Genomic DNA, 51,341 nt, shown 5'->3' on the forward strand with positions numbered 1-51,341 from the left:
AACGTCACCCGCGCTCGCCTCGGACGCCTCCTCCGTCAAGGCTTCCTCACCCAGCCCGGACGAGGCCGCTACCAGAAACGGACTTAACGTCCACTAAGAAGCGCGGCACGTGGGCAAGCCGATGCCCGCGCTGCGGTGGAGAGTTGATCGATGCGGGCCAGGACCTCGCTGTGCCGAAGCGGAGGGACACCGCTGGGTGGCGGACGTTGGCTGCCCTGCTGAACGCGGGTGTGACGTTCCACTCTGGCTGCTGTGATGGGCCCGGCTGGCGGCCTCGAACACCGCGCGAGGTACGTGAGCGGCTGGTCGCCGCGGCCGGCACCGGCGTGCCGCTGACCGTGGCGCTGACGACGGTTGACACTGACGAGCTCCGTTCCGGGCACACCGCACGCTGAGCCGTCGGCGTGGCCCGTCCCAACTCGGCGACTGTGCCTGAATGAGCCCCTCGTTCGACTGCCACACTTCAAGATCCGAAAGGCACGGCTCCCGAGGCTCGACATCGGTCACGGTGTACAGGTCACCTCGGGGGGGGCGAAGCCCTGGGGCAGGATCTGGTGGACACCGCGCCGTAGGTTCGGCAGGCGAGTTGGGTGCCGTCGCTCGCCATCGGCTAGTGTTCGGGGCTCAGCTCAGAGCACCACCATGATTCCGGGGGAATTCCTTGGCCACCCTGCCGCCGCTCGACGTGTCCCCGCCTGACCGCCGCAAAGTCATCCGGAACAGGATCATCCTTGGACTCCTCGTCGCGTCCATCGCCGCGTCCATCGCGGTCAACGGTTTCAGCAGCGGCTCGGATGACGCCGACAGCGTGCAGGCGGGCGACTGCTTCGAGAACACGGGCACCGCGAAGGATCCCCACATCAAGATGCACGACTGCGGTGATGCGCACGCCGACTACAAAGTGCTCAAGCGCATCAAAGACGCCGTCACCAGCATCTCCTGCTGGGACGTGAAGGGAGCCACGGGCTCCCTGACACAAGTCGGCTCGACGAGTTACGTCGTGTGCTTCAAGGAGAACACGCACTGAGCGGATCACACCACGAGCCGTCTGGCACCAGAGCGCCGAGCACGGTCAGCAACTGCGGCGGCTCGACCGGGTCCGGTAGCGAGTCCAGGTCGGACCGTGCGATCCAGGTGTGTGTCCAGGTTGACCTGCTCGTCGGGGAGCAGGCCGGTCCGCACCAGGGATGGTTGCTCCGCGGTGAACTGGGCGATGAAGAAATGCTCCGTCCTGACGCAGCGCTTGTCGTTCCACCGCACATCGCGGTCGACGAGCACCGACCGGTCGAGGACGGAAGCAGGGTCGAGGCCTGTCCCGTCGAACGCCCTCGGCGTCTGCGCACGCGACTTCGGGACCCCCTGCGTCCACGAATACGCCAGCTTCTCTGGACCTTGGGGCCGTTCCGTCCCGAAGCCTCTGATCCGTAGCTGCCTGGAACCGAATTGGTGATGTCAGAGGGAACACAGCGAGATGTGCCGGAGAGCGAGAACCGCTCCGCCTGCCGCCTCAGTACTGTGACTTCGCATGACCGACACCGAGATCGAGATCACCGCAGACCTGGTCCGCGACCTGCTGCAGGAGCAACATCCAGACCTTGCAGGGCTGGCCATCCGCGAGGTGGCGGGCGGGTGGGGCAACCAGATGTGGCGCCTCGGGGACGAGTTGGCCGTGCGCATGCAGCGCATCGACCCCACCTCGGAGCTCCAGCTCAAGGAGCGGCGGTGGCTTCCCGTGCTGGCCCCGCGCCTGCCGCTACCGGTGCCGACCCCGGTGCGGTTCGGCGAACCGTCCGAGCGCTTCCCCAAGCACTGGACCGTGATGACGTGGGTTCCCGGCGAGCCGCTGGACCACGCCTCGATCAGCCGCGGCGACCACGCGGCCGACACGCTGGCGGGCTTCCTCCAGGCGCTCCACGTGGAGGCACCCGCCGAGGCGCCGATCGCTACGGACCGCGGTGCCCATCCCAGGGACTGCACGGACGGCTTCGAGAACTTCTTCCAGGCCGTTGCCCCCGACGACATCGCCGCCGACGTCCGGGCCGTCTGGGACGACGCCGTTGCGGCCCACGCGTGGGAGGGCCCTCCGGTGTGGGTGCACGGCGACCTCCATCCCGCGAACGTCGTCGTCTCGGACGGAACTCTCTCGGGCATCGTCGACTTCGGCGACATGTTCGCCGGAGATCCAGCGTGGGACCTCGCCGCCGCATGGGTGCTGCTACCCGCGGGCACGGCCTCACGGTTCTTCGACATGTACGCGCATGCCGACGAGGCGGCGATCCGGCGCGCCCGCGGGCTGGCCGCTATGAAGAGCCTCTTCCTGATGCTCATGGGGCAGAACGGAGATCGGGGGCTTCCCGGCGGCAAGCCGAACTGGGGACCTGCAGGTCGGGCGGCACTTGATCGTGTTCTGAAGGGTTTTTGACGCACGCTTCATTGAACCTGCTCTCGATCTTGATTGAGGGCCGTGCGGCGGCCAATCATCGTGGGTTCATCGATCACGACGCGTGGTGGGGATGCCAAGGTCTACGGCCGCATGCTGCCCGTGGCCCCGATCGAGCCGGCGGAGCTTCTCCTCGGCGCCGGCCAGGCTGACCTGGAGACCTTCGCCCTCGCCGAGCCGCCTTCCGCCGCGGCTTCGGTGATTCGGGCGATCAAGTTGTCGCGGACGTCGGCAAGCCGTGCCCATAGGACCGGGTCAGGTCGGAGGAGCGAGCATCTGACGCAAGCGTGCCCATGAATGTATGGGGTCCCGAAGGCGCGTGCGCAGGTGCCGATGGACACCTTCCGTTTCTCGACGTGGGCGAGGAAGGCGTCCCACTCCTCTTCAGTCGGGATCGCCTGTCGATGCCCGGGGCCAGAGCTTCGATCGGCTCGCCGCGATGCGCGACCTCGCCACCCGGCACGCCACCGTCGACCTCGGCATGCCCGACTTCCGTTCCACCGCCGACAAGCTCACGTCCGACTGCCGGCCAGTCGCCACAGCGATGTGACCTCCGCAGCGCGGGCAGCGTGGAGGGGATCAGTGGTGTCCGAAGCTCGCGGATGCCGCGGCCTGGTGTCGATCTTGTCCACCACGCGCAGGCCCGCCGCTTGGATGACGGTCAGCAATTCGCGACGCGTCCTGAGTCCGAGGTGTTCGGCAATGTCCGAGAGGATGAGCCATCCTTCACCGCCTGGTTCGAGATGGGAAGCCAGCCCGTTGAGGAATCCGTGGAGCATGGCACTGTTCGGGTCGTAGACGCCTTGCTCGACAGCAGAGGTCGGCCGGGAGGGAATCCACGGCGGGTTACAGACAATGAGGTGGGCGCGGCCTTCGGGGAACAGGTCAGGACCCATGACATCGATGCGTTCGTCGAACTTCATTCGGTGGACGTTTTCGCGGGCACAGGACAGTGCGCGCGGGTTGATGTCGGTGGCCACAATGTGGTCGAGCCCCCGGTGGGCCAGGACGACGGCGAGTACGCCTGTCCCCGTGCCGAGGTCGAAGGCGGTACGACGACCGGCATCCTGGTTCACCGACGCGGGCAGCGGTGTCCGTGCGACCAGATCGACGTATTCGCCCCTGATCGGGGAGAACACGCCGTAGTGCGGGTGGATGCGGGCGTTGATGGCCGGCACCACCACGCCCTTCTCACGCCACTGCTGGGCGCCGATTACGCCCAGCAGTTCTGTGAAGGAGACCACCACATCTTCGTGCGGTGAGCCGTACACCTCGATGCACGCCTGACGCACATCGGGAGCTCTGCGCAGAGCCAGGGAATAGCCGTCCTCCAGCAGCACAAGAAGTCTGCTCAGCACGCGTGCCCGGTGGCTGCGCGCCTGGCGGTGCAGATGGAAGGACTCAGCCGGGCTGTCCCCCGAGCGGGGAAGTTTCCGGTCGATACGGCGGCTCATCGCGCGCAGTAACTGCCGTGCGTTGTGGAAGTCGCCGCGCCACAGGAGCGCCGTGCCTTTGCAGGCAAGACGGTAGGCGGTATCCGCTTTCATACGGTCATCCGCGACGACGACCCGTCCGGGAAGCGACATGGCGCTCTCGGAATGCCAGCGGGCGGATCGGGCAGTGTGGTCTTCGGTCCAGTGGATCGTGGACACCATGTACTCCTCGTGATGGAACGTGCAGGGGCACGAAGAGCACTTCGACGAGGAGCAGGAGACACGGCCTGTGCTGCAGCACAGGCGCGAGTGTCAGGGCAGGTCGGGCTACCGCCCCCGCGTCGAAGCGCGAGAGGAGAAGTCGCCGAGAACCATGCCCAGTGTCACGACCAGCCCTTTCAGAAAGATGACGTAAGAGACTCGCACATTCCTCTCCCCACAGGCAATCCTGGCCCGGGTGGGGAGGAACCAGCCGAGAGTGACACCCCGTCGTAGTCCGCGACACGCCCAACGACGCCCAGCTGTCCAGCTTCTCCACAACTGCTTTCCGTGGTGGAGGCTAGATGCAACGTCAACTGACCGCCATGCTGGGCTAGTTCGGACCAGCTCGTCGCTCTCGGCCTGGTCCTCAACGCCGTGGTCCGGTGGAACACCCGCCGCCTGGACGCCGCCGAGGGCTGACGGCCAGCACACCCGACCGGCCCGGCCACTCGTTATGCCCCGCGGGCACCCTCCTGGGCGGGATCCTTGGATACCGGGTGGTCCGGACCGCCGGCCGGGGCGGCGGCACGCAGCGCCGCTTCGACCCGGCGGTTGCTGGTCATGGATGCCGTGACGGCCGTCATCGCCAGGAGGAGGACGGCGGCTGCGTAGAGCGGAGTGCGGACGTCGTAGGTGGTGGCCAGCCAGCCGCCCAGGAAGGCCCCGATGGGGGCGGCGCACATGGCCAGCATGCGGGAGGTGGAGGCGACCCGGCCCATGAGGTGGGCCGGGACGATCGCCTGCCGGAGGGAGGGCCCGAGCACCATCGTGGCGCCCATTCCGGCCCCGCAGACGGCGAGTGCGAGGCCGGCCACGTACGGGTTCGCGGCGGCGGCAAGGCCCAGGATGGCGAGTCCCTCGACTGCGGCTGTGCAGGTCAATGCGGTGCCGGTGCCGAGTCGTCGGCCAAGGTAGGAGGCGATGCCCGCGCCGAGCAGGCCGCCGGTGGCCTCCGCCGTGAGGAGCAGGCCGAAGCCGTAGGTGTCGATGCCGAGGCGGTCGTGCGCGAAGAGAGCGAGTACGGTCTCCACGGCGAGGAAGGCGATGTTCCCGACCGCCGGGCGGAGCGCGAGGCCGAGCAGCACCCGGTCCTGGAAGACATGCGAGGCCCCGGCCCGCGCCTGCCGCAGCAGCGACTCACGGGCCTGCGGTACGGGCTGGGGTGCGGCGGGCAGCGACCGTACGAGCAGTGCGGAGAGCGCGAACGACACCGCGTCGGCGAGCAGCGGAACCGCCCGCCCAAGCGCGAGCAGGGCACTGCCCGCAGGCGGCCCCGCGAAGCCGGACGCGGCGGTCTGGGATCCGCGCAGGCGGGAGTTGGCGCGCTCCAGAAGTGCGGGGTTGCGGCCGAGCAGATCCGGCAGATAGGCCGTGGCGGCCGTGTCGAAGAAGAGTCCGCCGAGGCCGAGCAGGAAGGCGACCGCCGCGAGCAGTGGAATGCTCAGCACGTCGAGCGCGGCCGCTGCCGCCGGTATCGCGAGCAGCACCGCACGCGCCGCGTCCATGACCCACATCGTGCGCCGACGGTCCCAGCGGTCCACCAGCGCACCACCGAGCACCCCGAAGAGCAGCCACGGCAGCGTCCCGGCGGCCGTGACGACGGCGAGCGCCATCGGATCCCGCGTCAACGTCAACGCGAGCAGCGGCAGCGCGGCATGCGACACCCCGTCACCGAGCGAGGACACCGTCTGCGCAGTCCACAGCCGTCCGAATCCGGTCGGCAACCTCCGAACGTCTGAGGTCACTTGGCGCCCCTTTCGGCCTGCTCGCGCGGTGCCGGGTGGAACAGTGCGAAGACGAGTGACGCATCCGGCAGCGACGGATCGGACAGCTCCCGGTACTCGTCCGCCAGTGCCTGCAGCCGCGCCCCCAGTTGCGCGAACTGCTCGTCGGTGAGTCGCAGATGCGCCATCCGCACATGCCGCTCGCCATCCGCCGGCGACGCCTCCAGGTCCGTCACCGCGTGCCGCATCAGCACATCGGGCTGCCCCACCCCGGGGTCCGGCAGCTCGATCGACCGTGCGGCCATCGCGTAGTACCGCTCGGTGACGCCCCGGACCTTCCGCGTCCGTACCACCTTCACCAGGCCGACCCGTTCCAGCAGCCGCACGTGGTAGCTGGAACTCCCCTTCGCAAGGCCCACTCGCTCGGCGATCTGCGTGATCGTCGCGGGCTCGAAGCGGAGCACGGCCATGATCCGGTGACGCGTGAGATTGGAGACGGCGCGTAGCTGCTCGTCCGTGGTGACGTGAAACGTCTCGGGAAGATCATCGGTAGGCATGCGAACAATGGTCAACGATCCTTGACCATTGAGCAAGGGGATTTCGCGCCCTGGGCCATGACGTTCACTCAGGAGCCGACGCAGGACGCGGACACGGTCGTCGCCGAGCCGCTGGTGCGCACCGAGAGAACCTGGACACCACCGCCCCCGGCGGCCGACTCGTCTTGCCGGCCGCCTACTGTGCACGACCGGCGAGGTGCGCTGAGTCCGTCGCTGACCTGCAGCGGCGCCGCCAGGAGGCGTCGGGGCCGCTGATGCCCTCAAAAGCCGGTGATTCCTCCGTCTCCGCGGTCCGGGCGGAAATCGGGCGGCGGCGGGTGTCCCGCACGGGTCAGACTGGTGCGCAGGGAGGACGAGATCGGCCCAAGGGTGGTCGAGCTGGATGCGGAGTCGACCGAGGTGGCCGGGGAAGCGCAGCACGCGCTGCGAGGAATAGTGAGCATTCCCGGAGGGGTCTCATGGAGATCACGTGGCGTCGGATCGAGGAGCAGGACTTCCCTCTGCTGCGGATGTGGCTCCAGCAGCCCCACGTGAAGCGTTGGTGGAATCACGAGACGACAGCGGAAGCGGTGGCACGCGACTTCGGTCCCGCTGCCCGGGGTGAGGAGCCCTCGGAGGACCTCCTCGTCTTCCTCGACGGCCGACCAGTCGGTCTCGTACAGCGTTCGCGCCTGCAGGACTACCCCGAGTACCTGACCGAGCTGGCCGCCATCGTCCCCGTACCTGACGGCACGATGACCATCGACTACCTGATCGGCGATCCCCACCAGACCGGTCAGGGCATCGGGACGGCGATGATCCACTCCATCATCATGCAAACCTGGACCGAACACCCGGCCGCCCCATGCGTTCTCGTCCCCGTGGTGGCAGCCAATCGCCCTTCTTGGCGGGCACTCGAGCGCGCCGGACTGCGCCGGGTCGGGGTCGGAAATCTGGAGCCCGACAACCCGGTCGATGACCGAACCCACTACCTCTACCGCATCGACCGGCCGGTGACCCGCGACTGACTGTCTCCCCCGCCCGCGGCCACATCAGGGTGCCCCTCGGCCGACCGGGCATCACCCCTCCGTACGACTGTCCGAGGAATTCCGATCATCGGTTCGAGTGACTATCTGCCACGCCTTCGCCCCTCGTGCGCATGCCACGCATGAACTGATCCCTGTCACACCACGAGGCGGGCAGCTGGTCACCGAACTCCGTTGCCCGCCCCCACGCGGCGCCCAGTTGGCGCCGGAAGAGAAAGGGACACCGAATGCGCGTACCGCGCGCCTTCGTGGGGAGCGCTGTCGCATCGCTCCTCCTGCTGATCGGCACCTCCCCGGCCACGGCCCACGTCGACCACGCCCATGCGGGGAACAAGGCTCACTGCCCGACCACGCACCGCGACCGCGGACCCAGCTCCGCCCCCACAAAGCAGTACATGCCCTACTACCGCAGCGACTGGCGGCTGGGGCCCACATACCTCCCCCGGTCAGGGCCGCTCGGCAAGATGCTGAAGGGCTATCAGCGCACGGACCACACCTCCGCCAACACGTTCCTCGCCTGCTACTGGGAGACGGACCCCGCGACGGGGAAAATGGGCTGGTGGTATCCCGACAACCACGGCTTCGTGCTGAAGAACGGCAAACCGGTCGAGCACCCCCTGACACTCCGCAAGGGCCAGCTGGTGGACCTCTTCGGCAGCGGCCACGGCAACTTCCTCGCCCCCGCGGGCACGCCGTACGCCAAGCGCGCGATCCCGCCGAGCAACCTTGACCAGTACGTCGAGTACTGCCCGTACAGCTACCACCTCTACCGGGTCACTCAGCCGTTCACCGTCGAGGCCGGCCCGATCCGGCCCTGGTTCGGCCAGCCCGGACTGGGCCTCCAGTACTACTCGACGGACACCATCCCCACGCTTGTCGACCATCACAAGCTGGTGGAAATCCCCACCTGACGAAAACCATGCCCGGGGTGGCCGCGGGACCCACCCGGTCGGGCCACCGCTGGGGAACGAAAAGGGACGGACCTCATGGACAGCGCAGAACTCGTCGAAAGACTCCGCGAGGCGGCCGTTCCCGAGGCCCTCTACGAGATTGCCGGTGTCCACGACGTGCCCATCCAACTCGACGCCTACTACTTCCTGCGCCGTGAGGCGGACGCCTGGACCGTCGGCCTGCGCCAACGCTCCCAGGACAGTGTCATGCGGCGCTTCGGCACTGAGACCGAAGCCTGCGCGTACCTCTACGACACGCTGACCCACCTGCCCCCTCCCTCTTCCGAGGCCGCGGAGCCCCTGGAGGAGCTCCTCGCGAATCCGGAGGAGATCCAGCGGCAGGCCTGGGAGGACTTCAATCGCAGCCGGGGAACAGCTGGCGACAGTTGAAGTCCCCGTTTCCGGGGGAGAGTTCGTGCCGGTCATCAACCCCGGTCTCAGCCGACGACTCCGTCTGCGGGTACGTCCGCTCGGGCAAGGTCAACATCCGGGTACGGATCGAAGGCGGCACCGCAGCCCCTCGGGCACACAGGCGCAGCGTCAACTTGGCGAACCGCAGGCAGTGGAGAGCAGGTTCGGCTCGCCCGCAGGCATCTGTTACGTTTTCGGGTTGTAAAGACGCAAAGAGAGAACGGATGTTGTTGTGCGCAAGGCGCGATGGATAGCTGCCGCAACGCTTGCGGTGGTCGTGATGGCCACCGGGTGCAGTAGCAAGAGCGCGGGTGGGAAGACGCCAGACGGCACGGCACATGCCACCACTGGCGTGGCGGGAAAGCAGGCCGGGGCAGCCGCGTCTCACGGCACGCTCCTCGAACGAGCGGCCGGCACCTGGAAATACATCGCTACCCCCGACGACTCAACGCTGGACACCCTGGTCATCAAGCACGGCAAGGCCACAGCCAAGGGCGCGAAGCTCTCGTGCACGGGCACCTTCGTGCCGGCGAAGAAGGGCGGCCAGGAATCCGCGACCATCACCTACACGTGCCAGGGCGGCAAGGACGGCGGGCGCGGCCTGGGGCACCTGAAGGTGGACCCGGACGGCTCCTCGCTCGTGATCGACTTTGACGGGCCTCCCGGCGGCTGGGGCGGCCCGGTCGACAGCTACCGTCGAGCCTGAGTGCCTGCTTCTGAGCTGGGAATGACATGACAGCCCGACGGGGCGGTGTTGGCACCCAGCTCAGAATTCGAACGGAGTTCAAGTGGTGAGGTCGGCTGGTCGACGGCTGACGGCCGGCCTCGCTGTTGCGGATTGCCCCGGTGGAGCCGTGGTGTTGCGACAGTACGGCCGGTTCGAGGGCCCCGCGACCTTTTCGCGGGACTGCTGACCGTCAGTGCCGAGCCCGTCAGTCCTCGTTGGCATCGCGAGATGCCCGCTGTCCGCGGCGTGCACCGGGCGGCCTGCGCGGTTGGATCCGAAACCACCGGGCGGCTCTGTACGCGAGTGGCGAAGGCGCCTCTGGTCCGGGAGGTGGCGGTCGGCGACAGCGCGGCCGTGACCGACCGCTGCCTACGCCCGTAGCCAGCGCCTTTGTCCTCAGCCGGTGACCGTCCTTAGACGCTTGGAGCACAGTCGCCGCCTCCCGAGCGTCCGCGGCGCCTCCCGAAGCCGTGAGCATCCGAGAGGGGCCGGCGTCCTCGGTGGCGCCCGAACTGCTGTCGGAGCACTACTCCTTGCCATGTACGAAGCCAAGCTTGGGGAACTCGCCGATGGAGGAGGGACTGCCCCGGCACTCGGTGCTGACCGTGCAGGAGCAGACGCCCGTCTCCCGAATCGCCGGGCCAGGGACGGGCGCCCGGCTGCATCGGCTCTCCGGGATCATCGTGTCAGGGAGCGGGAGCCCGCGCCTCCACCGTCGTGTCGACCAGAAGTTCGGCGCCGGTTGCGGCCAGGACCTCCTCCACGGTGATGCCCGGAGCGGTCTCCACCAATCGCAGCCCCTCGGCGGTGACGTCGATGACGGCCAGGTCGGTGATGACCCGGTCCACCACACGGCGACCCGTGGCGGGAAGGCTCAACTCCTCGACGATCTTGGGGCTGCCGTCCTTGGCGACGTGCTCCATCACGACCACGAGCCGGCGGGCGCCGTGGACCAGGTCCATCGCACCGCCCATACCCTTGACCATCTTGCCGGGGATCATCCAGTTGGCCAGGTCGCCCTGGGCCGGCACCTGCATGGCGCCGAGCACGGAGACGTCGATCCGGCCGGCCCGGATCATGCCGAAGGAGAAGGCCGAGTCGAAGTACGACGTGCCAGGGATGGTGGTCACCGTCTCCTTTCCCGCGTTGATCAGGTCGGGGTGCTCCTCGCCTTCGTACGGGTAGGGGCCCACGCCCAGGATGCCGTTCTCGGAGTGCAGCACCACGTGCACTCCGTCCGGCAGGTGATTGGGGATCAGGGTCGGCAGGCCCATACCCAGGTTGACGTACTGGCCGTCGCGCAGTTCCCTGGCGGCGCGGGCGGCGAGCTGGTCGCGGTCGAGGGGCATGGTCACTTCTCTTCGGAGTCGTCGCGCGACACGGCTGCTTGGGTGCCGGTGGGCGCGGGGCGGACGGTGCGGCGCTCGATGCGCTTGGCCAGCGAGCTGTCGGCGGGGACCACACGATCCACATACACGCCTGGCAGATGGACGGCGTCCGGTGGCAGTTCGCCTGCCGCGACGATCTGTTCGGCTTCCACCACGGTCACACGCCCGGCCATCGCGCACAGCGGATTGAAGTTGCGCGCCGCCGCGTGGAAGAGGCAGTTGCCGTGCCGGTCGGCGACCGCGGCCCGCACCAGGGCGAAGTCGGCGGTGATGGCCTCCTCCAGCAGATAGCGGCGGCCGCCGAACTCCCGTGACTCCTTGGGCGGGGAGGCCACCGCCACGCCGCCGTCGGCGGTGTGGCGCCAGGGCAGGCCGCCCTCCTCGACCTGCGTGCCCACACCCGCCGGGGTGTAGAACGCGGGAATGCCGGTGCCGCCGGCCCGCAGCCGCTCGGCGAGCGTGCCCTGCGGTGTCAGTTCCAGCTCCAGTTCGCCGGCCAGGTACTGGCGGGCGAACTCCTTGTTCTCGCCGACGTAGGAAGAGGTCATCCGGGCGATCCGGCCGGCCCGCAGCAGCAGACCCAGCCCCCAGTCGTCCACGCCGCAGTTGTTGGACACGACCCGCAGGCCGGACGCGTTCGTCTCGGCCAGCGCGGCGATCAGCGTCGAGGGGATGCCGCACAGGCCGAACCCGCCGACCGCGAGTGTCGCACCGTCAGGGATGTCCGCCACTGCCTGCGCGGCCGCGGCCATCACTTTGTCCATGCCGTTTCCTTCTCCAGGGGGTCCGTTCCGTTCGCCGGCCGGCCCGACCACAACGCGACCAGGACCAGCCGTTTCTCAGCCTTGCCTGTACCGTCACGAGCGGACCATGTGTGCCCATGCCATGACTCGGCCTCAAAGAGCAGTGACTGACAACATGCCGCCGGTCGTACGGCGCTCCTAGGGTTCCGGCCACCACGCACCGCGCCGCCGTCGTCGCGTACCCGGTCACCGTCACGGACGAGGCCGATGGAGAACCGGCGGCGGACGCACGACACACCGTCAGGAGCCGATCGTCATGCGTTCCAGCCTCACGGACAGGTTCAGAAGCAGATCCGTACGCGCACTCACCCTCATCGCGGTCGGCGCCCTGGTCGCGGGCTGCTCCTCGGCCGGCACCGCCGGCACCGCGTCCGCCGGCTCGGGCGGCAAGGACGCCCCGGTGAAGGTCGGACTGGTCTACTCCCGCAGCGGACTCCTCGCCGCCTACGGCCAGCAGTACGAGGAGGGTTTCAAGGCGGGCCTCACCTACGCGACGCACGGGACGAACAAGGCCGGCGGCCACCCGATCCAGGTGATGGAACAGGACGACGCGGGCGACCCGGCGAAGGCCGTCGCCGCGGCCAAGACCCTCGTCGGCGAGGGCTACAAGATCCTCGCTGGCACCACCGACTCCGGTGTGGCCCTGCAGATGGCGCCGCTGGCCGCGCAGAACAAGGTGCTGTACGTCAGCGGTCCGGCCGCCACCGACGCGGTCACCGGCGTCAACGCCTACACCTTCCGCTCGGGCCGCCAGTCCTACCAGGACATCCTCACCGCCGGCACCCTGCTCGGCGACGCCCAGGGCAAGAAGGTCACCGTGCTCGCCCAGAACTCGGCGTTCGGACAGGCCAACGTGGCCGCGGTGAAGGCCGTCCTCGGTAAGGAGGGCGCGCACGTCGGCTCCGTACTCGCCCCGCCCAGCGCCACCGACCTCACCCCCTTCGCCCGCCAGACCAGGGCCGGCAAGCCGGACCTGGTGTTCGTCGCCTGGGCGGGCGCCACCGCTCCCGCCCTGTGGACCGCGCTCGACCAGCAGGGCGTGCTGGACGCGAGCAAGGTCGTCACCGGACTCGCAGGCACCGCCTCCTACCCGATCTTCGGTACGGCGGGCTCCAAGGTCGCCTTCCTCGCGCACTACTTCCCTGGCGCCGGGGGCGGCAACTCCGTGGAGAAGGCCATGCTCGACGGCATCACCCAGGCCGGCGGCACCCCCGACCTGTTCAGCCCCGACGGCTTCACGGCCGCCCAGATGATCGTGCACGCGATCGAGTCGGGCAGCGCGACCGACACCGCCGCCATGGTCAAGGCGCTTCAGGGCTGGACCTTCGACGGGCCCAAGGGCAAGGAGCAGATCCGCGCGGCGGACCACGCCCTGCTGCAGCCGATGTTCACGGCCCGCCTCAAGGGCAGCGACAAGGCCGCCCGCCCCGAGCTGATCGACAGCATCCCGATGACACAGGTCGCACCACCGGCCACGAAGACGGCGGGCTGAGCGGATGTCCTCCTCGAACACGACGTCACCGAGCGCCGCGGGCGCTCCGGACGCCAGGCAGGCCCGCACCTCCCCGGCGCCGGTGCTCCGGCTGCGCGACATCGGCTGGACGGTGGGCGGCGCGACCATCGTCGACTCGGTGTCCTTCGACGTCCGTGAAGGCGAGTTCCTGGCCTTCATCGGCCCCAACGGCGCAGGCAAAACCTCCCTGTTCAACCTGGTCAGCGGCCTCAGCCCGGTCTCGCGGGGCACCATCGAACTGGACGGCCGCGACGTCACCGCCGAGGCCGCCTACGCCCGGGCCCGGCGCGGCCTCGGGCGGACCTTCCAGACCTCCAGCCTGTGGCCGGGCATGACGGTCGCCGACCACGTGGGGCTGGCGGCCCAGGCCGCCCGTGGAGGGTCGTACCGGGTCTGGCGACGCGCCGACACCTACCCGGAGCAGGTCGACCGGGTGCTGGCACGCACGCAGCTCGCGCACCGCGCCGACACCTGCGCCGACGCCCTCTCGCACGGCGAGAAGCGCAAGCTCGAACTCGCGGTCCTGCTGGTAGGCGAGCCCCGGCTGATGCTGCTGGACGAGCCGATGGCGGGCGTGAGCGCCGAGGAGGTGCCCACGCTGACCGACCTCATCCGGTCGCTGCACAAGGAGGAGGGACGCACCGTGCTCATGGTCGAGCACCACATGGACGTCCTGCTGGACCTGGCCGACCGGCTGGCCGTGATGCATCACGGCACGCTGCTGGCGCTGGACACCCCGGACGCCGTGATGGCCGATCCCACCGTGCAACAGGCCTACCTCGGGGAGGAGCTGTGACCCCCGCCCCGGCACCCCTGCTCACCGTCAGCGATCTGCGAGTCGTGATCGGCGGCAGGCACATCCTGCACGGCGTCGACCTGGAGGTGGCCGCCTCCGGCACCACCGCGCTGCTGGGCCGCAACGGCGCCGGAAAGACGACCACCGTACGCGGCATCCTCGGTCTGGTCCCGCGCACCGGCAGCGTGCTGCTGGCAGGCGAGGAGACCGTACGGCTGGCCACCCACACCCTGGTGCGCAGGGGCATCGGCTACGCCCCCGAGGACCGCGGCGTGTTCGCCACCCTCTCCGTGGCCGAGAACCTGCGCCTCGCCGAGCGACCGGGCGCCGGCACACCGGCCTACGACCTGGTGTACGAGCTGTTCCCGGAGCTGCGACGACGCGCCCGGCAGGCCGCGGGCACCCTGTCCGGTGGCCAGCAGCAGATGGTCGCCATCGCCCGGACCCTCCTCAACGAAAACCGGCTGATCATCGCCGACGAGCCCACCAAGGGCCTGGCGCCCAAGGTGGTCACCGAGGTCGCCCAGGTGCTGGAGCGGGCCGCCGAGGCGGTGCCGGTGCTGCTCGTGGAGCAGAACCTCGCCGTGGTGCGCCGTCTCGCCCGTCACTGCGTCGTCCTCGCCGACGGCCGCACCGCGCACCGGGGCCCGGCCGCCGACCTGCTCGCCGACGCCGAGGCGGCCCGTCGGCTGCTCGGTGTCGGCAGCGCCGGCCACGGCGGCACCGCAACGGGGCCCGCAGGCCCGTCCGTTCCCACCGCGGCGCCCCTCGCCGCCCGGACCACGGAGGCAGACGCCTGATGTCCACCGTCGTGCTGCTCACCTGCACCGGGCTCGGCCTGGGCGCCCTGTACTTCCTGATCGCCTCCGGCCTGTCGCTGATCTTCGGGCTGATGGACGTGCTCAACTTCGCCCACGGAGCCCTGTTGTCCGTCGGCGCCTACGGCACCTGGTGGGCCGCCTCCGGCCACCTGCCCGGCGCCGGCCCCGGCGGCGCGGGATTCGCCCTTGCCGTCGTCTTCGGCACCACGGTGGGCACCGTCGCCGCCGTGCTGCTCGAACTCACCGTGATCCGGCCGCTCTACAGCCGCCCCCGCGAGCAGATCCTCGCGACGGTGGGCGTGGGCCTGGCCGTGCCGGCCCTGCTGTCCGCGATCTGGGGATCCGACGCGCGGACCTTCCCCGGGCCGAAGGCACTGTCCGGCACCTTCGGCCTGCTGAGCGCCGAAGTGCCGCTCAACCGCCTGGTGTTGATCGCCGCCGCGCTCGTGGTGCTGACCGCGCTCAAGCTGTTCCTCGGCCGCACCCGGCACGGACTCGTCGTCCGCGCCGGGGTGGAGGACCGGGCGATGGTCACCGCGCTAGGCATCGACGTGCGCAAGGCATTCACGCTCGTCTTCGCCATCGGCGGCGCGGCGGCGGCCCTCGGCGGTGCCCTCGGCGGCCTCTACTTCGGTTCGGTGGACCCCGAACAGGGCACCTCGCTGCTCGTCTTCGCCTTCGTGGTCGTCGTGACGGGCGGCATGGGCTCGCTCACCGGCGCCGCCCTGGCCTCGGTCGCCGTGGGCCTCGTCCAGCAGTTCGCCAACTACTACACCACCGCCGGGCTCGGCGACCTCGCCGTCGTCGTCCTGCTCGCCGCCCTGCTGCTCGTCCGGCCGCGTGGGCTCACCGGGAGGCTCGCATGACCACCGCCACCCAGCCGCGCGGCCGGGCCCGCACAGCGGACCACACCGTCGCCACCCGCTCCCAACGGCTGCGGCGCGCCACCCGCTGGTGGCCTGCCCTGCTGCTCGTCGTGCTCTTCACCGTGCCCTACAGCGCGCTGCCGCTGCCGGGTCTCCTGGACGGTCCCCTCGGCAGTCCCGGGAACCTCCAACTGCTCGCTCTGTGCCTGGTGTTCGGCGCCCTGGCCACCGGCTACGACCTGCTGCTCGGCCGCACCGGACTGCTGTCCTTCGGGCACGCCCTCTACTTCGCCACCGGTACCTACGTCACCAACACCGTCATGCTGGAGGCGGGCTTGCCGTTCGCGGTGTCCGCCCTGCTCGGCCTGCTCGCGGGCGTGGCGCTGTCCGCCCTGCTGGGCGCGGTCGGCCTGCGGGTCAGCGGCATCGGGTTCTCCATGGTGACCCTCGCCTTCGCACAGGCCGGGTCGATCCTCGTGCAGCGCGACCCCGGAGGCGTCACCGGTGGCGAGGAGGGCAGAGCCGCGCCCGCCGACCGGCTGCCCGCCTCACTGGTCGGCATCGAGCACACCGCCAACCTGTACTGGATCGCCCTGGCCTATCTCGTGCTCGTGCTGGCCGTCGTGCAGTGGACGGTCCGCTCGCCCATCGGCCGGGTCTGGGAGGGCATCAAGGAGAACGAACGCCGCGTGGAGGTGCTGGGCCTGCGGCCGTACGGCTTCAAACTGGCCGCGTTCGTCCTGGCCGGCACCCTGGCCGCGCTCGGCGGCATCGTGTACCTGCTGCTGACCGGAGGTGCCACTCCGCAGACGACCACCTCCGACTTCACCCTGTCGCTGCTGGTGATGGTGGTGCTGGGTGGTTCGGGCACCCGGTGGGGCCCACTGATCGGCGGCATCGTCTACACCTGGGCCGACCACCGGCTCGGCGACCTGGCCGGTTCGGGCGCGGTCACCGGCCTGCCCTCCGTGCTGCGGGTGCCGCTCTCGCAGCCGCTGTTCCTGCTCGGTGCCCTGTTCGTCACGGTGATATACCTGCTGCCCGGCGGCGTGGCGCGGCTGCCGGCCCGGCTGCGCACCGTCGCCCGCACGTCCCGCGCCGCCGACCGCGAGGAGGTCCTCCAGCCATGAGCCGCACTCCGCGAAACGACACGACGGCGGCCCGCCAGGACGCCGCGGTCCCCGCTTACGACGAGCTTCATGTGCCGGTGCGCGGCGGCGAGCTGGCCGTGTCGCGCTGGCCTGCCGACGACCCGGGCGCGCCGGTGGTACTGGCGCTGCACGGCATCACCGCCAACGGCCTGAGCTGGGCGCGCGTCGCCCACCACCTGGCCGGCCGGGTCACCCTGGTGGCCCCCGACCTGCGCGGCCGGGGCCGCAGCGGACGCGTGCCCGGCCCCTACGGCATCGCGGTCCACGCCGACGACATGGCCGCCGTGGTGGACACCCTGGGCGTTGAACGGGTGGTGCTGACCGGCCACTCCATGGGGGCCTTCACCGCGGCCCTGACCGCGGTGCGCCACCCGCACCTGCTGTCGGCTCTGCTGCTGATCGACGGCGGTGTGGGCTTCCCCGTTCCGGTCGGCCTGGACCCCGACGAGCTGATCACCTCGGTGCTCGGCCCGGCCATGCGACGGTTGTCGATGGCGTTTCCGGACCGGGCGGCCTACCGGGCCTTCTGGCAGCGGCATCCAGCCTTCGCCGGCTCCTGGTCGCCGTGGGTGGACGCCTACATCCAGCGCGACCTGGTGGGGAAGGAGCCCGAACTGCGCTCCTCCTGCAGCCTCGAGGCAGTGCGCACCGACGGCGTGGACCAACTCGGTACGGAGGTGTCGGGCGCGGTGCACCGGCTGCCCCGTCCGGCCGTACTGCTGTGGGCGGAACGCGGTCTGATGGACGAGCCGCAGGGCCTGTACGACGAGCAGCGGCTCGCCGCCGCCGGCCTCGACCCCCACCTGGTGCGCACCCGACTCGTACCCGGCACCAACCACTACACGATCCTCGTCGGCGACGAGGGCGCCCGGGTCGTGGCACAGCACCTGCTGGCCGCGGCCGGTGCGGCAGGAACCGAAGGGCCGGGTAGCAGGCCGTCGCAGTGAGCACGCCGGATCCCCTCCGGGACCGACGCCGCACGGCGCGATGCCCCGCGAGCGCCCGCAGGGGGCCGGTCCGGGCACGACGCCCCTCTCGAGCGGCCGTTGGCCCGGCCGGCATGGGCGGGCCATGGCGCGCGGTCCGGCCGGCGGTCATGCGCCCGACAGCAGATGCAGGCGCAGGGCGAGTTGGAGTTCCAGGGCCTGCTCGGGGGTGTTCCAGTCGGGGCCGAGCAGCGCCTGGATGCGGTCCAGCCGCTGCACGACCGTGTTCACATGCACGTGTAGTTCCTCCTTCGCCCGGGTCAGGCTCCCGCCGCAGCCGAAGTAGGCGCTCAGGGTGCGGACGAGTTGGGTGCCGCGCTGGGCGTCGTACTCCAGCAGCGGTCCCAACGCGGCGGTGACGAAGCCGTCCACGTCATGACGGTCGCCCAACAGCACGCCCATGAAGCCGAGTTCGGCGACGCTCGCCCCGTGCCCGTCGCGGCCGAGCACCTGTAGGGCGCGCAGACAGCGCAGTCCCTCGTCGTGCGCGTCGGCGATGGCCCGCGGTCCGGCGGCCGGTCCGGCGCCGGCCACCGTGACCGGCGCGTCGGTCAGCCGGCCGAGTTGCCCGGCGGCGACGCCGGCCGCCTCACCGGGCGCGGTGCCGTCGCACGGGAGCAGCAGCACGACGGCGCTGTCGTGTTCCGCGCTGACGCCGCCGCACCCGAACAAGTACTGCACGGCGGCGTCGGCGAGTCGATGCCGGGCCGCGTCGCCGGTCCGGGCGACGAGCAGGATGTGGGGCCGGTCGAGGTCGATGCCGAGGCGGCGGCCGCGGGCCACCAGGCCGGCCGGGTCGCGGTCGGGTGCGGTGAGCAGATCGGTGATCAGGTCGCCGCGGACCCGGTTCTCGGTCTCCGCGACCGAACGCCTCAGCAGGAGCAGCAGGGAGGTGACGACGCTGCTCCGCTCGAACAGGCGCCGGTCGGGGCCGTCCAGATCGGGCCGCCCGTACAGGACCAGAGAGCCCAGCAGTTCCTGCCCGGCGAGCACCGCGCAGACCCACCGGCCGTCGCGGAACACCGCGTGGGCGGCCGCGCGTGACCTCCTCGCTGCCTCGACCAGCGCCGCCGCCTCCTCGGCATTGCCGGTGTCCTCCGGGGTCCTGGCGAACGCGCCGCCGTGCTCGCCGACCGCGGTGAGCGGCCATCCGGAACTGTCGTGGACCGCGACGTGCCCCTTCAGCAGAGCGGCCACGGCGGTGGCCACGTCCGAGACGTCACCGCCGCGCAGCACCAGGTCGGTGAGCCGGTCATGGGACTCCTCGGCACGCTGCATGGCGGCGGAGTGCTCCCGGATCACGGCGTTGGCCTCGGCCAGCTCGGCAAGCGCGATCCGTGCGTCGGACATGGCCTTCGCGGTGTCGATGGCGATGGCGGCGTGGTCGGCCAGCGAACACAGCAGGGCGACCTCGTCCGGGGCGAAGGTGCGCGGCGTGCGGTCCGCGGCGAAGAGTGCCCCGATGACCTGGCCGCCGCTTCCCGACCCCAGCAGCAGGGGTACGCCGAGAATCGCGACCAGGCCCTCGTCGAGAACACCTGCGTCGATGCTGCCGGTGTGCAGGAAGCGGTCGTCGGTGCGGTAGTCCGGGGAGGCGTAGGGGCGGGCTGTCTGCGCCACCAGACCGCCCAGACCCTCGCCCAGCTGAAGGCGCAGGCTCTGGAACAGCTCCGACACCGAGCCGTCGGTGACTCGCATGTAGGTGTCCCCGGCCTCCTCGTCGGGCAGCGTGAGGTAGGCCGTGTCGGTGCCCAGGAGCATTCGGGCTCGCCGGACGATGGAGCGGAGCACGGCGTCGAGGTCGCGCAGCGCCGCGAGGTCGCCCGCGGTGTCGAAGAGCGCGGTCAGCTCCGCCTCCCGGCGCCGGTGCTGCCTGAGTGTGCTCTGTACGCGCAGCGCCGCTTCGGTGGCCTGCTCGAGTTCCGCGAGATCCTGGGCGGCGGCACCAGTGCGGCGGGCGTCGACGGCGACGGCGCCGAGGTCCTCGGCGGGTGCGCCCGCGGCGAGGAGTTCGAGCAGTCGGCGTAGATGGGGGGTGACGGAGGCGGGCGTGTGCGACATGGGCGGGCAACCGTTGCGAGGTCGGTGGGTGGTGAAATGGGTGCACGGCTGAGGAGGTTGGGGTCCTGCCCCTGCGGGCAGGACCCAGCCCTCCTCAGCCGGTGAGAGGCGTGGGATCCGGCCCTCCGGCCGGTCGGTGTCGCGGGGCCGTCAGGCGGACGCGGTCGTCTGCTGGTCCGGGGCCGGCCGTACCGCGGAGTCGTCAGGGTCGATCGCGGCCAGGTCCTGGCCGCGCGTCTCGCGGGCGGCGACGACGGCGATCACGGTGATCAGGGCGGCCAGGCTGACGTACACCGAGATCGGGGTGGAGTTGCCGTAGGAGCCGAGGAGCGCGGTGGCGATCAGCGGGGCCGGGGCGCCGGCCGCCACCGAGGAGAGCTGGGCGCCGATGGAGGCGCCGGTGTAGCGCATCCGGGTGGCGAACAGCTCGGAGAAGAACGCCGCCTGCGGCGCGTACATGGCGCTGTGGAAGATCAGCCCGGCGGTGACGGCCAGCACGAGCGCGGGGAACGACCTGGTGTCCAGCAGCGCGAAGAACGCCCAGGACCACAGGCCGACACCGACCGCCCCCACCAGGTACACCGGCTTGCGGCCGACCCGGTCGGAGAGCGCGCCGAACAGCGGGATCAGGCAGAACTGCACGGCCGAGCCGATGAGAACCGCGTTCAGTGACGTCTGCTTGTCGATCTTGAGGTGGTCGACGCAATAGGTGAGGACGAAGGCGGTGATCACGTAGTACGAGATGTTCTCGGCCATCCGCGCGCCCATCGCGACCAGGATGTCCCGCCAGTGGTGGCGCAGGACCGCGACGAACGGCAGCTGTTCGGTCCGCTGCTCCGCCTTGCGCCGCTCTGCCTTGGCCAGCGCTTCCTTGAACAGCGGGGACTCGTCGACGGACAGCCGGATCCACAGACCGATCATGACCAGCACGGCGGAGAGCAGGAAGGGCACCCGCCAGCCCCAGGAGTTGAACGCGTCGTCGCTGAGCGTGCTGGTCATCAGGGAGAGCACTCCGACGGCGACCAGGTTGCCGGCCGGTGCGCCTCCCTGCGGCCAGGACGCCCAGAATCCGCGCCTGTTCGCATCCCCGTGTTCGGACACCAGCAGTACGGCGCCGCCCCACTCGCCGCCCAGGGCGAAGCCCTGGATCAGGCGCAGGGTGGTCAGCAGCAGGGGGGCAGCGACGCCGATCGTGTCGTAGCCGGGGACGCAGCCGATCAGGGCGGTGGACAGGCCCATCATCAGCAGGCTGATCACCAGGAGCTTCTTGCGGCCGAGGCGGTCGCCGAAGTGGCCGAAGACCACGGCGCCGATCGGGCGGGCGGCGAAGCCGATGGCATAGGTGAGGAAGGACAGCAGGGTGCCGGTCAGCGGGTCCGACTCGGGGAAGAACACGCGGCCGAAGACCAGGGCGGCGGCCGAACCGTAGAGGAAGTAGTCGTACCACTCGATGGTGGTGCCGATGAGGCTGGCCGCGACGATCTTGCGCAGGCCGCCCGGCCTTGTCGAGGTGCCTGTGTCGTTCACGGCGTTGTGAGCGCTGGGCATGGTTGTCACCGTTTCGGAGTGAGAGGGGAGCGGAAACCGCCGGGCCGGCCGACGCTGGGGGACGAACGGAGGGGGCCGGGGGAGTTCGTTGGTGAGACCGACAGGACGCCGGCCGGTGGGTGACGGCCCGTCAGTGGGCCGTCCAGCCGCCGTCCAGGGGGATGGAGCTGCCGGTGATGTAACTGCTCTGACCGGTGCACAGCCACAGGGCCGCCTCGGCCACCTCGGCCGGCTCGATCAGGCGCTTGATCGCGGTGCGTTCCAGGAACACCTGGTCCATCACATCCGCCGCCGGGATGCCGTGGGCCAGCGCCTGGTTGGCGATCTGCTCCTCCACCAGCGGTGTGCGGACGTAGCCGGGGTTGATGCAGTTGCTGGTCACACCGTGCGCGGCGCCCTCCAGGGCGACCACCTTGCTCAGGCCCTCCAGGGCGTGCTTCGCCGTGACGTACGCCGATTTGTAGGCGCTGGCCCTCAGGCCGTGCACCGAGGAGATGTTGACGACCCTGCCCCACCCCTGTGCGTACATGTGAGGCAGGGTGCGGCGCAGGATCCGGAACGGTGCCTCGACCATCACCCTCTGGATCAGTGTGAAGCGTTCCGGGGGGAACTCGTGCACGGGTGCAATGTGCTGCAGGCCGGCGTTGTTGACCACGATGTCGGCGTCGTCCGGCAACGCGTCCACGACGTCGGCCTCGGAGAGGTCGGCCACGACGGCGATGCCCCCGATCGCCTCGGCCACCTCCTTGGCGGCCTCGGCGGCCCGGTCGACCACGTAGACCTCGGCACCGGCCGCGGCGAAGGCCTCGGCGCAGGCCCGGCCTATCCCGCTGGCCGCACCGGTGACCAGGGCTTTGTGCCCGGTGAGGAATCGGGTCCCGGCCGGATCGGACGCGGTGGTGTGACCGGGCCCGGGATGCTGGGGCGAGCCCTCCAGGGAGCTCTTGGCGCTGTCCATGGCCGAACACGGTAGGTAGGAACCATGAGGTGAGACACGTGGGTCACCTACACATTTCTTGAATTCCACATGGTTTCCGTCACCATGTCCAGGCGGCCGACACCCGCTCCCCTCGGCCCAGCGTGCCCGAAGAACCCGATACGAGGGTGCGCCCGCCCGCGCGGCCCGCCCGTGTCACAGCGTCACCGTCGACACCATGGTCGCGCGGACCACGTCGGCCGTTGCATTCCTGGCTGCCCCCCACATGTCACGGACGAGCCGACCGGTCGTACCGTCCGCTTCCAGCAAGCCGGCACGCCACCGAGCCGGGCGCGGCTGCGCGTGGCGCCCGGCCAAAGGGACCGGCACGGGACAGACCGAAGAAGCAGGACCTCCGGACACCGTGCCGCGCCCGCCCATGCTGTCTCCCCACACACATCGGAGCCGCACCTATGCTTCACCCCACCTGGCGCAGAATCTTCCGGCGCACCGCACTGGCAGCCGCACTGGGCGCGTTCGCCGCGGGCCTGACCGCCGTCTCCCCCCTCGCTCCGACCGCCGAAGCCGCAGGCACCCTCCAGCAGGTCGCCAACTTCGGCTCGAACCCCGGCAACCTGGCGATGTACGAATACGCACCGGCCAACCTCCCCACCGACGCACCGCTGGTCGTGGCGCTGCACGGGTGCACCCAGTCGGCGAGCGACTACCACACGCACTCCGGCTGGCAGAAGTTCGCCGACCAGTGGGGCTTCGCCGTCGTCTACCCGCAGACCAGCTCTGCCAACAACAGCCTGTCCTGCTTCAGCTGGTTCGATTCCACCAAGGACACCCGGGGCAAGGGCGAGGCAGCCTCCGTCATGCAGATGGTCGACACCGCCGTGGCGCAGTACGGCTCGGACCGCAGCCGCATCTTCGTCACCGGCCTCTCCGCCGGCGGCGGCATGACCGCGGACCTCCTCGCCGACTACCCGGACGTCTTCGCCGGCGGCTCCGTCGACTCCGGCCTCCCCGCGCAGTGCGCCACCACCCAGAGCGCCGCCTCCGGTTGCCAGTACAGCAGCCAGAACCTCACCCTGGCGCAGTGGGGTGACAAGGTCCGCAACTCCGATCCCGGGTACTCGGGCCCGTGGCCGAGGGTCGCCATCTGGCAGGGCACGTCCGACACCACCGTGGCCCCGGTCAACGGCACCGAGCTGCGCGACCAGTGGACCGACGTCTGGGGCATCGGCCAGACGGCCTCCAGCACCCAGAGCCTGACCGGTGGCACCACCGAGAGCATCTACAACGACTCCGCCGGCAAGCCCGCCGTCGCCCTGTTCTCGGTCTCCGGCATGGCGCACGGCCTCGCGGTCAACCCCGGTTCCGGCGCGGACCAGTGCGGCAGCACCGGGACCTACTACCTCAACTACATCTGCTCCAGCTACTACACCGCGAAGTTCTGGGGCCTGGACGGCAGCGGCGGCCAGGGCGGAACCGGTTCGCTGCCCGCCCCGTCCGGCCTCACGGTGACCGGCACCACCGACACCAGCGCCACACTGTCCTGGAACTCCGTCAGTGGCGCCGCCTCGTACAGCATCTACCGCGACGGAACGAAGGTCGCTTCCGCGACGGGCACCACGTACACCGACAGCGGCCTGTCCGCAGGAACCTCCTACAGCTACACCGTCGCCGCGGTCGACTCCTCCGGCGCCGTCGGCGCATCGTCCACGTCGGTCACGGCGACGACGACCGGCTCCGCGCCTCAGTGCTACACCGACAACAACTACAACCAGGTTCAGGCCGGACGCGCCCACCAGAGCGGCGGCTACACCTACGCCAACGGCTCCGACCAGAACATGGGCCTGTACAACGTCGCCGTCACCCACACACTGAAGGAAACCTCCCCCGGCTACTTCGTCATCGCCGACTCCGGCTGCTGAATCAGTGAATCGGCAGGGACACCTTGCCCGCGCCGGGAGCCCGGCGCCGGGCAGGGGCCGACGAGGCCATTGCCCGGTGGTTCCCCGACACTGCCGCGTGGTGCACGTGCTCGACGCATCGGATACCGCGCAGCTCAACGAACGCCCGCGGATCACGCGTAGCGCAGTTGGCGGCAAGCCATGGCACCTGTGTGCGCGACGACGGCCGCCGCCTCCCCCACCTGCTGATGGAGAAGCTCAAGAGGCACCTCCGTTTGGCCCAGGGCGCAAAGCAGCCTGGGCAGGCACCATCCTGCAGTTCGTCCGCGGCCGCGACCATTTCTGGGGGCCTTGCCCGCAGGCGCGCATCGAATTCCTCCCAGCGCGCACGACAGACGTCCACGTCTGCGCCCAAGGCTTCCGCCAGAGCCAGCGTTACGTCGAGGTTGGAAGGCCGCCGCCCGGCCGCATCCGACAGCGCCGAACAGCGAGTACCGCGCCCGCCCACCCAGTTCCCGGTTCGACTCCCGGTCTACCCACGCTTCCCACCAACCGACCTCCCTCCACAGCCAGTTGACGACCCACCGAATGCCCGGCGCGCCGGCCGCCCGCGCTCTGGTCCGTACGCACTCTTCCTGCGTCCTTGCGCTGTCTGGCCCACCGCGCACGGCACGAATGTCCCATCCCCCGAAAGTTTCCAAATCCGCTGTTTCCGGGACCGGTCCCGCATCTCCCGGTCTAATATCGCGGTCCGGCGGTGTGCCAGGGAGGCGTACGAGGGGAAAGACCCTTGAGTGACAGGTGCATCCGCGAGCCGGTAGGGGGACAGGGAGCGGTGACCGATGGCGTCGTACACGGCTGGACCCGTAAGGCCGTGACACGCGGCCGGGAGCAGGTCGTGGGGCTGGTGCGGGATGAGTTGGACAGGGGCGAGGTGCCGCGCGGACCACTGCCGGTGGTGGTGCTGGCCGGGCCGCTGGGCGGCGGCGGGACGACCGTGCTGGACAAGCTGTGGACGGAGTTCTTCGAGAAGAGCCTGAGCGTCCGGCTCGACGTCGCGGACGCACAGAGCGTCGAGGACATCGTCCTGGCGGCCGTCCAGGGGTGGCGCCGCCGGATCAGCGGAATCCCCAGGATGGACTTTCCGCGGACCAGCCTGATCTTCAAGGCGCTGAGCTTTGACGACGACGGCAGTGGCCGCGAGGGCTTCGAAACGTACTTGCAGGCAAGGCCGCAGGACGCCGCCGTGCGTACGGCGCTGCGGGACTGGGCGCACCGGGCAGCGCCCATGCTGCCGCCGGACCAGCAGGTGTTCACCGAGACGCTGGCCGAGCTGCTGGGGGCGTTGCATTCCGCCGTCAGCCGGCGCAGGAACAAGGACGGGCTGCGATGGCTCGCGGATTACGGCCCACCCGACGGCAGCAGCGGATTCGACCGGCTGTGGGAGCAGCGGCGGCTGCACCAGCAGCACACCGACAGCTCGGCCCGCTCCGTGGGGAAGATGCTGTGCGCTGCGCTGCTGGCCGACACGCGGGCGGCTTTCCAGCGCCATGAGCGGCTGCGCAATGCGCTCCTGCTGCTGGACAATGCCGACAGCGTCAAGGGTGACCTCTTCCTCGACCTGCTCACCGAGTGCCGCCGCGAGAGCCACAGCGAGCGGGCCGAGCCCGATCCCGTACTGGTCGTGGCGGTCCGGCACAGCCCGGTGCACGCCGCGCGGATGGGCGTGCCGGTCGCGTCCGATGACGCGCGGCAGCTGTTCCTCGACCGCGGGGAGAACACTCCGCCGCGCTGGTGGATACCGGTCCGGCTCACCGACCTCGCCAAGAGTGACGACGTCGTCCCGATGTGCTCCAGCAGCGTGCTCGGCTCGGACTACCGGGACGCGGACTTCCTGCATGACCTGACCGGCGGGCACCCGGAGGCCGTGGACCGACTCGCCGACCTGCTCCGGGACGCTTCCGCCGCCTACGGTCCGCGCACCATGCTGACCCAGCCGCTGCCGCCCCGGCACAACTGGCCTCCCCGCTGGCCGCCCGACGACGGCACCGACACCACCGTCGAGGACTACCTGCTCAAACGCACCCTCCCCCAGAACCTCGCCGTCCTCCCGGACGGCCGGATCGATCCCGAGGCGAACCCGGACCTGGACGCGATGGCGGTCCTCGCCGCTACGCCCGGCCTGCGCCGCGGCGCCTGCACCGCCGTCTTCCACTTCCTGGGCTGGACCGCCAACGCCAACACCGCCCAGCTCCGCCTCACCTCGGGCCTGTGGCTGGACGAGACGCCCGACGGGGCGGCCGGGCGCCTGCACCCCCTGATCGCGCTGCTGCTGCGGCGCTGGCTGGCCCGCAAGCCCGAGGTGTGGCGCGACACGCACACCGCCTACGCGGCGCACTACTCCCGCCCCCAGGACGCGTCCCTGCGCCACCACCACACCCTCGCCCTGGTCGAGCCCTCGCACCGCGAGCCGATGACCACCGTCATCGGCCACCTGGAACGGGAACTGGACCGCGCCGCGGCCACCGAGGACTGGCTGACCGTCCTCGGCGCGGTGACCGAGGCCCCCAACCGGGTACGGACGACGGGCGACCCACGCTCCTTCGTCACCACGCTCGCCGGCGTGGCCGAGTCCGGCGACCGCCGGCAGTCCCTCACCCGACTGGCCATCTCCCGCTGGCTGTTCCACGACCGCTACTTCGACCCGGCGCGACGGCTGGCCCAGTCGATCGCCAACGAGTACGAGCGGCTGGCGGAGTACGTCCCCGACAACGAGGTGCTGTTCACGGAGGCCGGGAAGTACCGCCGCATCGAGAACGAGTGGAAGGGCTGAGCGGACTGTGCCGAACGTCGCGCACGAGGTGCGGGTGTGGTGGGACAACCAGCTGCCTCGCAGGAAGAGGGCCTACAAGATCCTCGCCGCCTTCGCGGCGGTGGCCGTGGTGGCCGCCGCCGTCATCGTCCCCATCGCCCTGCGCAGCAGCGGCCCCTCGCCGTGCATGCGCGAGGGCGCCACCGATGTCGTCCACCAGGGCGCCAACCACGAATGCATCGGCTTCACCGACGGCTCCTTCGTCTACGCCCCCCAGCTCGCCGCTGTCGAGCAGGCCGTCCGCGCCGAGAACCGCCAGGTCGTCGCGCAGCACCCGGACGACTACGTGAGCGTGGTGCTGCTGCTGCCGATCTCCGCGGACAAGGGCAGCATTCTGTCGATGGCGAACGCCGTCGAGCAGGTCAGGGGCGCCTACACCGCCCAGCACTACGCCAACCGCAGCAACGTCGAGGGCATCGCCCCGTACATCCAGCTGCTCATCGGCAACGACGGCTACCAGGCCAACCAGTGGCAGACCGCGGCGCCCGTCATTGAGCACGCCACCGGCCAGCACATAGCGGCCGTGACCGGCCTGGGCCTGAGCCTGCGCACCACCCAGCAGGCCGTGAGCGACCTGACCGCGCACAGCATCCCGGTGTTCGGGGCGACCATCACCTCCGACACCTACGACAACATCAAGAACTTCGTCCGGGTCTCCCCCAGCAACCAGGACAACATGTCCGCCGCACTGTCCTACGTCCGGGGCGACTTCACCCGGGCGATCCTGGTCGAGGACGGCAACGCCGGGGACTCCTACGACGCCACGCTGGTGAGCGGCTTCAAGAAGTTCGACGCGTTCCCCGGCCACCGGATCGTGGGCGTGGAACCGTACGACACCTCCGGCCGCGACAACGCCACCGACAAGGCGGCCCACGCCCAGCAGGAGGCCGAGGTCGAGACCCGGATCAGCCAGATGACCGGCGACATCTGCACCCAGCAGCCGGCCGTGGTGCTCTTCGCCGGGCGCGGGCAGGACCTGGGCGTGCTCCTGCACGCCTTGTCCAACACCTGCATGGACAAGCCGATCCGGATCGTCAGCGGCGACGATGTGACGAACCTGCCGAACACCGCGCAGTTGCGCCAGGACCTGAAGGGCCATGTGACCGTGGACTACGCGGGCGTCGCCCACCCCGACGAGTGGACCGCCGCACACGATGCGTCCGCCAGGCAGGCCGAGGCGGACGGCGCACGCGGCTACGACACGTTCGTCAAGCAGTACCGGCCGCTGTTCCACGCGACATCCACCGCCGACCTCGGCGACGGCAACACGATGATGGCCTACGACGCCACGCTCACCGCCATCACTGCGATCCGCCTGGCCGAGCAACGCCAGCCCCGCCCGGACGCGGTGGCCAACGAACTGGGTGCGCTCCAAGGCGTCCACAAGGTACTCGGTGCCGGCGGGCCCATCCAGTTCACCGCGAACTACCAGACCAGCCACACCGGCAGCAATCCGGTCGACAAGGCCATGCCCATCCTCAGGCTCCAGCCGAACGGCAACCCACGGGTCATGACGGTGAAGTGGCCGGCCCGGACAACACCCGTGGGCTGACTGGAGCTCCGCGGCTGCCCGGTGGACCTGACGCCATCACCCCGCAGCCCTCACCGACGAACTGACGGCCCTCGGCGGGCCGTTGGAGTCGGAGTGCTGTTTGCGGTGCTGGTCACGGCCGCGGTAAGGCGCGTACGGCGATCTGGTGTTCAGGCCCGGGGATGGTGGCCGGGTGCCGGGGGACGTCGGCGGTCACAGCGACTCCTTCGAGGAGGAGAGAGGGGCGGCCCCGCCGTGGGACGGGGCCGCGTTCCCTCACCGGTTGCTGCGGGGGCGCAGGGATGCGGCGGCGAGCAGCGAACCGGCCAGGACGAGCGCTGCGTTGACGAGGATCGCAAGGGATACACCGGACAGGACTCCGCTCGGGCCGGCGTCGCCGAGCGCGGTCATCCGGGCGGTGGCGACGGCGCTCATGATCGGGATGCCCATGGTGATGCCGACCTGCTGGGTCATGGTCGCCAGGCCGGTGGCCAGGCCCTGTTCCTCATCGGGCAGGCCCGAGGTGGCGGTGACCATGAAGCCGACGATCATCAGCATGTTGCCGACGCCGCCGATGAAGGTGGCGGACAGCAGCAGCCAGATCCAACTGCCGGATGTGCCGAGCACGACCAGGGTGAGCGTCGCGACGGCCTGGATGATGCCGCCGGTCAGGATGGTGGCCCGGTTGCCGATCCTGCCGACCGATCGGCCGCCGAGAGTGCCGCCGAGTACGGTGCCCAGGCCCAGGACGCCGAAGGCCAGGCCGGTGGCGAGTGGGGAGTAGCCGAGGACCTTCTGCAGGTAGAGCGTGAGCAGGAAGACCAGCGAGGTCTCGGTGACGAAGGCGATCAGACCGGCGGCGTTGCCCCAGATGATGCTGCGGCGCTTGAGGATCCGTACCGGAACGAGGGGCGCGGCAGCCTGCTTCTCGACGAACCAGAATCCGATCAGCAGAGCGGCGCCGGCGAGGAGCGCGGCCAGGGTGGCGGGGGTGGTCCAGCCGCTCTGGCCGGCCTGGGTGAGGCCGTAGACGAGGGCGAGCAGTCCCCCGGTGACGGTCACCGCACCGGGGATGTCGAGCCTGGGCCGCTCGACGGGTCGCGAGTCGGCGATCACGGACGGCGCGAGGGCGACGACCAGGGCGGCGACCGGGACGTTGATGAAGAACGCCCAGCGCCAGGAGAGCAAGTCGGTCAGCAGGCCGCCGAGGATCGCGCCGGCCGTGAATCCGGCCGACATCAGCGCGCCGTTGAGGCCGAGGGCGCGTTCGCGCAGAGGGCCTTCCTTGAAGGCGGTGGTGAGCAGGGCGAGCCCGGCCGGGGTGACGGCTGCGGTGGCCAGGCCCTGCAACACCCTTGCCGTGAGCAGGACTTCGGGTGACGTGGCCAGGCCGCCGAGGAGCGAGGAAGCGCCGAGGACCGCCATGCCGCCCAGGAACAGCCGCTTGCGGCCGACACGGTCGGCGACGCGGCCGAACAGGAGGGTGAATCCGGCGGCGGCGAGCGCGAAACAGGTGGCGATCCACTGCAGATGGCCGAGGGAGAAGCCGAGTCCCCTGCCGACGACAGGCAGAGCGACGTTCAGGATCGAGAAGTCCACGGCGATCATGAACTGGGAGCCGAGGAGGAGGGTGAGGATGAGCTTTTGCCGCCTGGTCATGCGGACCTTCGGCCGCGCAGGGGCGGTCGGATGCGCGGCCTGGGTGGATGCGGACATGAGACGCCCTTCCTGAAGGCAAGGCTTTAACGGGCCCATAGTTCCGTTAGGCTGGCTCTCAGCGTAACAAGAGAGGCCGATTAATGGAACTGGAGTCCCGTTATGTGTCCTGAAGGTCCTGAAGGTGTAGAGCCAGGCACGGTCCGGCCCGGCGGGCGCACCGCCCGGGTACGGGCAGCCGTGCTGCGGGCAGCAGGCGACGCCCTGGCCGAGCATGGCTTCGACCGGCTCGACCTCGCCGACATCGCCCGCCGCGCAGACGTCGGCAAGACCACCGTCTACCGGCGGTGGTCCACCACGACGGGCCTGATCGCCGACCTGCTCCTCGACATGGCCGAGCAGTCCTCGCCCCGCACGGACACCGGCTCCCTCGACGAGGACCTCAAGGCCAACGCCCGACTCGTGGTCCAGACCCTGACCGACCCGCGCCAGGGCGCCGTGTTCAAGGCAGTGATCGCCGCTGCGGCATGCGACGAGCGCACCGCGCAGGCGCTGCACCGCTTCTACGCCACCCGCATCGACGAGTGGGCCGGATGCGTCGACCAAGCCGTGGAACGCGGAGAAGTCCCCGGGGGCACGGACGCCCACGAAGTCATCCGCGCCGTTTCCGCCCCCCTCTACTACCGCTTCTTGGTCAGCGGTGACTCCCTCGACCAGGCCGCCGCCGACCGGGCCGCTGCGGCCGCAGTCGCGGCGGCCCGAGAAGGCGTATATGTGAGCTGAGCGGTCGGCCCCGGAAACCGCGCGTCGGCAGGCTCCGGTGAACGTGGGTCGGAGCCCCGCCCGCGCCGGGCGAACCGCGAGCCTCCTCCTACCGCCCGGTAACCCCGTGGGGCCCTTCAACGAGCTCCCCCGAAGGCATGTCGGACACCCTCGAACGCTAGGGTGGCGGGCGCCCGGCGGTTGCCCGTCCCAGGCAGCCGGGCTGTCGGCGGAGGACCTGTTCGCACACGTGCAGGGGCTCTCGGCAGCTTGGGCCCAGCACCCGACGACGACGTCGCGCTGCTCCTGCCGAGCGCGCCGACGTGGCGAGAGCGAGAGAAAGGTACGTGCGTTCCATGTACAGCGCTCGCCGGCGCACTGGCATCACGCATGTCGCACCCGAACCGCACCTCGGTGAAGTCCGTGCCGGGAGCCATCCCCAGCGGCAGACGTCCACGCCCCGCGGGCTGGGTGTCATCCTCTCCGCACGGAAACGAGCGAGCGGCGTGGGTGGACGATGCCATCGCGCGGTGAGGCTCGGTCCTCACGCCGGTGTCGCCTCGGCGGCGGGTCGCACCTGGGATCGATGGTGAGGGACGCTGAGGACGTCGCGGTGGGACGGGCCGGCCTGGAGGTTGTCGCACCTCACGTCGCCGGGCTGGCGCGTACTTCTACGACATCCTCTTCGCGCGCTCTCCACGGGTCAGGGACTTGTTCCCGGCCGAACTCGACGTCCAGCGGGAACGTCTGGTCCGCGCCCTGCTGCGCATCGTGGAACTGGTCGACGACCCTGGCAACCTCGTCGCGTTCTGCTCCCGTCTGGGGCGTGGCCACCACAAGTTCGGCACCCAAAGCGCTCATTACGCGGCCGTCGGCGAATGCCTGCTGCAGGCCCTCTCCCACTACGCGGGGCCGGCCTGGAGCCCGGAGCCTGCGGCGGCTTGGCAGCGTGCCTACACCGCTGCCGCGGACGTCATGGTCCGCGCCGCCGAGGAGGACGCGCGTCGCCGACCGGCTGTGTGGCACGCGCACATCGTCGAGCACGTGCACCGCGGACACGGGATCGCTGACATCACCGTCCAGCCACAGCTGCCGTACCCCTTCGTGGAGGGCCAGTACGTGAGCATCGAAACGCCCTGGGCGCCGGGACTGTGGCCGTCCTACTCCCCCGCACACGCCCCACGGCCCAACTCCCGGCTGGCCTTCCACGTCCGTGCGGTGCCCGGGGGAACGGTCAGCAGCGCGCCGGTGCACCATGCCCGTCCGGGAGACCACGTCCGGCCGGGCCCGCCGGAAGGCGATAGGGTGCCGCGTCCGACCGCCGGACGGGACCTGCTCTTCGTCGCCGGCGGCACCGGACTGGCTCCGATGCGCGCCCTGATCGAGCAGGCGGCCCGGGACGGCATCGGCGACGCTCGGGAGGTCAGCCTCTTCATCGGCGCCAGAACGGCGGACGAACTGTACGGGCTCGATGACATGCTGTGCGGCCCACCGCAGATGCTCGGCGAAGCCGTGCAGGCCCTGACGCGCCACGGTGTCCCGGCTCATCACATCCACTACGACCCGTGGGACGGCCCCGTGCGGACGGCCCCGCTGGGTCCGCCCCCGCCTGAAGAGGAGACCGACCAGCTGTGAACGGCCCCGAGACGACTGGCTCCTTCGGTGAACGACTGCTGCAGCAGCAGCTCGGCACCACTGACCGAGCGGCCGACTTCTACGACCGCCAGGTCCATCCCTACCTGACGCCCACCATGCGGGAGTTCATAGCCCGGCAGAGCATGGTGTTCCTCTCGACCGCCGACTCCCGAGGAGCCTGCGACGCCAGCTTCCGCTCCGGGCCGCCGGGATTCTGCGTCTCCCTGGACGACCGCACTCTGACCTACCCCGAATACCGGGGCAACGGTGTCCTGGCCAGTGCGGGCAACATGACGGAGAACCCCCACCTCGGCATGCTGTTCATGGATTTCACTCACGATCACATAGGGCTGCACGTCAACGGCACGGTGCGGCTGTACACCGACCACGACCTACGCGCGTGGTACCCGCACATGCCGACCGACACCGCGCCCGGTCGCCAACCCCACCTGTGGGTCCACCTCACCGTCGAGGAAGCCTACGTCCACTGCTCCAAGCACATCCCCCACCTGGAGCCGGCCCCGCGCCCTCGCCCGACCACGGACCGAAACCGCCCCAAGGACAGCGCCTACTTCACGGAGTCCGCCCCTTCTGACCAATCCCCCGACGCGAACGATGCCGCCACCGACCGCACCTCATGGCGACAGCGCTTGGGGCTACGCCACTGATTCAGCGGTCTCGCCGCTCCGGCCGTCCTGGTGGGCGCGCAGCTGCGCGGCGTCGTACGGGCGGGTGGCCGGAACGTGCTCTCATGTTCTCCCTAACGTGTGAGGGAGGCGCGGCCGTCGCCACCGCCGCCGCACTCGGTGTCGTCGAGCCCTACTCGGCAGGCATCGGCGGGGGCGGCTACTTCGTCTACTACGACGCCCGCACCAGGACCGTCCACACCATCGACGGCCGGGAGGCCGGACCGCCCGCATGTGGTCCGAGTCCTTCGTGGACCCGTCCACCGGCAAGGCGATTCCGTTCGACGAAGCCGTCAACTCCGGTCTGTCCGTGGGCGTTCCGGGCACTCCGGCGACCTGGCAGGAGGCACTGGACGCATGGGGCACCGTGTCCCTGGCTACGAGGGCCCGTCGACCACGCACCTGGTGACCTCCGACCGCTGGGGCAACGTCGTCCGCCGCGGGTTCCTGCTCAACAACGAACTCAGGGACTTCGACTTCACCCCGCTGCAGGCCGGCGTGCCACGCCCCTGCCCGAAGCGGTCGCCGTACCGCGACCGAAGCCGAACCGGCCTTCCTCGACTCACCCGAGCGCTCCGCACTCGGGGGTGGTGGCCGACTCGGCACCGGCCTGAGAAGCTGTCCGACGTCCGTGCCGGCCGTTCGGCGAGGAGATTCGAAGTGGATCGCGACGATCAGCCAGGGAACCTTCCGACCGTGCTGCCGCCGGAGCGGGTTACCGAGATCAACGAGATCATCGATCGGATCACGCGGTGGGCGAGGGGCCGTGAGGACATCGTCGGCCTGCTCTTGGTTGGATCTTGCGCCCGCAACGCCGTGCGACCGGACTCCGACATCGACGTCGTCCTGCTCACCACGAACGAGTCCGGTTATCTCCGTGAGGATGCCTGGGCCGTGGAACTCGGACTGGGCGAGCTGATCCGCACCCAGCCGTGGGGGCCTGTCAAGGAACGGCGCTATGCCACGGCCTCGGGCCTGGAAGTCGAGCTGGGCATCGGCTCTCCGGCCTGGGCGAAGACAGATCCCGTGGATGGTGGGACGCGTCGTGTCGTCACCGACGGCGCCCGGGTGCTGCACGACCCGGCGGGCATCCTTGCCGACCTTCTCGCCGCCTGCTGGTTGACCGGAGGTTCGTCGGATGACCAAGCCGAGGGCGGCCAGGCGCTGCCCAGTGTTCAGGGTGTGACGGGCTGTACCTCCTGGACGGCCCGTGCGTCGTAGGCGTCGCGGGCGTCCAGGACGGCATTGATGTTCTCCTCGGACCAGGCGCGGATCGCGTGCATCAGCGCGGTGACACTCTCGCCCAGGTCGGTGGCCGCGTATTCGACCTTTGGCGGAATGGTCGGGTAGACCGTGCGGGTGACGAGCCCGTCCCGCTCCAGGGTGCGCAGGGTCTGGGTGAGCATCTTCTGAGTGATGCCGTCCAGTCGGCGCCGCAGCTCGCCGAAGCGCATAGGGCCGCCGGACAGTGCGCCCATGACCAGCATGGTCCACTTGTTGGCGAGTACGTCCAGGATCTGGCGGGAGGGGCAGGCGGCCAGATAGGCGTCCGCTCCTCCGTAGAAGCGCAGGTTCTCGGTAGTACCCATGAGGTACCTATATACCTTTGAAGTGCCTTCTGTTCAACGAATACCACACTGGCGAGGATGGGGACATCCCGAACGACTTTCCGAACAGGAGTGCATGACCATGCGCGCGATCACCCAGAAGACCTTCGGCGGCCCCGAGGTGCTGGAGCTCGTCGACGACGCGCCGACGCCGGTACCCGGACCGACGCAGGTGCTGGTCCGAGTCAGGGCGACCAGCGTCAACCCTGTGGAGCTGTTCGTTCGTTCCGGCGCCTTCCCGTTGCTGGGCGAGCCGCCATTCGTCCTGGGCTGGGACGTTTCGGGGGTGGTGGAGCAGGTCGATCCGGGTGTGCACCGGTTCAAGGTCGGCGACGAGGTATACGGGATGCCGTACTTCCCGGCAGCGGCCGGCGCGAACGCCGAGTATCTGGTCGCCCCCGCACGGCAGTTGGCTCGCAAGCCCGCAGGGATCAGCCACGAGGAGGCCGCGGCGCTGCCGCTGGTCGGCCTGACCGCATGGCACGCACTGGTGGAGATCGCGCAGTTGCGGCCGGGGCAACGGGCACTGATCCACGGTGCGGGCGGCGGGCTCGGGCACGTTGCGGTCCAACTGGCCAAGCATCTCGGCGCAGAGGTGATCGGGACGGCGAGCGCGGCCAAGCACGACTTCCTGCGCGGGCTGGGTGCGGACCAGCTGGTCGACTACCGGACCCAGGACTACGCCGAGGTACTCAGGGACGCGCCGGTGGACGTGGTGTTGGAGACCCTGGGCGGTGGGAACGCCGAGCGTTCCTTCGGCGTACTTCGGCGGGGCGGTGTGCTGGTGACGGCGGTCGAGCGGCTCAGCACCACGCTGCCCAAGCTGGCGAAGCAGCACGGCGTCCGCTTCGCGGCGGTCGGCGTGGAGCCGGACCCGGCCGGTCTGGAGGCACTGACCGAGCTGGTCGAGGCAGGGAGGCTTCGGGTGCACCTCCAGCAGGTGTTCCCGCTGGAGAAGTTGCCCGAGGCGCACGAGGTGCTGGCTGCAGGCGGCGTGCAGGGCAAGCTTGCGATCACGGTCTGAAAGGATCGCGTGAGGCGAAGAACACGGTGTCGCAGCGTCGTGGCGGCTGCCATGCGAACAGGTCGGCCTAAATGAACTGGACCGTGGGGGACTTCGTGCGCACACGAGCGAGCGCCAGCACTTCGGCTGCCGCGTCGACAGCCGTCTCCGAACGAGCCCGCGCGGGGCAACACTGTCGGCCTTCACCCTCGGGCAAGGTCAAGAGTCACCGCGACCTGTTCAGGCCGTCCACACGCGCCGCTGGCCCAGCTGTGCAGGGTCCCCCATCGCTGCTTGGGTCCCGCTCCGGCCGCCGCCCCGCCGGTTTCCGCCGCACCGTTCACCCAGGTACGGATCACAACTCGCCTCATGCGTACGGCTCTTGCTGCGTCAAGGGCCGGCCCGGCACGACCGCTCCTCAAGCGGGCATAGTGTCTGCCATGATCGCTGCCATGGGCGCACAGATCACCTCGGCGGAGATGACCGACATCCACCAGATCCTCGCTGATCACCATCGGTACTGGGGAGAGCGAGACCTTCGTTCCCTGCACCTTCTGGCACTGGTGCAAGAGTTCGGCGAGACCTGTCTGGTTGCCCGAGCCGAGGACGGAATCCACGGGTATGTCATTGGATTCGTCACCCCGACCGGCACCGGCTACGTACACCTGATAGCTACTCGGGACGATGCCCGCGGCAGCGGTGTCGGGCGGCGTCTGTATGCGGCGTTCGCTGACGCCGCGCATCGCCACGGCGCGCGGCGGTTGAAGGCGATCACGTCGCTCGGGAACACCGGCTCGATCGCATTTCATCGCAGCCTCGGCTTCGAGACGAAGGTCGTCGACGACTACAACGGCCCCGGCCAGGCCATGGTCGTCTTCCATCGCGCTCTGCCGTTCGACGCAGCGCAGCCCTGATCGTAAGAGCCGGGCTTGGCGAGCGGCCGCTGTGCCACACGGTCGGTTGTTATGCAGGTCGACCTCGTGAGGGGCAAGCAGCTCGCTCGCCGTCACCAGGCCGCGCAATGGCGCAGTGTGCAGCCGCAGACCTGGACGGGCGGACCGGTCGGCCTACTTCCGCATGCCTGGCACTCATGAAGACGCCAAAGTGGGACACAACAGGCCTGTTGGAAGGGAGCATCCGCCCGTGGGGATCCCGAGTCCGTTTCGCTTCCTGAGGACAGGCGCAGACACAGGGCAGTGCCGGCCGAGGCGCCCCCGATGGCGTACCGCAGCGGTCACGGTCGCGCTCGCCGCAGCAACGGCCGGCTGTCCGGCATCCCGCCCACCGGACCGTACCGGGAGTCCCCCCGAGGCGGGGGACCGGCACCTGGCGTCCGTCGTGACCTGGGTGAACCACACCTATCACATACCCGATCCGCTGCCGACGGCGGAACCGGGCACACTGATTGCGGCTACGGACCACGGCCCCGATGTGCGGCTGGAGGGCGCGCGGCGCTGGACGGTGCTGTACCACTCCACCAACGCACGCGGCGCGAACGTCGCCGTCAGCGGCACCGTACTGCTGCCGTCGGGCAGCGCTCCCCAGGGAGGCTGGCCGGTGGTGTCCTGGGCGCATGGAACGACCGGCGTGGCCGACGCCTGCGCACCCTCGCAGTCGGCGAACCTGGGCTCGGAGGCCTTCGCTCAGGAACTGCGCGCGCTTCTGCGCGCCGGGTACGCGGTCACCGCCTCGGACTACCCCGGACTGGGCACCCCGGGCCCGCACACCTATCTGGTCGGCGCCGACGAGGGCAACGCGGTGGCCGACATCGTCATCGCGGCTCGCCAACTGGTGCCCGGCCTGGCGCCGGTGTGGTTCGCAGTCGGGCACTCGCAAGGGGGCCAGGCCGCGCTGTTCGCCACCCACGCCCAGCGCCGTACGGGCCAGCGCCTCGGCGCGGCGGTGGCCGTCGCACCGGCCAGCCACCTGGAGGCCATGCTCGCGGGGGTGAAAGCCTCCCATGTGCCCAGCGAGCTGTCCTTCGCCTTCTACTCTCTCGTCGGCCTGTCCGCCACCGAGCCCGGTGGCCCTGCGGCGGATCTGCGTTCGCTGCTGGGGCCCGCGGCAGCCGCCACGGCCTCCCGGGTCATCGCCGACTGCGTGACGCACAGCGATCCCGTGCTCCAGGGGGTGGACACCGAGCGGATGCTGCCGCTGCAAGGGGACCAGCTACGGCGCATCGGCGAGCGGATGGGCGCCTACGGCGATCCGGACCGCGCCGCGATCACCGTCCCCACACTCGTCATCCAGGGCGGTGCCGACGAGGATGTGCCACCTGCCTGGACCGACGAGGTCGTGGCCCATCTGCGGCGCCTGGGCTCCCCCTCGCTGGTCTACCGCGCCTACCCCGGTGCGGGCCATGACCAGGTACTCGGCCGGTCCGTCTGCGATCTGCTGGCCTTCCTCCATGCCCACGGCGGAACCAGCCCCGGGGCCTGCACCCCGTCCCCGGGCCGGCAGGGCTGACTCACCGCCGACGTCATGCGCCACCGTGGTCGGCCTGGCTCCCATCTGGCACCGGCGGAGACATGTGTCAGAGTGGAGACATCCCGACGGCGCGGTCAGCGCGGACGAGACAGGAGAGGGCGGCCTGTCATGTCCCTAAATTTCCGTCCCGGCAGTGCGGCGACGGCCCACTCGATCTCCGTCGACCGGCGGAGCGAGGAGTACGCGGACCTGTTCGGGCAGGCTCCGGTGATCTTCGCTGCGCTCAGTGGCCCGAGGCACCTCCTGGAAGCAGCGAACTCGGCGTTCTTCGACACCCTCGGGTGCGACCACGGGCGCCTCGGCGAGCCGTTCGGAGAGGTGATTCCGGAACTGGTTCCGCAGGGTGTCCTCGACCGGCTCGATGCGGTCTACCAGACCGGCGTGGCATACCGGGCCCGGGACGGGCGACTTCTGCTGGGCAGGCCGGGCAGGCAGCGCGAAGGGTTCTTCGACTTCACCTACGAGCCCCGCCGGGACGCGGCCGGCAGGATCGACGGCGTCGTGGTGATCGCGGTCGAGACCACCGCGTACCACCACGCGCATCTCCTGGCCGCCGAGCAGCGTGTGCTGCTGGAGCAGATCGCGCGTGACGCCCCGCTGGACGAGGTCCTCCGTGGCATGGCCACCGCGATCGAGGAGCTCTCCCCGGACATGCTGGTCTCGGTCCTGCTCGTCGACCCCGATGGACAGCGCCTGCGGCACGGCACCGGCCCGCGTCTGCCCGACTTCTACAACGAGGCGGTCGACGGGGCACCCATCGCGGAGGGCGTCGGCTCGTGCGGCACGACCGCCTTCCGGCGCGAACCGGTGATCGTCACGGACATCGCCACCGATCCCCTGTGGAAGGACTACCGCGATCTGGCCCTGAGGGCCGGGGTCGCGGCGTGCTGGTCCACACCCATCCAGGACGCGGACGGCCGGCTGCTGGGCACCTTCGCGATGTACCACCGCACGCCCAAGGCTCCCACGGACAAGGACCTGGCGCTCAGTGCCTCCTTCGCCCGCATAGCCGCGCTGGCCATCGAACGGCACGCGGCGGTCGAGGCGAGCCGTTCCGCCCAGGAACGCGAGAAGGCCGCCCGGGAGGATCTGGCCTTCCTGTTGGAGGCCAGCACCGCCATCGCCGGCGAGACACACTACGCGGACAGCCTCCAGCGCATGGCCCGGCTGACCGTCCCGGCCCTGGCACCGCTGTGTGCTGTCCACGTGTCCGAGCGCGGCCAGACCCAGCGCATCGCCATGGCCGCGTCGGGCCGGGAGGGCGAGCAGCTCCTGTCCTCCCCCGCACTGTGGGACGAGGTGGACGCCGCCGTGGCCCGCGTGCTCGCCTCCGGCGCCACCGAGTCCGCCCACGTGAGCGGCCTGCGCGCGCCGCTCGGCGTCAGGGAGTACGTGTGCGTGCCGCTGACCACCAGAGACCGCACCTTCGGAGCGCTGACCCTCCTGGCCACCGACGTGCCCCTGGACGAACGCACGGTCGCCCTGGCCCAGGAACTCGCCCGCCGGGCCGCTTCGAGCGCCGACAACGCCCACCAGTTCACCGACCGCGTCCGGCTTTCCCATGATCTTCAGGCAGGCCTGCTGCCTCCCGAGTTGCCCAGGATTCCCGGCGCCACCCTGGCGGCCTCGTACCATCCGGCCGGTGAGGGCCTTGAGGCCGGCGGCGACTTCTACGACGTCTTCCCGCTGCCCGCCGGCCGCTGGGCACTGATGATCGGCGATGTCTCCGGACGTGGCGCGCTGGCAGCCACCACCACCGGAATGGTCCGCCACACCGCACGCGCCGCCGCCCGCCTCCTCGACGAACCAGCGGGCGTGGTCACCGCCATCAACAGCGCGTTGACGGCGAACACCACCGAGGACGACCAGTTCGTTTCGCTCGTCTACGGCGAGCTGCGGCACACCGCGTCCCACCTCACGCTCGACCTGATCCGAGCAGGACACGTACCGCCGCTCGTGCGCCGCGCCGACGGCACGGTCGTAGAACACACGCAACCGGGCCTGCTGTTGGGCATCGGTCCTGACCCCGGCTTCGCTCCGTGCCACATCGATCTGCACCCCGGCGACAGCCTCGTCCTGGTCACCGACGGCATCACCGAGGCCCGTTCCGCCGACGGTGAGTTCTTCGGCGAGGAGCGCTTGTCCGACGCGCTCGTCGCCGTCCGGACCACGACGCCCACGGCCACTGCCGTCATCGAGTCCATCACCACTGCGGTCACTGCGTTCGCAGGCAATGCCACTCTCGACGACCAGGCCGCCCTGGTGATCACCGCCGTCTGACGTCCCGGTGCCACGGCCTGCAAACGATCATTACAGCGATCTCGGCGGTGCTGTTCACCAGACGGGCCCGACAGGGCGAGTCACCCGGTGGGGCCAACACGAGTCACAACACCCGTACGGCGGACCTGGCGTGCCGCCGGTTGACGCTTCCGGAAGCCTAGGATCCGGCACGGGAGGAAGGGGTGTCGTCTGTGCTGCCTGACACGGGCGGGCTCACCTCACAACCCGAGGAGATGGCACCATGCACCATGCCGGCAGAACCTGCTGGAGGCGCTTCGCCGCCGTCCTGATCCCCGGCATCGCCGCCTCCGCAACCCTGGCCATCGCCATGGCACAGGGAGCCCTGGCCGCGTCCTTCTTCATCTCCGGCCAGCGATTCCAGGTGGCCGCGGACACGCTGACCATGCACGGCTTCAGCCTCTACGGCATGGTGGACGTGGCCAAGAAGGGCAACCCCGTGCCGGTCCAGGTCATCGGCGCGCGACACGCCACGGTCAGCGGACTGTGCCAGTCCGTGGTGGTCGACATCCCGGTACTGGGTCCACAGACGTTGAGACTCACCGGCGGCAACGAGCGTCCGGCCGAGGCGACGAACCTGTTCATCAATGCGACATCCGAGTCCATCGGACAGGCGAATTTCAAAGGGATCGACACCGGTGTCGCCCAGGGGGCGATCACCAAGGGGCCGATCAATCCGGGCGACAGGGACTCCCGGTTCTTCGACCCCAACGGCGTCGGGCAGCAGGCCGCGTCGGCCACGCTGATCAACGTGCGCGTGACGGCGGTCGCGGTCTCGGCCGGCACGTTCAACATTCCCGGCCTCTACGAACAGGTCAAGCAGGGCCGCCACGAATGCTTCTGAACCCTGGCACGTCGTATGCGCTCAAGGCCCATCGGCCCAACGACCATCGACCATCGTCATCCAAGCCCGGAATGTGCTCGCCCCACCCTGATCAGGACAGGACACGTGTTGATCGACTTCCCCCGCAGCCCCGCGCACCTGCGCGTCACGGCCGCCGATGCCCGGCGCAGGTTCAGAACCTGGCGCGGTGAGCGCCCCTTCTGGGCCGGGGTGTTCACCTTCCAGGCAAGCCTCCCCATCCTCTATCTGCCCTACGCGCACCTCGATCTCGGCGGAATGCCGCTGGCCTTGTCGACCACTTCGGGAGCCGGATCGCTGATCATCGGCATTCTCCTGATGGCCCTGGCCTTCGGCCTCTGGTTCCAGCAGCGCCTTCGCGTCTTCGCCGGCATCGCCACCCTGCTGCTCGGCCTCGTCTCCTTCCCCGTCGCGAACTTCGGGGGCTTGCTGCTCGGCCTGATCTCCGCCCTCATCGGCGGCTCCTTGGCCTGTGCCTGGATCCCGCCCCGCGCCGCCGAGCCGCCGACAGCTTCGGCAGCGACTGCCACCGCGACCGCCACACACAGCGCCTCCACAGCCGTTCCGACGGCCGGAGAGCCCACGTGACCAGTGACAACCGCACCGGGCAGGCGGCGGACGCACCGATTCCCGAGCCTCACCGCCCGGGCCGCCCGGAGCGGCGCACCAGCCGCGTGATCGGCCGAGTGCAGCGCCCCCTTGTCTGCACACTGGCCGCGGCAGCCGTCCCCCTGGCCCTGCACCTCGCCACACCGATGGCGACGAACGCGCTCCCCGCCCCCGCCGACACCACCGGATCCGCGACGCCGTCGAGCTTCACACAGACACCCATGGACACCGAGCCGACGCTTGCGGGCGGCACGCCTGCGCCCACGGACGGCGGGCCCGCACGGGCGAGTGACACACCGGCTGCGCGTGGCACACCGGCGCCGCCGAGCTCCGCGCGGGCTTCTGCGAGCATCGCAGGAGCAACGATGAGCGCGTCGCCGGCTCTCTCCGAGGCACCGCTCGATCGGCCACCCGTCCGTCCCGCGAACCCCTCCTGGACACTGCGAACCGACAGACTCGTGCTCCGCGGCGCCGCCTTCGAGGGTGTGGTCGCCGTGCGCACCGCGGCCGGGTCCGTGCGGGTGCTGAAGTTCACGGCCACATCCGTGAACGCCGTCGACCTCGACGTGACCGCAGGCCGTGGCCGCGCCGCGATGCGGCTGCGAACCGGATCCAGGACCACGACCACACTCACACACAGAGGCAGCAGCCGTGTGGTGACCCTCTATGTCCGCAAGCTGTCCGGCACGGTCGCAGGCCTCGGCGGCGCCCCGCTCCCGGCCGACCGAACCGTCACCATCACCCCCGATGCCGTACCGAGCTGGTTGTCCCAGCCTGCCGCTCCCGCCCGCACTCTCTCCTTCGACAACGCGACCATGGCACAGTTCGCCCAGTTCGGGGGCGATCTGACCGTCAGCGGCGCGGTCTACCGCGCGTCGGCCTGGTGACCGCCGACAAACAGCGCAGACCGCCCCCAAAGCCGCATGGAGCCACACCGTCGCAGCGCCTCATTTCGGGCTCAGTGGCCCGGGTGCCGCTGGGCGAGGAGGGCGGCGATGTCGTCGTCGAGTTCACCGCCGCTGTAGGCGATCAGGTCGTGGTGGAGGTGGTGGAGGAGCTGGTGGGGTGATTCGCTGCTCCATGAGCTGATGCGTTCGACGAGGGGGTAGAAGGCGCCGGAGCGGTCACGGGTCTCGGTGACCCCGTCGGTGTACAGCAGGAGCTTGTCCCCGGGGTGGAACGGGGCGAGGTCGACGTGGTAACCGTCGCTGATCAGCATGCCCAGGTTGAGCGGCGGCGAGGGAGCAGCGGGCTGCAGCTCCCGGACCTCGCCGTGGTGCAGCAGCAGCGGGGGCGGGTGGCCGCAGGTGACGGTCCGGACCACCGGTTCATCGTCCGGGACCTCGGCAAGCAGAGCGGTGACGAAACGCTCGGCGATCTCCGAGCCCGGGACTCCCGGATAGAGGGCGGCGTAGCGGGTCATGCTCGTCTCCAGGCGGCACGCGAGGTGGGGCAGGTCGGGCGCGTCGTGGGCGGCCTCGCGGAAGGCGCTGAGCAGCGTCGCGGCGGCCTGGATCGCGAGCAGGCCCTTGCCCCGTACGTCGCCGATGAGCAGCCGTACGCCGTGCGGGGTGTGTATCGCCTCGTACAGGTCGCCACCGATGCGGGCTTCCGCCGCGGCGGCCAGGTACAGGCTCTCGAGCGTGAGGTGCCCGAGGTGTCGCGGTACCGGATGCAGCACCGCCAGCTGGGCGGTCTCGGCCACTGAGCGGACCTGAAGCAGCTGATGGGCACGTCGGCCGAGCAGACGGTTGAAGAAGACGGCGAACGCCGCGATCGCCATGAGGGTGGCCAGCTCGGAGTAGGCGGTCGCATCCCCCAGCGCGTTGAAGTCCACCATCAGGCCGACGAAGACGGCGCACGCTCCCACCCCGATGAGTACGGTCCCCCACAGGGGCAGCAGTGCGGCGGCAGAAACCATGGCCGTGGCGAGGAAGGCGTCCGGCCGGACGTCGCGGGGTGTGGTGAGACCGACGACCAGGCCGATGATCAGCAGCAGAGCGGGCAGCATGGGCAGCGCCCTGCCCCACCCGCCCCACGCACCAGCAGTGCGCGTGACTCTGTGTTCCTCAGAAGACCTCGCCACCGTGCCGCTCCCCGAGGTCGTACAGGTCGAGAGGCAGCCCAGGTCCGGAAGCCAGGGCACCGATTCGGGCCATTTTATCGCTGCTCATCCCACAGCCTGGTGCCAATCCGCTGACTGGTGGTGACGGTCCGGCATCACCGCGTCACCCGGTTCGGCCCCTCTCCGGCTACTCCTGGGTCTCTGCCCGGTGTTCGTCCCCCGCGGGAAGGCCCTCCGGACGCCGGCCCGGCGGCTGTTGCGGCTCGGGGCGGGTCGGTGTGGGAGGCAACGGGCAGTCCACCGGGGCGTCGGCGGTCACGGTCCTCGGCTCGCCGTGATGCAGCAAGTCCATCGGTTCGCCTTCCAGCAAGCGGTAGCGCGCATGGGACGGGCCGATCTCCACCTTCAGTCTGCGGCCGCGCACCAGCACCGTGAAGGCCACCCGGGACAGCGCCTCGGGCAGGCGCGGTGCGAACGACAGCACGCCCGGATTGCCCTCGTCGCCGAAGTACCGGCGCATCCCCCCGAAACCCGCGACCAGGGCGATCCATGTTCCCGCGAGGGAGGCGATGTGCAGCCCGTCACGGGTGTTGTGCTCCAGGTCGTCCAGGTCCATCAGCGCGGCCTCGCTCAGGTAGGCGTAGGCCAGCCGCAGATGTCCGGTCTCGGCCGCGAGCACCGCCTGGCAGCACGCCGACAGGGAGGAGTCCCGGACGGTCAGCGGTTCGTAGTAGGCGAAATTGCGCGCCTTCTGCTCGTCGGAGAAGAGGTGCGGGCACTCCATCATCGCCATGACGAGGTCGGCCTGCTTCAGCACCTGCCTGCGGTACAGGTCGAAGTAGGGGTAGTGCAGCAGCAGGGGGTAGTTCTCGGGTGGGGTCGCCTCGAAGTCCCAGTGCTGGAAGGTTGTGAAGCCGGCCGACTGTTCGTGCACGCCCAGGGACTCGTTGTACGGCATCGCCATGCGGGCCGCGGCGTCCCGCCACGCCGCGGCCTCCTCCTCGTCGACACCGAGTTCCTCGGCGCGTTCCGGATGGCGCGTGGCCACGTTCGCGGCGGCGAGCAGGTTCTGCCGGGCCATCAGATTGGTGTACAGGTTGTCGCGGGCAATGGCGCTGTACTCGTCGGGGCCGGTGACCCCGTCGATGTGGAAGACGCCTTCCGCGTCGTGGTGTCCGAGGGACCGCCACAGACGGGCGGTGTCCACGAGCAGGTGGAGTCCCTCGCCGCGCTCGAAGTCCTCGTCCCCGGTCACGAGGACGTACCGTACGGCGGCCAGGGCGATGTCGGCGTTGACGTGGAAGGCGGCGGTCCCGGCCGGCCAGTAGGCCGAGCACTCGGCGCCGTCGATCGTCCGCCAGGGAAACGCCGCCCCGGCGAGCCCCAGCTGACGGGCGCGTTCGCGGGCCGCAGGCAGCATCCGGTGGCGCGCCCTCAGTGCCGATGCCACGGCCGTCGGCGCGGTGTACGACAGTACGGGCAGGACGAAGGACTCGGTGTCCCAGAAGGAGTGCCCGTCGTAACCAGTGCCGGTCAGGCCCTTCGCGGGAATCGCCCGGTTCTCGCCGCGGGCCGCCGCCTGGAGCACATGGAAGAGAGCGAACCGCACCGCCTGCTGGATCTGTGCGTCGCCCTCCACCTCGACGTCCGCGCCGGCCCAGAAGCGGTCCAGGTACGCCCGTTGCGCGGCGACGAGCCCTTCCCAGCCGGTGCTGACCGCGGCCGCCACCGCTCCGTCCACCTGATCGTGCACGGCCGGCAGCGAACGCTCCCCCGACCAGCCGTACGCCACGAACTTCACCAGCCGCAGCGGCTGTCCGGGCACGAGGTCCGCCGTCACCGTCAGCCGGCTGACATCGGGCTCGCTCTGCGCCGTCCAGCTCGTGCTCGCCGGTCCGTCGACGAGATGGTCGGCTGCCGCCCCCACCCGCAGTGCGCTGCGCTCGGTGCGGTGGACGAGCCGCAGCCGGGTTTCCTGCGCGAAGTGCTCCTCGGGCACCAGCGGTGACTCGGTCGCCGCGGCGACACGTGGGTCGCCCTCGAACCGGGGCAGCTGTTCGTTGGCGACGAGCTCGGACTGTACGGCCACCGTGGTGGGCCCGTCGACCGGCTCCACCTCGTACACGATGGCGGCCACCGCCCGCTGGGTGAAGGACACCAGCCGGCGTGAGGTGATCCGCACCGTACGGCCGCCGGGCGAGGTCCACTGCGCGCTGCGGCTGAGCACACCGGACCGGAAGTCCAGCACCCGTTCGTGCGCGCGCAGTCTGCCGTAGCGCAGATCGCACGGGTGGTCGTCAACCAGCAGCCGGATGACCTTGCCGTCGGTGACGTTGATCATCGTCTGGCCGGACTCGGGATATCCGTAGCCGGCCTCCGCGTACGGCAGGGGGTGCCGCTCGTGGACGCCGTTGAGGTACGCGCCGGGCAGTCCGTGCGGTTCTCCCTCGTCGAGGTTGCCGCGCCATCCGATGTGCCCGTTGGACAGGGCGAACACCGACTCGCTCTGTGCGAGCACGTCCAGGTTCAGCTCGGTCTCGCGCAGGCACCACGGCTCGACCGTGAAGCTCGGATGGGTGATCACGGCGCCTCCAGAAGTTCGCCCAGGTCGCGGACCACCACATCCGCACCGTGCGCCCGCAGCTGCTCCGCCTGCCCCACCCTGTCGACGCCCACGACGACGCCGAACCGGCCCGCTCGGCCCGCCTCGACACCGGCCAGGGCGTCCTCGAACACAGCCGCTTCGTGCGGATCCGTCGCCAGGCCCCGGGCCGCCTCCAGGTAGGTGTCCGGGGCCGGCTTGCCCCGCAGCCGGCGCTCGCGTGCCACGACTCCGTCGATCCGCTCGTCGAACAGGTCCTCGATGCCGGCCGCCACCAGGACGTCCCGGCAGTTCGCGCTGGACGACACCACCGCGCAGCGCAGACCGGCCTCCCGGACGGCGCGCACGAACCGGACCGAGCCCTCGTACGGCTCCACGCCGTCCTCGCGGATCCGCCGCAGCACCAGCTCGTTCTTCCGGTTGCCCAGCCCGTTCACGGTCTCGGCCCCCGGCGGGTCCTCCGGCGATCCCTCGGGCAGCCGAATGCCGCGGGCCGCAAGGAACGTGCGCACGCCGTCCGCACGGGGGCGCCCGTCCACGTACTCGTCGTAGTCACCGACCGCGTCGAACGGCACGAACGCGGTCCCCTCACGCGTCGCGCGCTCGCGGAGGTAGCCGTCGAACATCTCCTTCCACGCTGCCGCGTGCACCTTCGCGGTCTGCGTGAGCACCCCGTCGAGGTCGAAAAGGCAGGCACGGACATGAGCAGGAAGCCCCAGCATGTCGCCGAGGCTAGAAGCCGCCCGCGGACGCCCGGGACAGATCAGCCTCGGGCGCGCCGGAAGACACCCGCTCGGGCCAGGGCGCTGAGCGCCACCGGAAGTGCCGTGTGCGAGGCGTCCCCGACGCCTCCCGGAACGGGCGACCCCCCTTCAGGTCACCGCGTGCGCGGAGGCGCCGGGGCGCGTGTACGCCTGTCGTGGGACGAGCTGCCCGTGATCGCCCGAGCAGATGACGACGGCTTCCACCTGCTCGCCGCAGTCACGGTGGCGCACCTCCAACGGTGGCCCCTCGGGGTCCGCGGTGTAGCGATCGCCCCACTGCTTCAGGGCGATCATCACGGGCCACAGATCCCAGCCCTTCCGGGTGAGCCGGTACTCGTGGCGCGTGCGGTGTCCCGGCTCGCGGTAGGGGGCGGTCTCCAGGATGTCCGCGGCCACCAGTTTGCGCAGCCGGTCCGCCAGCACCGCCTCCGACAGTCCCACGTGCCGACGGAAGTCGTCGAAGCGGTGTACGCCGTTCATGGCGTCACGCAGCACCAGCAGCGACCACTTCTCGCCGATCAGGTCGAGGGTGCGCTGCACCGTGCAGTTGTCCGTACTGGTCTCCAGCCAGGTCATGCGGTCATCGTAGGCTGGCTGCGACATTGACAGCCAGATCCCCGGCTGGCTAGCTTCTGTTTGTGAAGCCAGCAGGAGGAAGAGGCCGATGACGAGGTCACGCACGTTCGAGTGGCAGGATCCGAGCACCTCTGCGGCCGCCGTCGGCCAGGAGAGCGGTCTCGACTTCCTGCGCAGGGTGCTCAGCGGACGCCTGCCCGCCCCGCCCATCGCCGCGACCCTCGGATTCACACTGGAGCAGGTTGAGTTCGGCAGCGCAGTCTTCGCCCTGGAACCGGGCGAGGAACACTACAACCCCATCGGCAGTGTCCATGGCGGGGTCTACGCCACTCTCCTCGACTCAGCCGCAGGCTGTGCCGTGCAGTCTGTCCTCCCGGCGGGCATGGGCTACACCTCGCTCGACCTCAGTGTGAAGTTCCTGCGGCCGATCACGGTCGACACCGGCAAGGTCCGCGCCATCGGCACCGTCCTCAACCACGGCCGCCGCACCGCCCTGGCCCAGGCGGAACTGCTCGATTCCGAGGACCGCCTGCTCGCCCATGCCACCAGCAGCTGCATGCTCTTCCCGGTCTCTCCGAGCTAGCCGACGGCAACCGTCCGCTCGACGGGCCTGACGCGGCAGGGCCACGATGACCTGGTGGCCGGCGTTGGCCGGTCCGTCGACGAGGCTGTGGGAGGAACCTCAACCGGGCCCATGACAGGTCCGGTTGAGGCACTCCGGTCGGCCGGAGAAATTACGGTCTCCCGGCTACGGAAGCGTCGCGCCCTCCGCGCTCAGCGCCGCCGGCACCGGCTGGAAGAAGGTTTCGCCGCCGGAGGTGCAGTCACCGCTTCCGCCCGAGGTCAGCCCGATGGCCGCGTCGCCGTCGAAGAGCGCGCCGCCGCTGTCGCCGGGTTCGGCGCACACATCGGTGTCGATGAGCCCGGAGACCGTGCCCTCCGAATAGTTCACGGTCGCGTCCAGTCCGTTGACCGTCCCGCCGTGGACACCCGAGGTGCTGCCGCTGCGCTGGACCGATTCGCCCACGTAGGCATCGGCGGCGTGGGTGATCTGCTGGCTGCTGCCGTCGTAGAGGTCGACGGCGCTCGAGTGGTCGCTGTTCGCGTCGTCGTACTGGACCAGGGCGTAGTCGGTGCCGGGGAACTGCGAGTCGACGGTCTGGCCGACCTCGCCGCCGCCCTGCGAGTCGGACCAGGTCGAGGAGGCGTTGCCGCAGTGCCCGGCGGTCAGGAAGTACGGCGCGCCGTTCACCGTCACGTTGAAGCCGAGGGAGCAGCGGACACCGCTGCCCCAGATGGCGTCGCCGCCCGCGATCAGCGGCTTGAACGCGGAGGCGGCCCTGCGTACGACCACCTTGTCGCCGAGCGAGTCGACCACGGTGCTCAGCCGGTTGCGCTTCGCTCCGGTGACCGTCGGGTCGACGGTCACGACCACCTTGTCCTGACGGGGGTCGATCGCCCAGGCGGTGCCCGCGATCCGGGCCCGCCGGTTCAAGGTGCCGAGCACGGACCGGAGTTGGACCGTGGAGTAGCGCACGGTTCTGGGCACGGCACCGGCGTTGCGGACCTGGCCCGCCGCGGCCGGATCGGTGATGTCGACGACGAACCGGCGGGCCGCGGCGTCGTAGTAGGTGCCGGCGGCACGGTCGCCCAGGCGGGCGACCAGGTTCGCGGCGACCGCGGCACGTGCCGCGGCCGGGGTGGCGGCGGCCGGAGCGGCGGCGGCCGTGGCCGAGCCGGGGAGCAGGGCGGCGCCGGCGGTGAGGACCACGGCGCTCGCTCCGGTGAGCGCGCGGGTGGTGCGAGCTGTGCGACGTTGCGACATGTGAGGCCTCCAGTGGGGGTTGCCCCGCTCGCTCACCGAGTCGGGGCCGGAGGGATGGCAGGCCCGGGGACGGCGACCCAGAGGATTCGACGTGGCCATGCCAAACGCGTCGAGTATGGCGACGCCCGCACGCCACAACAAGGACGCATTCCGGCCGTGCCTGCGCCGGGACGGGCGATCCCCGGCGCAACCGTCTCGGCACGCCGGACCTCGTCGCCGGCTCGGGGTGTTCACGCACGGTGCGCGCCATCGGAACCGCAGTCCACGCTCGGTTCCTCTACGGCTGGCCGGAACGCAGCTATCCCGTCCGGAATTCGGAACACGCGTCCCTCATTTGGACCACTCTTGGCTCGCCGATGACCTGCCGCGGCGGCACCGGCATGCCGCGTTTGACGGTTCGTTCACCCGGGTCTCACCGTGCCGTGCATCGGCACGGTGAGACCTGACGACCGCCCATGAACTCCCCTGATTACGTTGTCGCGGACGCGCTCTGCTGGCGGGTGCTGTGGGGCAACCGGGCGCCCTCGGAGTGGCGCGGGTCGCCGGGCTGCAGCTGCCGTTCGGTGCAGCCGGATGCCCCAGGCAACTCGTTAGACTGACGAACGATCGACAGAATGGGGGGCCGTGCGGATGCTGATCGCACAGTGGATGCCGCGCAACGGGGAGCACGTCGGACCCATCTCGACCGGGCCCGCCGTGGCCCTGCTCGGGGCCGGTGGGGTCGTCGTCGTGGCGGCCGGCACGGCGGCCCTGCTGATGCGCCGACGACACGATTCCGGATACCTGATCGGCTGGCTGCTCGGGCTCGGACTGACCATGTGTGTGGTCGGTGGACTCGGGCTGCTGGTCCGTCACTCCGAGGACCGGCAGGACAGCGACGGGCTCCACACTGCCGGCCGTCGGATCATCGGCGCGGCGCTGGACTCCACCCGGAACTGTGCGACCGCCGCCCCGGAACCCACGTTCGCGTACCCGAGCGACCTGACGTCCGGTGGCCCGGCTACGTACACTCCGCAGCCATGCAGTACGTCGCCGCGCGAGGCACAGTTGGACTCGATGGTGGTGACCGCCCAGGGCGTGTGCCGGACGCAGGAGACGGGGGGCCAGACCTGTAGGGTCGGGGGCTGGCGCGGTGACGGAGTACGTCCGCTCCGTTTCCAGCCCCCGCCGCTTCGAACCGTGCATGCGGTTCTCCCGCACACGGC

The 51,341-nt window shown here is 70.3% G+C and carries 43 protein-coding genes and 1 pseudogene; 29 read left to right on the forward strand and 15 right to left on the reverse strand.

The window, feature by feature from the left end; all coding sequences use genetic code 11:
- Positions 1 to 661: 661 nt before the first annotated feature.
- A complete protein-coding gene (locus ACWC2T_RS38720) occupies positions 662 to 1,027 on the forward strand; it encodes an LppU/SCO3897 family protein (RefSeq protein WP_450675013.1) in 366 nt (121 codons plus the stop codon).
- Between the two features lie 498 nt (positions 1,028 to 1,525).
- Complete coding sequence (locus ACWC2T_RS38725) at positions 1,526 to 2,422, forward strand: aminoglycoside phosphotransferase family protein (protein WP_450675014.1); 897 nt, start codon at positions 1,526 to 1,528, stop codon at positions 2,420 to 2,422.
- Between the two features lie 530 nt (positions 2,423 to 2,952).
- Here the strand turns inward: ACWC2T_RS38725 and ACWC2T_RS38730 are convergent.
- The 3 genes from ACWC2T_RS38730 to ACWC2T_RS38740 all read right to left on the reverse strand — a co-directional run bounded on the left by ACWC2T_RS38730 (position 2,953) and on the right by ACWC2T_RS38740 (position 6,415).
- Positions 2,953 to 4,095 carry a methyltransferase gene (locus ACWC2T_RS38730; protein WP_450675015.1) on the reverse strand — a complete coding sequence of 381 codons (1,143 nt, stop codon included), beginning with the start codon at positions 4,093 to 4,095 and terminating at the stop codon, positions 2,953 to 2,955.
- Positions 4,096 to 4,586: 491 nt separating this feature from the next.
- Complete coding sequence (locus ACWC2T_RS38735) at positions 4,587 to 5,879, reverse strand: MFS transporter (protein ID WP_450675016.1); 1,293 nt, start codon at positions 5,877 to 5,879, stop codon at positions 4,587 to 4,589.
- Entirely contained in the window at positions 5,876 to 6,415 is a 540-nt protein-coding gene (locus tag ACWC2T_RS38740) for an ArsR/SmtB family transcription factor (protein ID WP_450675017.1), read from the reverse strand. The genes ACWC2T_RS38735 and ACWC2T_RS38740 overlap by 4 nt, the downstream gene beginning before the upstream one ends.
- Before the next feature lie 458 nt (positions 6,416 to 6,873).
- On the opposite strand from ACWC2T_RS38740, the gene ACWC2T_RS38745 reads away from it, so the two are divergent.
- The 4 genes from ACWC2T_RS38745 (at position 6,874) to ACWC2T_RS38760 (ending at position 9,507) form a co-directional block, all read left to right on the forward strand.
- Positions 6,874 to 7,422: a GNAT family N-acetyltransferase gene (locus tag ACWC2T_RS38745; protein ID WP_450675018.1), complete on the forward strand. Its 549-nt coding sequence runs from the start codon at positions 6,874 to 6,876 to the stop codon at positions 7,420 to 7,422.
- 245 nt (positions 7,423 to 7,667) lie between these two features.
- A complete protein-coding gene (locus tag ACWC2T_RS38750; protein WP_450675019.1) occupies positions 7,668 to 8,351 on the forward strand; it encodes a TNT domain-containing protein in 684 nt (227 codons plus the stop codon).
- 75 nt (positions 8,352 to 8,426) lie between these two features.
- Positions 8,427 to 8,780 (forward strand): hypothetical protein, encoded by a 354-nt coding sequence (locus ACWC2T_RS38755; RefSeq protein ID WP_450675020.1) that lies wholly within the window; start codon positions 8,427 to 8,429, stop codon positions 8,778 to 8,780.
- 253 nt (positions 8,781 to 9,033) lie between these two features.
- Positions 9,034 to 9,507, forward strand: a complete 474-nt coding sequence (locus ACWC2T_RS38760; RefSeq protein WP_450675021.1) for a hypothetical protein — start codon at positions 9,034 to 9,036, stop codon at positions 9,505 to 9,507.
- A 707-nt stretch (positions 9,508 to 10,214) separates the two neighbouring features.
- On the opposite strand, the gene ACWC2T_RS38765 is transcribed toward ACWC2T_RS38760, so the two are convergent.
- Positions 10,215 to 10,877, reverse strand: coding sequence for a CoA transferase subunit B (locus ACWC2T_RS38765; RefSeq protein ID WP_450675022.1), 663 nt, complete (start codon positions 10,875 to 10,877; stop codon positions 10,215 to 10,217).
- A 2-nt stretch (positions 10,878 to 10,879) separates the two neighbouring features.
- The gene (locus tag ACWC2T_RS38770; protein ID WP_450675023.1) at positions 10,880 to 11,680 is read right to left on the reverse strand and encodes a CoA transferase subunit A; all 801 of its coding nucleotides are present in this window, start codon (positions 11,678 to 11,680) and stop codon (positions 10,880 to 10,882) included.
- Between the two features lie 295 nt (positions 11,681 to 11,975).
- On the opposite strand from ACWC2T_RS38770, the gene ACWC2T_RS38775 reads away from it, so the two are divergent.
- Genes ACWC2T_RS38775 through ACWC2T_RS38800 form a run of 6 tightly spaced genes read left to right on the forward strand, consistent with a single transcriptional unit; the run spans position 11,976 to position 17,813 of the window.
- Positions 11,976 to 13,211 (forward strand): substrate-binding domain-containing protein, encoded by a 1,236-nt coding sequence (locus ACWC2T_RS38775; protein WP_450675024.1) that lies wholly within the window; start codon positions 11,976 to 11,978, stop codon positions 13,209 to 13,211.
- Between the two features lie 4 nt (positions 13,212 to 13,215).
- A complete protein-coding gene (locus tag ACWC2T_RS38780; RefSeq protein ID WP_450675025.1) occupies positions 13,216 to 14,028 on the forward strand; it encodes an ABC transporter ATP-binding protein in 813 nt (270 codons plus the stop codon).
- Positions 14,025 to 14,828 carry an ABC transporter ATP-binding protein gene (locus tag ACWC2T_RS38785; RefSeq protein ID WP_450675026.1) on the forward strand — a complete coding sequence of 268 codons (804 nt, stop codon included), beginning with the start codon at positions 14,025 to 14,027 and terminating at the stop codon, positions 14,826 to 14,828. The genes ACWC2T_RS38780 and ACWC2T_RS38785 overlap by 4 nt, the downstream gene beginning before the upstream one ends.
- Entirely contained in the window at positions 14,828 to 15,715 is an 888-nt protein-coding gene (locus ACWC2T_RS38790; protein ID WP_450675027.1) for a branched-chain amino acid ABC transporter permease, read from the forward strand. Before ACWC2T_RS38785 ends, ACWC2T_RS38790 begins: the two co-directional genes overlap by 1 nt.
- Positions 15,712 to 16,845, forward strand: coding sequence for a branched-chain amino acid ABC transporter permease (locus ACWC2T_RS38795; RefSeq protein ID WP_450675028.1), 1,134 nt, complete (start codon positions 15,712 to 15,714; stop codon positions 16,843 to 16,845). Before ACWC2T_RS38790 ends, ACWC2T_RS38795 begins: the two co-directional genes overlap by 4 nt.
- Positions 16,842 to 17,813, forward strand: coding sequence for an alpha/beta hydrolase (locus tag ACWC2T_RS38800; protein ID WP_450675029.1), 972 nt, complete (start codon positions 16,842 to 16,844; stop codon positions 17,811 to 17,813). Before ACWC2T_RS38795 ends, ACWC2T_RS38800 begins: the two co-directional genes overlap by 4 nt.
- Before the next feature lie 147 nt (positions 17,814 to 17,960).
- Here ACWC2T_RS38800 and ACWC2T_RS38805 read toward each other — a convergent pair whose 3' ends face one another.
- From ACWC2T_RS38805 to ACWC2T_RS38815, 3 genes are all read right to left on the reverse strand, one after another.
- Complete coding sequence (locus ACWC2T_RS38805) at positions 17,961 to 19,913, reverse strand: helix-turn-helix domain-containing protein (RefSeq protein WP_450675030.1); 1,953 nt, start codon at positions 19,911 to 19,913, stop codon at positions 17,961 to 17,963.
- Between the two features lie 150 nt (positions 19,914 to 20,063).
- Entirely contained in the window at positions 20,064 to 21,461 is a 1,398-nt protein-coding gene (locus tag ACWC2T_RS38810; RefSeq protein ID WP_450675031.1) for an MFS transporter, read from the reverse strand.
- A 130-nt stretch (positions 21,462 to 21,591) separates the two neighbouring features.
- The gene (locus tag ACWC2T_RS38815; protein WP_450675032.1) at positions 21,592 to 22,419 is read right to left on the reverse strand and encodes a 3-hydroxybutyrate dehydrogenase; all 828 of its coding nucleotides are present in this window, start codon (positions 22,417 to 22,419) and stop codon (positions 21,592 to 21,594) included.
- Between the two features lie 431 nt (positions 22,420 to 22,850).
- Between ACWC2T_RS38815 and ACWC2T_RS38820 the strand changes: the two genes are divergently transcribed.
- From ACWC2T_RS38820 to ACWC2T_RS38830, 3 genes are all read left to right on the forward strand, one after another.
- Positions 22,851 to 24,317, forward strand: coding sequence for an extracellular catalytic domain type 1 short-chain-length polyhydroxyalkanoate depolymerase (locus tag ACWC2T_RS38820; protein ID WP_450675033.1), 1,467 nt, complete (start codon positions 22,851 to 22,853; stop codon positions 24,315 to 24,317).
- Between the two features lie 814 nt (positions 24,318 to 25,131).
- Positions 25,132 to 27,129 (forward strand): ATP-binding protein, encoded by a 1,998-nt coding sequence (locus ACWC2T_RS38825; protein WP_450675034.1) that lies wholly within the window; start codon positions 25,132 to 25,134, stop codon positions 27,127 to 27,129.
- Between the two features lie 7 nt (positions 27,130 to 27,136).
- Entirely contained in the window at positions 27,137 to 28,720 is a 1,584-nt protein-coding gene (locus ACWC2T_RS38830; RefSeq protein WP_450675035.1) for an ABC transporter substrate-binding protein, read from the forward strand.
- Between the two features lie 255 nt (positions 28,721 to 28,975).
- Here the strand turns inward: ACWC2T_RS38830 and ACWC2T_RS38835 are convergent, their stop codons facing one another.
- Positions 28,976 to 30,358 carry an MFS transporter gene (locus ACWC2T_RS38835; protein ID WP_450675055.1) on the reverse strand — a complete coding sequence of 461 codons (1,383 nt, stop codon included), beginning with the start codon at positions 30,356 to 30,358 and terminating at the stop codon, positions 28,976 to 28,978.
- A 159-nt stretch (positions 30,359 to 30,517) separates the two neighbouring features.
- Here ACWC2T_RS38835 and ACWC2T_RS38840 point away from each other — a divergent pair, with 159 nt between their 5' ends.
- The 5 genes and pseudogenes from ACWC2T_RS38840 to ACWC2T_RS38860 all read left to right on the forward strand — a co-directional run bounded on the left by ACWC2T_RS38840 (position 30,518) and on the right by ACWC2T_RS38860 (position 34,659).
- Positions 30,518 to 31,138, forward strand: coding sequence for a TetR/AcrR family transcriptional regulator (locus ACWC2T_RS38840; protein ID WP_450675036.1), 621 nt, complete (start codon positions 30,518 to 30,520; stop codon positions 31,136 to 31,138).
- A 690-nt stretch (positions 31,139 to 31,828) separates the two neighbouring features.
- Positions 31,829 to 32,752 (forward strand): globin domain-containing protein, encoded by a 924-nt coding sequence (locus ACWC2T_RS38845; RefSeq protein ID WP_450675037.1) that lies wholly within the window; start codon positions 31,829 to 31,831, stop codon positions 32,750 to 32,752.
- Positions 32,749 to 33,420, forward strand: a complete 672-nt coding sequence (locus ACWC2T_RS38850) for a pyridoxamine 5'-phosphate oxidase family protein (protein WP_450675038.1) — start codon at positions 32,749 to 32,751, stop codon at positions 33,418 to 33,420. Before ACWC2T_RS38845 ends, ACWC2T_RS38850 begins: the two co-directional genes overlap by 4 nt.
- A gap of 110 nt (positions 33,421 to 33,530) precedes the next feature.
- A pseudogene (locus tag ACWC2T_RS38855) lies at positions 33,531 to 33,817 on the forward strand (gamma-glutamyltransferase); the annotation flags it as partial.
- A 317-nt stretch (positions 33,818 to 34,134) separates the two neighbouring features.
- On the forward strand, positions 34,135 to 34,659 hold the full coding sequence (locus tag ACWC2T_RS38860; protein WP_450675039.1) for a nucleotidyltransferase domain-containing protein: 525 nt from the start codon (positions 34,135 to 34,137) through the stop codon (positions 34,657 to 34,659).
- Here ACWC2T_RS38860 and ACWC2T_RS38865 read toward each other — a convergent pair.
- The gene (locus tag ACWC2T_RS38865; RefSeq protein WP_450675040.1) at positions 34,614 to 35,027 is read right to left on the reverse strand and encodes a winged helix-turn-helix transcriptional regulator; all 414 of its coding nucleotides are present in this window, start codon (positions 35,025 to 35,027) and stop codon (positions 34,614 to 34,616) included. The genes ACWC2T_RS38860 and ACWC2T_RS38865 overlap by 46 nt on opposite strands.
- Before the next feature lie 100 nt (positions 35,028 to 35,127).
- Between ACWC2T_RS38865 and ACWC2T_RS38870 the strand changes: the two genes are divergently transcribed.
- From ACWC2T_RS38870 to ACWC2T_RS38900, 7 genes are all read left to right on the forward strand, one after another.
- Positions 35,128 to 36,069 (forward strand): NADP-dependent oxidoreductase, encoded by a 942-nt coding sequence (locus ACWC2T_RS38870; protein ID WP_450675041.1) that lies wholly within the window; start codon positions 35,128 to 35,130, stop codon positions 36,067 to 36,069.
- A gap of 419 nt (positions 36,070 to 36,488) precedes the next feature.
- Positions 36,489 to 36,962: an N-acetyltransferase family protein gene (locus ACWC2T_RS38875; protein ID WP_450675042.1), complete on the forward strand. Its 474-nt coding sequence runs from the start codon at positions 36,489 to 36,491 to the stop codon at positions 36,960 to 36,962.
- A gap of 424 nt (positions 36,963 to 37,386) precedes the next feature.
- Complete coding sequence (locus tag ACWC2T_RS38880) at positions 37,387 to 38,514, forward strand: alpha/beta hydrolase family protein (RefSeq protein ID WP_450675043.1); 1,128 nt, start codon at positions 37,387 to 37,389, stop codon at positions 38,512 to 38,514.
- Positions 38,515 to 38,643: 129 nt separating this feature from the next.
- On the forward strand, positions 38,644 to 40,815 hold the full coding sequence (locus ACWC2T_RS38885) for a SpoIIE family protein phosphatase (protein ID WP_450675044.1): 2,172 nt from the start codon (positions 38,644 to 38,646) through the stop codon (positions 40,813 to 40,815).
- A gap of 241 nt (positions 40,816 to 41,056) precedes the next feature.
- Positions 41,057 to 41,677: a DUF6230 family protein gene (locus ACWC2T_RS38890; protein WP_450675045.1), complete on the forward strand. Its 621-nt coding sequence runs from the start codon at positions 41,057 to 41,059 to the stop codon at positions 41,675 to 41,677.
- A 105-nt stretch (positions 41,678 to 41,782) separates the two neighbouring features.
- Entirely contained in the window at positions 41,783 to 42,283 is a 501-nt protein-coding gene (locus ACWC2T_RS38895) for a DUF6114 domain-containing protein (protein ID WP_450675046.1), read from the forward strand.
- Positions 42,284 to 42,669: 386 nt separating this feature from the next.
- Complete coding sequence (locus tag ACWC2T_RS38900) at positions 42,670 to 43,191, forward strand: hypothetical protein (protein WP_450675047.1); 522 nt, start codon at positions 42,670 to 42,672, stop codon at positions 43,189 to 43,191.
- A gap of 71 nt (positions 43,192 to 43,262) precedes the next feature.
- On the opposite strand, the gene ACWC2T_RS38905 is transcribed toward ACWC2T_RS38900, so the two are convergent.
- The 4 genes from ACWC2T_RS38905 to ACWC2T_RS38920 all read right to left on the reverse strand — a co-directional run bounded on the left by ACWC2T_RS38905 (position 43,263) and on the right by ACWC2T_RS38920 (position 48,311).
- On the reverse strand, positions 43,263 to 44,315 hold the full coding sequence (locus tag ACWC2T_RS38905) for a PP2C family protein-serine/threonine phosphatase (RefSeq protein WP_450675048.1): 1,053 nt from the start codon (positions 44,313 to 44,315) through the stop codon (positions 43,263 to 43,265).
- A gap of 241 nt (positions 44,316 to 44,556) precedes the next feature.
- Entirely contained in the window at positions 44,557 to 46,953 is a 2,397-nt protein-coding gene (locus tag ACWC2T_RS38910; RefSeq protein ID WP_450675049.1) for a glycoside hydrolase family 65 protein, read from the reverse strand.
- Positions 46,950 to 47,693: a beta-phosphoglucomutase family hydrolase gene (locus tag ACWC2T_RS38915; protein WP_450675050.1), complete on the reverse strand. Its 744-nt coding sequence runs from the start codon at positions 47,691 to 47,693 to the stop codon at positions 46,950 to 46,952. The genes ACWC2T_RS38910 and ACWC2T_RS38915 overlap by 4 nt, the downstream gene beginning before the upstream one ends.
- A gap of 150 nt (positions 47,694 to 47,843) precedes the next feature.
- Entirely contained in the window at positions 47,844 to 48,311 is a 468-nt protein-coding gene (locus ACWC2T_RS38920) for a winged helix-turn-helix transcriptional regulator (protein ID WP_450675051.1), read from the reverse strand.
- 88 nt (positions 48,312 to 48,399) lie between these two features.
- Here ACWC2T_RS38920 and ACWC2T_RS38925 point away from each other — a divergent pair, with 88 nt between their 5' ends.
- Positions 48,400 to 48,894 carry a PaaI family thioesterase gene (locus ACWC2T_RS38925; RefSeq protein ID WP_450675052.1) on the forward strand — a complete coding sequence of 165 codons (495 nt, stop codon included), beginning with the start codon at positions 48,400 to 48,402 and terminating at the stop codon, positions 48,892 to 48,894.
- A gap of 165 nt (positions 48,895 to 49,059) precedes the next feature.
- Here ACWC2T_RS38925 and ACWC2T_RS38930 read toward each other — a convergent pair whose 3' ends face one another.
- Positions 49,060 to 50,136 (reverse strand): S1 family peptidase, encoded by a 1,077-nt coding sequence (locus tag ACWC2T_RS38930; protein ID WP_450675053.1) that lies wholly within the window; start codon positions 50,134 to 50,136, stop codon positions 49,060 to 49,062.
- Positions 50,137 to 50,760: 624 nt separating this feature from the next.
- On the opposite strand from ACWC2T_RS38930, the gene ACWC2T_RS38935 reads away from it, so the two are divergent.
- Positions 50,761 to 51,341 (forward strand): hypothetical protein (locus ACWC2T_RS38935; RefSeq protein WP_450675054.1); only part of this gene is annotated, 581 nt, incomplete at its 3' end.

This window comes from Streptomyces sp. NPDC001393, assembly GCF_053597455.1.

What these genes read in the sequence shown, in the direction of transcription:
- ACWC2T_RS38725 (WP_450675014.1), top strand. Translation starts at nt 1,526, where the DNA reads ATGACCGACACCGAGATCGAGATCACCGCAGACCTGGTCCGCGACCTG.
- ACWC2T_RS38730 (WP_450675015.1), bottom strand. Translation starts at nt 4,095, where the DNA reads ATGGTGTCCACGATCCACTGGACCGAAGACCACACTGCCCGATCCGCC.
- ACWC2T_RS38740 (WP_450675017.1), bottom strand. Translation starts at nt 6,415, where the DNA reads ATGCCTACCGATGATCTTCCCGAGACGTTTCACGTCACCACGGACGAG.
- ACWC2T_RS38745 (WP_450675018.1), top strand. Translation starts at nt 6,874, where the DNA reads ATGGAGATCACGTGGCGTCGGATCGAGGAGCAGGACTTCCCTCTGCTG.
- ACWC2T_RS38750 (WP_450675019.1), top strand. Translation starts at nt 7,668, where the DNA reads ATGCGCGTACCGCGCGCCTTCGTGGGGAGCGCTGTCGCATCGCTCCTC.
- ACWC2T_RS38755 (WP_450675020.1), top strand. Translation starts at nt 8,427, where the DNA reads ATGGACAGCGCAGAACTCGTCGAAAGACTCCGCGAGGCGGCCGTTCCC.
- ACWC2T_RS38765 (WP_450675022.1), bottom strand. Translation starts at nt 10,877, where the DNA reads ATGCCCCTCGACCGCGACCAGCTCGCCGCCCGCGCCGCCAGGGAACTG.
- ACWC2T_RS38770 (WP_450675023.1), bottom strand. Translation starts at nt 11,680, where the DNA reads ATGGACAAAGTGATGGCCGCGGCCGCGCAGGCAGTGGCGGACATCCCT.
- ACWC2T_RS38775 (WP_450675024.1), top strand. Translation starts at nt 11,976, where the DNA reads ATGCGTTCCAGCCTCACGGACAGGTTCAGAAGCAGATCCGTACGCGCA.
- ACWC2T_RS38780 (WP_450675025.1), top strand. Translation starts at nt 13,216, where the DNA reads ATGTCCTCCTCGAACACGACGTCACCGAGCGCCGCGGGCGCTCCGGAC.
- ACWC2T_RS38790 (WP_450675027.1), top strand. Translation starts at nt 14,828, where the DNA reads ATGTCCACCGTCGTGCTGCTCACCTGCACCGGGCTCGGCCTGGGCGCC.
- ACWC2T_RS38795 (WP_450675028.1), top strand. Translation starts at nt 15,712, where the DNA reads ATGACCACCGCCACCCAGCCGCGCGGCCGGGCCCGCACAGCGGACCAC.
- ACWC2T_RS38800 (WP_450675029.1), top strand. Translation starts at nt 16,842, where the DNA reads ATGAGCCGCACTCCGCGAAACGACACGACGGCGGCCCGCCAGGACGCC.
- ACWC2T_RS38805 (WP_450675030.1), bottom strand. Translation starts at nt 19,913, where the DNA reads ATGTCGCACACGCCCGCCTCCGTCACCCCCCATCTACGCCGACTGCTC.
- ACWC2T_RS38810 (WP_450675031.1), bottom strand. Translation starts at nt 21,461, where the DNA reads ATGCCCAGCGCTCACAACGCCGTGAACGACACAGGCACCTCGACAAGG.
- ACWC2T_RS38815 (WP_450675032.1), bottom strand. Translation starts at nt 22,419, where the DNA reads ATGGACAGCGCCAAGAGCTCCCTGGAGGGCTCGCCCCAGCATCCCGGG.
- ACWC2T_RS38820 (WP_450675033.1), top strand. Translation starts at nt 22,851, where the DNA reads ATGCTTCACCCCACCTGGCGCAGAATCTTCCGGCGCACCGCACTGGCA.
- ACWC2T_RS38835 (WP_450675055.1), bottom strand. Translation starts at nt 30,358, where the DNA reads ATGACCAGGCGGCAAAAGCTCATCCTCACCCTCCTCCTCGGCTCCCAG.
- ACWC2T_RS38840 (WP_450675036.1), top strand. Translation starts at nt 30,518, where the DNA reads ATGTGTCCTGAAGGTCCTGAAGGTGTAGAGCCAGGCACGGTCCGGCCC.
- ACWC2T_RS38865 (WP_450675040.1), bottom strand. Translation starts at nt 35,027, where the DNA reads ATGGGTACTACCGAGAACCTGCGCTTCTACGGAGGAGCGGACGCCTAT.
- ACWC2T_RS38870 (WP_450675041.1), top strand. Translation starts at nt 35,128, where the DNA reads ATGCGCGCGATCACCCAGAAGACCTTCGGCGGCCCCGAGGTGCTGGAG.
- ACWC2T_RS38875 (WP_450675042.1), top strand. Translation starts at nt 36,489, where the DNA reads ATGATCGCTGCCATGGGCGCACAGATCACCTCGGCGGAGATGACCGAC.
- ACWC2T_RS38885 (WP_450675044.1), top strand. Translation starts at nt 38,644, where the DNA reads ATGTCCCTAAATTTCCGTCCCGGCAGTGCGGCGACGGCCCACTCGATC.
- ACWC2T_RS38890 (WP_450675045.1), top strand. Translation starts at nt 41,057, where the DNA reads ATGCACCATGCCGGCAGAACCTGCTGGAGGCGCTTCGCCGCCGTCCTG.
- ACWC2T_RS38900 (WP_450675047.1), top strand. Translation starts at nt 42,670, where the DNA reads ATGAGCGCGTCGCCGGCTCTCTCCGAGGCACCGCTCGATCGGCCACCC.
- ACWC2T_RS38905 (WP_450675048.1), bottom strand. Translation starts at nt 44,315, where the DNA reads ATGCTGCCCGCTCTGCTGCTGATCATCGGCCTGGTCGTCGGTCTCACC.
- ACWC2T_RS38915 (WP_450675050.1), bottom strand. Translation starts at nt 47,693, where the DNA reads ATGCTGGGGCTTCCTGCTCATGTCCGTGCCTGCCTTTTCGACCTCGAC.
- ACWC2T_RS38920 (WP_450675051.1), bottom strand. Translation starts at nt 48,311, where the DNA reads ATGACCTGGCTGGAGACCAGTACGGACAACTGCACGGTGCAGCGCACC.
- ACWC2T_RS38925 (WP_450675052.1), top strand. Translation starts at nt 48,400, where the DNA reads ATGACGAGGTCACGCACGTTCGAGTGGCAGGATCCGAGCACCTCTGCG.
- ACWC2T_RS38930 (WP_450675053.1), bottom strand. Translation starts at nt 50,136, where the DNA reads ATGTCGCAACGTCGCACAGCTCGCACCACCCGCGCGCTCACCGGAGCG.